General features: G+C 35.2%; 35 protein-coding genes (2 of these 35 only partly in view). 3 read left to right on the forward strand and 32 right to left on the reverse strand.

The window, feature by feature from the left end; all coding sequences use genetic code 11:
* Together OD917_RS05840 and OD917_RS05845 are read right to left on the reverse strand one after the other, a co-directional pair.
* Positions 1-657 carry the 5' end (the start) of a sodium:solute symporter family protein gene (locus OD917_RS05840; RefSeq protein WP_263522611.1) on the reverse strand. 1,221 nt of this gene lie to the left of the window's left edge, so 657 of the gene's 1,878 nt are visible here — the first part of the coding sequence; its start codon is at positions 655-657; the stop codon falls past the left edge of the window.
* 22 nt (positions 658-679) lie between these two features.
* The gene (locus tag OD917_RS05845) at positions 680-2,917 is read right to left on the reverse strand and encodes a GH92 family glycosyl hydrolase (RefSeq protein ID WP_263522612.1); all 2,238 of its coding nucleotides are present in this window, start codon (positions 2,915-2,917) and stop codon (positions 680-682) included.
* Positions 2,918-3,047: 130 nt separating this feature from the next.
* Here OD917_RS05845 and OD917_RS05850 point away from each other — a divergent pair, with 130 nt between their 5' ends.
* The gene (locus tag OD917_RS05850) at positions 3,048-4,106 is read left to right on the forward strand and encodes a sensor histidine kinase (RefSeq protein WP_263522613.1); all 1,059 of its coding nucleotides are present in this window, start codon (positions 3,048-3,050) and stop codon (positions 4,104-4,106) included.
* A gap of 69 nt (positions 4,107-4,175) precedes the next feature.
* Positions 4,176-4,889, forward strand: a complete 714-nt coding sequence (locus OD917_RS05855) for a LytR/AlgR family response regulator transcription factor (protein WP_111289793.1) — start codon at positions 4,176-4,178, stop codon at positions 4,887-4,889.
* Between the two features lie 255 nt (positions 4,890-5,144).
* On the opposite strand, the gene nagB is transcribed toward OD917_RS05855, so the two are convergent.
* From nagB to OD917_RS05905, 10 genes are all read right to left on the reverse strand, one after another.
* Positions 5,145-7,058 carry a glucosamine-6-phosphate deaminase gene (gene nagB / locus OD917_RS05860; RefSeq protein ID WP_263522614.1) on the reverse strand — a complete coding sequence of 638 codons (1,914 nt, stop codon included), beginning with the start codon at positions 7,056-7,058 and terminating at the stop codon, positions 5,145-5,147.
* 139 nt (positions 7,059-7,197) lie between these two features.
* Entirely contained in the window at positions 7,198-9,291 is a 2,094-nt protein-coding gene (locus OD917_RS05865) for an alpha-L-fucosidase (protein WP_263522615.1), read from the reverse strand.
* Between the two features lie 294 nt (positions 9,292-9,585).
* Positions 9,586-11,598 carry a M56 family metallopeptidase gene (locus OD917_RS05870; RefSeq protein ID WP_263522616.1) on the reverse strand — a complete coding sequence of 671 codons (2,013 nt, stop codon included), beginning with the start codon at positions 11,596-11,598 and terminating at the stop codon, positions 9,586-9,588.
* Positions 11,595-11,957, reverse strand: coding sequence for a BlaI/MecI/CopY family transcriptional regulator (locus OD917_RS05875; RefSeq protein WP_263522617.1), 363 nt, complete (start codon positions 11,955-11,957; stop codon positions 11,595-11,597). The genes OD917_RS05870 and OD917_RS05875 overlap by 4 nt, the downstream gene beginning before the upstream one ends.
* 306 nt (positions 11,958-12,263) lie before the next feature.
* Positions 12,264-12,920 (reverse strand): Pr6Pr family membrane protein, encoded by a 657-nt coding sequence (locus OD917_RS05880; RefSeq protein ID WP_263522618.1) that lies wholly within the window; start codon positions 12,918-12,920, stop codon positions 12,264-12,266.
* A 48-nt stretch (positions 12,921-12,968) separates the two neighbouring features.
* Positions 12,969-13,526, reverse strand: a complete 558-nt coding sequence (locus tag OD917_RS05885) for a YdeI/OmpD-associated family protein (protein ID WP_263522619.1) — start codon at positions 13,524-13,526, stop codon at positions 12,969-12,971.
* 28 nt (positions 13,527-13,554) lie between these two features.
* Positions 13,555-13,872 carry a MazG-like protein gene (locus tag OD917_RS05890; RefSeq protein ID WP_263522620.1) on the reverse strand — a complete coding sequence of 106 codons (318 nt, stop codon included), beginning with the start codon at positions 13,870-13,872 and terminating at the stop codon, positions 13,555-13,557.
* Between the two features lie 3 nt (positions 13,873-13,875).
* Entirely contained in the window at positions 13,876-14,790 is a 915-nt protein-coding gene (locus tag OD917_RS05895; RefSeq protein WP_263522622.1) for a helix-turn-helix domain-containing protein, read from the reverse strand.
* Positions 14,791-14,829: 39 nt separating this feature from the next.
* The gene (locus OD917_RS05900) at positions 14,830-15,135 is read right to left on the reverse strand and encodes a hypothetical protein (RefSeq protein WP_263522623.1); all 306 of its coding nucleotides are present in this window, start codon (positions 15,133-15,135) and stop codon (positions 14,830-14,832) included.
* 11 nt (positions 15,136-15,146) lie between these two features.
* Complete coding sequence (locus OD917_RS05905) at positions 15,147-15,953, reverse strand: SDR family oxidoreductase (protein ID WP_263522624.1); 807 nt, start codon at positions 15,951-15,953, stop codon at positions 15,147-15,149.
* A 42-nt stretch (positions 15,954-15,995) separates the two neighbouring features.
* Between OD917_RS05905 and OD917_RS05910 the strand changes: the two genes are divergently transcribed.
* Positions 15,996-16,238, forward strand: a complete 243-nt coding sequence (locus OD917_RS05910; protein ID WP_263522625.1) for a hypothetical protein — start codon at positions 15,996-15,998, stop codon at positions 16,236-16,238.
* Positions 16,239-16,955: 717 nt separating this feature from the next.
* Here OD917_RS05910 and OD917_RS05915 read toward each other — a convergent pair.
* The 20 genes from OD917_RS05915 to OD917_RS06010 form a co-directional block, all read right to left on the reverse strand.
* A complete protein-coding gene (locus tag OD917_RS05915) occupies positions 16,956-19,364 on the reverse strand; it encodes a sugar-binding domain-containing protein (RefSeq protein ID WP_263522626.1) in 2,409 nt (802 codons plus the stop codon).
* Positions 19,365-19,516: 152 nt separating this feature from the next.
* Positions 19,517-23,047 carry a malectin domain-containing carbohydrate-binding protein gene (locus OD917_RS05920; protein WP_263522627.1) on the reverse strand — a complete coding sequence of 1,177 codons (3,531 nt, stop codon included), beginning with the start codon at positions 23,045-23,047 and terminating at the stop codon, positions 19,517-19,519.
* Positions 23,048-23,418: 371 nt separating this feature from the next.
* The gene (locus OD917_RS05925; RefSeq protein WP_263522628.1) at positions 23,419-26,148 is read right to left on the reverse strand and encodes a glycoside hydrolase family 20 zincin-like fold domain-containing protein; all 2,730 of its coding nucleotides are present in this window, start codon (positions 26,146-26,148) and stop codon (positions 23,419-23,421) included.
* Positions 26,149-26,300: 152 nt separating this feature from the next.
* Complete coding sequence (locus tag OD917_RS05930; RefSeq protein ID WP_263522630.1) at positions 26,301-27,185, reverse strand: sugar phosphate isomerase/epimerase family protein; 885 nt, start codon at positions 27,183-27,185, stop codon at positions 26,301-26,303.
* Positions 27,186-27,350: 165 nt separating this feature from the next.
* Positions 27,351-28,496, reverse strand: a complete 1,146-nt coding sequence (locus tag OD917_RS05935; RefSeq protein WP_263522631.1) for a sialidase family protein — start codon at positions 28,494-28,496, stop codon at positions 27,351-27,353.
* A 247-nt stretch (positions 28,497-28,743) separates the two neighbouring features.
* Positions 28,744-29,574, reverse strand: a complete 831-nt coding sequence (locus OD917_RS05940; protein ID WP_263522632.1) for a BRO family protein — start codon at positions 29,572-29,574, stop codon at positions 28,744-28,746.
* Positions 29,575-29,618: 44 nt separating this feature from the next.
* Entirely contained in the window at positions 29,619-32,369 is a 2,751-nt protein-coding gene (locus OD917_RS05945) for a glycoside hydrolase family 78 protein (protein ID WP_263522633.1), read from the reverse strand.
* Positions 32,370-32,564: 195 nt separating this feature from the next.
* Positions 32,565-34,133 carry an MGH1-like glycoside hydrolase domain-containing protein gene (locus OD917_RS05950; protein WP_263522634.1) on the reverse strand — a complete coding sequence of 523 codons (1,569 nt, stop codon included), beginning with the start codon at positions 34,131-34,133 and terminating at the stop codon, positions 32,565-32,567.
* Between the two features lie 188 nt (positions 34,134-34,321).
* On the reverse strand, positions 34,322-36,772 hold the full coding sequence (locus OD917_RS05955) for a glycoside hydrolase family 95 protein (protein WP_263522635.1): 2,451 nt from the start codon (positions 36,770-36,772) through the stop codon (positions 34,322-34,324).
* A 449-nt stretch (positions 36,773-37,221) separates the two neighbouring features.
* Positions 37,222-38,640, reverse strand: coding sequence for an acetylxylan esterase (locus OD917_RS05960; RefSeq protein WP_263522636.1), 1,419 nt, complete (start codon positions 38,638-38,640; stop codon positions 37,222-37,224).
* Between the two features lie 199 nt (positions 38,641-38,839).
* The gene (locus OD917_RS05965) at positions 38,840-41,620 is read right to left on the reverse strand and encodes a glycoside hydrolase family 78 protein (RefSeq protein ID WP_263522637.1); all 2,781 of its coding nucleotides are present in this window, start codon (positions 41,618-41,620) and stop codon (positions 38,840-38,842) included.
* 218 nt (positions 41,621-41,838) lie between these two features.
* Entirely contained in the window at positions 41,839-43,701 is a 1,863-nt protein-coding gene (locus tag OD917_RS05970) for an exo-alpha-sialidase (RefSeq protein WP_263522638.1), read from the reverse strand.
* 289 nt (positions 43,702-43,990) lie between these two features.
* Complete coding sequence (locus OD917_RS05975) at positions 43,991-44,908, reverse strand: glycoside hydrolase family 43 protein (protein WP_263522639.1); 918 nt, start codon at positions 44,906-44,908, stop codon at positions 43,991-43,993.
* Positions 44,909-45,165: 257 nt separating this feature from the next.
* On the reverse strand, positions 45,166-46,734 hold the full coding sequence (locus OD917_RS05980) for a glycoside hydrolase family 28 protein (RefSeq protein WP_263522640.1): 1,569 nt from the start codon (positions 46,732-46,734) through the stop codon (positions 45,166-45,168).
* A 244-nt stretch (positions 46,735-46,978) separates the two neighbouring features.
* Entirely contained in the window at positions 46,979-48,382 is a 1,404-nt protein-coding gene (locus OD917_RS05985) for a glycoside hydrolase family 140 protein (protein ID WP_263522641.1), read from the reverse strand.
* Positions 48,383-48,547: 165 nt separating this feature from the next.
* Positions 48,548-51,715 carry a DUF6298 domain-containing protein gene (locus OD917_RS05990; protein ID WP_263522642.1) on the reverse strand — a complete coding sequence of 1,056 codons (3,168 nt, stop codon included), beginning with the start codon at positions 51,713-51,715 and terminating at the stop codon, positions 48,548-48,550.
* A gap of 143 nt (positions 51,716-51,858) precedes the next feature.
* A complete protein-coding gene (locus tag OD917_RS05995) occupies positions 51,859-53,565 on the reverse strand; it encodes a polysaccharide lyase (protein ID WP_263522643.1) in 1,707 nt (568 codons plus the stop codon).
* 47 nt (positions 53,566-53,612) lie between these two features.
* Positions 53,613-54,302: a DUF3826 domain-containing protein gene (locus OD917_RS06000; RefSeq protein ID WP_263522644.1), complete on the reverse strand. Its 690-nt coding sequence runs from the start codon at positions 54,300-54,302 to the stop codon at positions 53,613-53,615.
* A 272-nt stretch (positions 54,303-54,574) separates the two neighbouring features.
* Positions 54,575-56,287: a polysaccharide lyase gene (locus tag OD917_RS06005; protein WP_263522645.1), complete on the reverse strand. Its 1,713-nt coding sequence runs from the start codon at positions 56,285-56,287 to the stop codon at positions 54,575-54,577.
* A 103-nt stretch (positions 56,288-56,390) separates the two neighbouring features.
* Positions 56,391-57,671: the 3' portion of a RagB/SusD family nutrient uptake outer membrane protein gene (locus tag OD917_RS06010; RefSeq protein ID WP_263522646.1), read on the reverse strand. The gene runs 696 nt beyond the window's last position; the window shows 1,281 of its 1,977 coding nt (coding positions 697-1,977); its start codon lies off the right edge, out of view — the gene reads right to left on this strand; the stop codon is at positions 56,391-56,393.

The following is a 57,671-nucleotide window of genomic DNA, read 5'->3' on the forward strand; positions in this document are numbered from 1 at the left end:
ATAATTAATGAATGCGTAACCAGCGATTAAAACTCCGGCAACAATCATAATAATATATTGCACTACTTCTGTCGCAACTACAGAAAACATTCCTCCCTTAACGGTATAAATTGTAGTTAAGAAGATAATTAATAAAGCGTAAGCTTGTTCTGAAGTCAAGAAAACTCCTCCATTCATGTGAACTGTTAAATCCCATGGAAGAATAATAGTTACAAATTTCCCGATTCCAACGAAGAAATAAGCAATGAAACCAATTGTAGAAATTATCGCAAAAATGGCAACAATAATATGTGATGCTTTTCCAGCCTGATCACTTCCAAAACGAGTTAAAATCCATTCAGAACCTGTCATTACTTTTGATCTTCTAATCCAGACTGCGAGGAACATCATGACGAAAATCTGATTCCAAATCGGCCAAAGCCACATAAACATGAAGCTTTTTACTCCATACAAAAATAAAACTCCAATCATCCAGGAAGTTCCTGAAACATCAAACATTCCTGAGCCATTGCTCAATCCTAAAAAATACCATTTGATTGATTTCCCTCCAAGGAAATAATCGTCTAGACCTTTTGATGCTTTTCTTGAAATCCAGATTCCTATACCAACCGAGAGTACGATATAGATTAAAATGATTGATACGTCTATAATGTTCATTAAATTATTTATTTTGAATTAGTTAGTTCAGACCCCAGTTTTTGTTTGGTTGCGCTCCCATCACAAAATGAAGTACGCCGCCTTTTAGCATTTCTTGGTGAGAAATTGCTGTTTTATTAAATGCTTTTCCGTTTAAAGTAGCCGATTGGATATAAAAGTTTTTGTTTGAAACATTCTCTGCTTCGATTACAAAAGTTTTTCCATTTGGAAGATTCAAGGTTGATTTCTCAAAAATCGGACTTCCAATTTCGTATTCTCCTGAAGCCGGATTCATTGGGTATAATCCCATTGAACTGAATACATACCAAGCAGACATTTGTCCGCAGTCTTCGTTTCCGCTCAGACCATTTGCTGTTGTATTATATTGCGTGTCTAAAATATGGCGTACCCAATATTGCGTTCTCCAAGGCTGACCCGCATGGTTAAACATATAAGCAATGTGGTGGCTAGGTTCATTTCCGTGTGCATATTGTCCGATCAAACCAGAAATATCTGCCGAGACGTTGTTTCCTGTAATTTCAGAACTTTCTGTAAATAGTTGCTCCAAACGTTTAGTAAAAATGTCATTTCCGCCATGAAGCTTAATAAAATTGTCAACATTATGAGGCACAAACCAGCTGTGCTGCCAAGCATTTCCTTCAGTATAATCTGTATGTTCTCTGTGGTTTGAATGTTTTGGATCGAAAGGTTCGTTCCAAGATTTTCCATCTTCAGATTTTCCTCTCATGAAACCTGATTTTGAATCAAATAAATATTCATAAGCTTTTGCACGTTTTGAGAAAAACTCATAATCAGCTTGTTTTCCTAAAGCTTTCGCCATTTGAGCCACACACCAATCATCGTAAGCGTATTCTAAAGTAATGGTAACCGATTCGTCTAATAAATTATAAGGAATGTAACCGTATTTTTTGTAGAAGTTCAATCCTCGTTCGTCCTGCATCATTGTTGCTTTCATGGCTTCAAAAGCTTTTTCGGCATCAAAACCTTTAATACCTTTTAAATAAGCATCTGCAATAACTGGAATCGAATGATATCCTGTCATTGTGTTGGTTTCATTTGCATATAATGTCCAAACCGGAAGTATCTTTTTTGTTTCGTAATACGCTAACATTGAATTAACCATATCAGAAACTCTATTTGGATCTAAAATAGTAAGTAGCGGATTTTCAGCTCTAAACGTATCCCAAAGAGATAAAGTAGAATAAGCTGTATAATTTTTTGAAGTAACAATTTTATCGTCTTCAGTTCTAAACTGTCCGTTTTTATCGCTGTAAGTTACGGGCGCAACTTGAGCGTGATATAAAGCAGTGTAAAAAATGGTTTTTAGAGAATCAACTGGAGTTTCAACTGTAATTTTACTTAAAGCTTTATTCCAGATATTAGATGCATCTGTTTTTACTTTTTCAAACTGTTGATCTTTATCTAAATTATCTTTCGCATTAGCGATACTTACAGAAGAAAGCGCCACTTTTACGCCTAATTCTTTAGAATTTTTAGGATCGAAGAATAATTGCAGAGCGGTATTTTCTCCTTCTGCACTCTTTGCTGAAACTACTTTTTTGTCAGCTGTGATAATAGATTCTGTAATTGGTTTAGAAAACTTGGCTACAAAAAATACTTTCTGATTTTTTGCCCAGCCTGTACTGTAACGGTAACCGCTGATCGTATTTTCGTCTTCAACTGTAATGGCAGTTTTTGTCGCTTTATCCCAATTAATAGCAAAACCTAAATCGACAACAACAGATTGTTTGTCGTTATTATTATAGGTATACTTATGGTATGCGGTTCTTTGAGTAGAAGTTAATTCTACATTGATCTTAGGATCCTCAAGAAAAACTTGGTAAGAACCCGGTGTTGCTTTTTCGTTAACATGATTATATTTTGATTTATACGGTAGGAAATCGCGTGAAGTGGCCTTGGCGGTTAAGTCTAACTTTTTGTTTGTCGGCATAAATAAAATATCTGCCAAATCACCGATTCCTGTCCCGCTTAAATGTAAATGACTAAATCCAGAAATTATAGAATCAGAATAATGATAACCCGAGCACCAATCCCAGCTCGAAATTCCATTATCCGGACTTACTTGCAGCATCCCAAAAGGAACCGTTGCGCCCGGATATGTATGTCCGTGACCACCAGTACCTATAAAAGGATCTACATAATTTGTTGCAAAACTTTCTTTATGTTGATTTTTATCTACATTTATTTTGCAACTTGCAGTAAAAATTACCGTAAGAGAAAGCAGAGTAATTTTCCTCATATCAAAACAATATTAATTTAACTTTAAATTTAGATAAATTCAACTTTTACCAAAATATTTTTAGACGGACGACATTTAAACAGCTCTAAACATCAAAAAATAGTAACAAACGACATTTTAAATTAACAATATGATTTTTAACTCAAGCAAACCTTACAGCTTACCTATACGCTATCATGTTTACTTTTGGCTGACGTATTTTGTGTTCAACACATTCCGTTGGGGAAGCTATTTTAACGATTATCTTTATTCATTAAAAACCACTTTACTCGGATTTCCTATTCACATGGCATTGTGTTATCTAAATATTTTAGTTTTAATGCCGAATTTAGTTTACCGAAAAAAATACTTCCTATATATAGTAACCGTTTTATCTGCAATTTTTGTAATGGTGGTACTCAAATTTAATTTGACTTATTTACTGATTACGCACGATGTTTGGCCCGAAGGCCCGCAAACCATCAGCACGCTTACACTAAATTATACTATAGATATGATGATGGGAGAATTGTATGTAATGACTTTCGTTACCGCAATTAAAATTACTCTAGATTTCTTGAAAGAACAAAGACGTGTAACAGATTTAGAAAAATCTCAGCTAGAAACCGAATTATTGTTTTTGAAGTCTCAGATTTCTCCGCACTTTTTCTTTAATACCTTAAATAATATTTATTCACTTTCTGTAGAAAAATCAAACAAAACTCCAAAAATCGTTTTGAAGCTTTCTGAATTGATGCGCTATATGCTATATGAAACAAAAGGCAAAAAACAGACTTTGGAAAATGAGATTATGTGTATTCAGAATTATCTGGATTTGGAAAGAATTAGAAACGGAGAGCGTTTAGAAGTTGACATGTCTATTTCGGGGGATATTCATGATAAAGAAATTTCTCCCGTTTTACTTTTGACTTTTGTCGAAAATGCATTTAAACATGGTGTTAATAAAAACACTGGAAATGTTCTCATAGATATCAGGTTTAAAGTAAAAGGCGATTATTTATATTTCACAATTTCAAACCCTATGCCCGAATTTACCGTACATAAAGATAATTTTAACAAGGCAAGTGGTATAGGTATAGAAAACGTAAAAAAAAGACTTGAATTAGGATACAATAAAAGTGACTATAAGCTTTCATTTAAAAATAAAAAGAATATTTTTGTCGTTAAACTAGTTATAAAAGTTACGTAATCCCGTTTTTAACTGTTTTGAAAATTTCCCCTACAAAAACCAAATACTGGCCCAAAAATAATATTACAAATGAAAATAAAGTGTTTAATTATCGATGATGAGCCATTGGCAATAAACGTTATTAAGAGTTATATTGAGCAGATTGAAGATTTAGAATTAGTAAATACATTTAGTAATTCTATTGAAGGATTAAATTTCTTGAAAAACAATACCATTGATGTAATTTTTCTAGACATAAATATGCCTGTTTTAGACGGTATTAATTTTATTAAAAGTTTAGAAAATCCCCCTTTGCTTATTATTACAAGTGCTTACGATCAGTTTGCAATTGAAACTTACGAGCTTGATGTTTTAGATTATCTGGTAAAACCAATTGAGTTTCCGAGATTAATGAAAGCGGTAAACAAAATCAACAAACGTCTTAATAATGCAAGTAAGCTTCCGCAGGAAAACAGCAAAGAGAACCCTTTTATTTTCGTGAAAATCGACAAGAAAAAAATGAAGAAGATTTTCTTAAACGAAATTTTGGTAATCGAAAGTTTAAAAGATTATTTAAAAATCAGTACAACTTCAGGGAAATTTATCATTCACAGCACTTTATCTGATTTCACTAGTTTGTTACCCGAAAGAGATTTTATCAGAATCCACAGATCATATACAATTGCGATTGACAAAATTGATGCCGTTGAAGGAAACAGTATTGAAATTGAAGGACTTCGATATGTTATAGGAAGATCTTATATAGACGAAGTAAAACAAAAAATCCTGAATTCTTCCATATAAAGTTTTAACCGCAAAGCACGCTAAGATTTACGCAAGGTTCGCAAAGTTTATTCAAAGCTTTGCGAACTTTTTTTATACTCTTTTTAGACCAAGCAAAAAGTCTTAGCGCCCTTTGCGTAAATCTTAGCGTGCTTTGCGGTAAAAAAATATATAAAAACGAAAATGCGGCCAACCACGACCGCATTTTCTCTCAATTATAGGTAACTAACCAAAATAAACCATGAAATAGTCTATTATCTTTATTGCTGCAAAAGTTTAGAAATGATATCTTTTGAACGCTTCGATAGCCGAATAATCTGCTAAACCTAAGCTGTGATATTTTTCTGCAGTCAATCTATTTCTGTCTTCAACTCGAACCCAAAACTCTCTGCTATCATCACCTTGAAACATAACGCCGTCTTTTTGAGACTGGTGATAAAAAATTGCATGTCGTTTCTTTAAAACCTGATCAGGACTCATTGGTACTGCCATGTCAATTTGGTACGATTCCCATTCATGCCATGCGCCTCTGTAAAGCCAAACCCAACAATCGTCCATAAAGCTTTTGTGTTTTAGTCTTTTCAAAGCTTCAAATAAGCTATCCAGACACACTTTATGAGTTCCGTGCGGATCTGCTAAATCTCCAGCGGCATAAATTTGATGCGGTTTTATTCTTTCAATAATGTCACACATAATGTCAACATCTGCATCTGAAAGATTATTCTTTTTAACTGTTCCAGTTTCATAAAACGGAAGATCTAAAAAGTTTACATTTGAATCTGGCAAACCAATGTAGCGAGTCGCTCCATAAGATTCGCTTCTTCTTATTAATCCTTTTAATTTTCTAACTTCTGGCGAATCCATTTCTGTTCCAGTTCTGTTTTTAAGGAAATCAATAATTTCCTCAGAAACTTCAGAATTCGAATTCAACGCTTTAGAAATCTCTGCAAACTTCAATGCTTCTTCATTAGAAACTGCAATATTTCCAGAAGTTTGGTACGCAACATGAACCTCGTGTCCTTGCTCTACCAAACGGTCGAATGTTCCTCCCATCGAAATCACATCATCATCTGGATGCGGACTGAAAATAATTACTCTTTTCTTCTCTGGAGTAGACCGTTCTGGTCTGTATGTATCGTCAGCATTTGGTTTTCCGCCTGGCCAACCTGTGATGGTTTGCTGCATTTTATTAAACATTTTAATGTTCAAATCGTATGCAGTTCCTTCTTCCGTCAAAAGGCTCGACATTCCATTGTCGTTATAATCTTTATCCGTTAGTTTCAGGAAAGGTTTCTTCGTTAACTCACTTAACCAAGCCACCGCTTTTAATTTTAATTCGTCTGTCCAAACACAAGATTTCACCAGCCAAGGCGTTTTTACTCGTGTCAATTCAGACGAAGCTTCTGTATCCAGAACAAATGTTGTGTTGTGATGCTCTTGTAAATACGTAGCTGGAACGTGCGAAGAAACTTCTCCTTCGATTGTCTTTTTTATAATTCCTGCTTTACTGATTCCCCAACCTAGTAAAACAATTCTTTTTGCGTTTCTAACGGTTCCAATTCCCATTGTAATGGCTTTTCGCGGAACATTGTCAATTCCCAAAAAAGAAGAAGCCGCATCGACACGAGTCAAATGATCCAAAGTAATACTTCTGGTTCCTGAATTAACATGAGAACCTGGCTCATTAAACCCAATATGTCCTGTTCTACCGATTCCTAAAAGTTGAAAATCTAAACCTCCATAAGAGATAATTTTCATCTCGTAATCGATACAATATTGTTGTAATTCCTCGGCACTCACCTGCCCGTCTGGAATATTGATATTTTTCGGAAGAATATTTACATGATTGAATAAATGTTCGTGCATAAAATGATAATAACTCTGAATATCATTTTTATCCATCGGATAATATTCATCTAGATTGAAAGTAACTACGTTTGCAAAACTAAGCCCTTCCTCTTTGTGCATTCTAACCAATTCTTCGTAAACCTTAATTGGCGAAGAACCTGTAGCCAAACCTAAAACACAAGGTTCGTTTAGCTCATTTTTTCTCTGAATTAAATTGGCGATTTCTTGAGCCACCAACAAAGATGCCTCTTGCGATGATTCGAAAATAACATTATGAATTCTTTCAAAACGAGTTTCTTCAAACTTTCCTGCTTCTCTAAAACCTATATCTTCTTTAATCATATGCCTTGCCATTTAATTTCTAAGTTAAAAGTAGAATTAAATTATCCGTTCTAAACAAAAATTCGACTAATAACGACTGCGCTTCGGCAAAAGACAAAATAAGAATGTTAAGCTATTTTTAAAGTTTCTAAAAAAGTAATTATTCCACAACTCCAATTTCAGCAATTGAAACAGTCTGCCCTTTTCCTACAGCTGCTGTAGCGACAAACTTCAAAAATCTTGCTTTTACTGCAGTAAAACTCTTAATTTGTTCAATTGGGTTATGTTTGATATTTGAGAATTCTCCTTCTGATTGTTTGTCCCAATAAAAACTGTCTACACTTGTATACAGTTCATAATTTGAAATCAAATTTAAATTGTTACCAACCTGTTGCGGCGTATAAGTAAAACCTTTAATGCTGACCAATTCTCCCATATCTATAACAACAGTTTGAGGCAGTTTATTTTCATCATTTCCAAATCCCCAATCTGTGTTTGCATCTCCATCAATAATTCGTTCTACTGATTTATCATCTCCACTCGAAACCGAAATCACTTTCCATTTTTCTTTAGAAACACCATATTTAGCCGTTTTTACCGCACTATTAATTTTCTCTTTCGTATTTCTCGAAATGGCTTTGATTTCTACCGCTTTATTGTAAGTAAAAGGAGCTTTATATAAAACACTTTTTTCTGAAGGATTTTTTCCGTCAAGCGAATAATAAACTGCATTTCCATCTTCCGATTTAATCGTAACCAAACCATTTTTGTCGCGAAGAATCTGTGGCTCCTTTACAAAAGTTGGCGCATTATATGCCTCAATTGTATTGATTACAAATCCAGCTTTTGCATCTAAAATATTAACTCTAATTGCAGAAGCTGTAACGCGGTCTAAGCGAAGAATTCTTTTATAGCCAATTGTAGTTTCGTTAGCAATAGTTTTCCATTGTCCGTTTACTTTTGCTTCAACCGAAAATGCTTTCACACGTTGTCCAAGCTTAATATATTCCTGAAGTAAAATTCTATTGATCGCAGTTGGCTTTTTAAATGTAAATTCGATTGTTGCCTGTTTTACTTTATCGTCTGTTGCCCAATACGTATCTTTATTTCCATCAACAACATTTTGAGGACCAAAATTAGAATCGTTTGCACGAATGTTCGAAGCCTGAACCTGAGTTTCTGCTAAAAGTTCTTTTTTGAAATCGGCTTTGATTGTTGCTACTAATTCTTTTAATCTTTCTTCATCATTTTCATGAACCAAACCACGTCTATCAACTGGCAGATTTAGTAATAAAGTTGCATTTCGTCCAATCGATTCATAATAGATATCTACCATTTCGTCAAGAGAACGGACTTTATCATCTTCAACCGAATGATAAAACCATCCCGGTCTGATCGAAACATCAGCTTCACCAGGAACCCATTTTTCGCCATCTTCATGTCCAGACATAAATTCGGTGTAATGTACTTTTCCAGCCAACTCATCTTTTTGGCGTAATAACGACCAATTGGTTTTTCCTGCACGACCTTCTTCATTTCCAATCCATCTTGCTTCTGAAGGCCCAACTCCCCAAACCAATGTTTTTGGTGCGATACTGTAAATTAACTTATAAGTTTCGTCCCAATTATAATACGTAAGCGAATTGATTTTTCTAGTTTCATTTGCACCTCCGTAATAGCCGTCTCCACCGTTTGCACCATCAAACCACATTTCAAAGACATCTCCGTAATTGGTCAGTAATTCTTTTAACTGATTTCTGAAATACGTAATGTATTCAGGTTTGCCATATTGCGGATGATTTCTATCCCAAGGCGAAAGATATAATCCTAATTTTAAATCGTATTCTTTGCAAGCTGCAGCTAATTCTTTAACCAAATCACCTTTCCCGTTTTCCCAAGGAGAATTTTTCACAGAACGTTCCGTATAAGCAGAAGGCCATAAACAAAATCCGTCATGATGTTTGGCAACTAAAATAATTCCTTTCATTCCAGCTTCTTTTACCACGCGTGCCCATTGACGAACATCTAATTGCGACGGATTAAAAAGTTCTGGCGATTCGTCTCCGTAACCCCATTCTTTATTGGTAAAAGTATTTAATGAAAAATGCACAAAAGCATAAAATTCCATTTCCTGCCAATCGATTTGTTTCTGCGTCGGAACTGGTCCTAAAGGTTTTGGCGCATTCGCAAATTCCTGACTTGAAGCATTAGAAATTACACCAAAAAGACATAAGGAAAGGAATATTTTTTTCATTGCTGATCTTCTTTAAAATAGTCTATAAAGCATAAATGTACTATAAATTGAAATCTGTTGTGCAGAATTTCGACCAACAGCAGATTTTAAAGCGTTTTGGTTTAAAATGATTTTATTTAAATAATTCATCTGAGTATACTATTTTAAAACAACTGTTTTTTGAAGTTCTCTAAAAAACAAAGCCCAAATCTGTAGATTTAGGCTTTATTAGTATATTTTGATTGTAGTCTTACAACTTGAATATTTTATTTACAGAGAAAATGTATTGCTTTAATTATCAAAAGCAATATCAGCTTAGTTGCCAACAACTGCTTTTAAAGCTATATATTTTCCAATATCTTTAAAGTTATGTCCTTTTTCTCTCATAGCTTTAATGAAAGTTGGCGTTGCACCAACCGCTTTTGCCCCCACAACATCATCTAAATCTAGATCTGAAAAACCAAGATCCTTATATTCCTTAATTAAATCTGCGGTGATATTTTGTGATTTTAAAGCCGTAAGATTTTCAGACGAAATGTTTTTATAACCTACTTTTTCGAATTGACCAGCATATTCTGGAGTTACATTTAAAGCTTTTAAAGCAATTAAGTCGTCGTTTGAAAGATCATTATAACCCATTTTCTTAAAAGAATCAATATAAGCTTTATCTATGTTTAAAGCTTTGAAAGCAACAATATTGTCCTCATCTTCTTCTCCATTTTCATTCTTTTTTGCTTTTGCCGAAGAACGGTAATCATTAATATACTTTCCGTCAATATTCTGAGATTTTAAAGTGATCAGATTTTCTGGTGAAACATTTTTATAACCCGATTTAATAATATCTTCAATAAAAGCTTTATCAATATTTAATGATTTAAGAGGTATCAGCGTTTCAATATCAATATTTCCAATTCCAGCATCTTTCATAGAATTGATGTAATCTTCATTTACGTTTAAAGCCGCTAACGGAATTAATTGCTCTTTGTCTACATTTTTATATCCTTTTTTATGCAGCATTTTTACATACGAAGTTTTTATGTCTATCATAAAGAAAACCATAAGATCTGTATCTTCTGCCAATGTAACGCCTTGCGCAGCCATTTCTTTGGTGAAATTTTTATTGGCAACAAATTTATATGTTCCCATTCCGCTGTTTCCTTCAAATTTTCCGGTAAAGTTCATTGTTCCCGCTTCACGTACTAGAGAAAATGTCCCTTGTTTATCTTTTGATAATCCGCTAAATTCACTAATATCAAAAGTGAAAGAAGAATTGCTATGCTCATCGTTTTTAAATTGCATATTTACCGTATTGCCCTCAATTGTGGCGAACCAGTTTCCTTCTGTTTCAACTCCTTTGTGAGCATTTGATTGCGCTTTTGTTTCTTCGTTTTTAAGAGTCGAAGTTAGCGTCTGACTTTGCGCTGCCGGTTGATTAAAAAGGCAGGCAAACAATACCAATAATGGTAACAGGAAAAAATATTTCCATGTTGTGTTTACGTTTGATTTTTTTGAATTCATCATAATGATTCGTTTTTTGAGTAATGATTGATTATAATTAGTTGTAAGACTCAAAGGAAATTGTGGCGCCGCTACTTTAAGCAGGCTAAATTGATAACTTTCTTTTTCTACGCTACCTTGTTGTAGCATTTCGTTATCAGTCAAAAATTCAAGATTACTTTCTAATGCTTTTCGCCATTGCCAAGCAAAAGGATTAAACCACTGAAAAACAAGTACGATTTCTGCAAGCAAAAGATCAATAGTATGTTTTTGCTCAATGTGAATTTTTTCATGCAGCAAAATCTGATTGTACGTTTCCCATTCGTATTTTTCAGGATTTATAAAAATATTATTAGCAAAAGAACAAGGTGCTTTATCACCTGTTATTTCGACAATTCTAAATTTTCCATCCCGAATAATCTCTGATGTGTACGCTCTGTAAAATAATATAACAGCTTGCATCAAAAAATTAAGCGCAAAAACAACGACACCAAACCAATACAAATAAATTATCCACTGCATGACCAAAGCCATATTAAATTGCTGCTTTGTTTCATTTACTAAAACTTCATTTACAGGAAGTGTTTTCACCTCAGCAGTTGATTCTTTTGCAACTGTTTTTGTTATGGAAGGAATAGCTGCAGTTACCTTCTGTTTTTGAAGGGAGAATTGCTGCGGAATCGGAAGCAACGGCAAAGTAAAAGCTACTACCATGCAGGCAAGCAAAACAAATCTATTCAAATTATAAAAAGTTTCTTTCTGCAAAAGCAGCTTATAGAACATAAGACAAGCAAAAAGAATAAGCGCTGTGTATAGAATATAAGGTATCATATGGAATCTTTTTTTATCATGTTTACGATTTCGTCCAATTCATTTTCGGTTAATTTTTGCTCTTTAGCAAAAAAGGCAAGCATTCGTGGATACGAATTATCAAAATATTGACTCACAATATCTTTCAGCGCAAATTGTTGATATTCTTCTCTTTGAATTACTGGGAAAAAGCAATGCATATTCCCTATTGTTTCCCTTTTTAGAAATCCTTTTTCTTCTAATATTTTGACAATCGTCGCAACACTATTATAATGTGGTTTCGGATCTGGCAACAATGGAATAATATCTCTGATGAAGGCTTTGTTTAAATCCCAAAAAACCTGCATAATCTGTTCTTCTCGTTTGGCTAATTTTATCATAGTAGAAATCTTTTGACAAATATAACTACTAATTAATTAGTAGCAAAACTAATTGATTAATATTTATACTAATTAATTAGTTAAACTAGTAATGACGGGACATTCAGATAATGCTTTTTTTTATTTAATGATTTAAAAAAGAAGCCATTATAACCTAAAAAGTGAAGTTTAGATACAAAAATCAAGATATTTTTGATCTATTAAATTGATGAAACCGGAAATTCGTAGAAAAAATTCAGGAGAAAGAAGGAAAGAATAAACTTTCTTTTTTTGCCAATTCCTGACTAGAAGATTGAATATTTTATTTTAGTCTTCCAAGCTAATCTTCTTAGTCCTAATTTTCGAAATCGAAATCAAAATCACAGACAAAACCACAAAAGCAATTAGAACAAAAACTCCATTTACGAATGCTGTTTGCAATCCAAGTTTTGTAACATCAATAAAAGGATAAGGATAAAAGTTGGAAATAAAACCATGAAATATGGTATAAATCATGTAAATAATTGGGTAAACTAACCAAAACCAAATGGCTTTAAAAGAGATTTTTTCTGGACTTACAAAAAACAGCCAATAAAAGAAAAACAAAGTCGGTACGACAGCATGAAAAATTTCGCTTACAATTCGATGATGTCCTTGCAAATCGACAATAGAACGAAGAAGTAAATTGAAAACAATGCCAACAATCAAAATATAAACTGTTATTGCAGTGATTGTGGTACATTTTCTAAAGAAAGTATTTATGGTATTTTTCCCGCCAAACAACAACATGGCAGTACAAATGAAAACTACAGAATTTGTGGTAATGGTAAAGAAACTAAAAAAGCGAACTGCAGCACTAAAAAAGGTAAATTGGCCTCCTTCTAATAATAAATAAAACTGCGTTGGCAAAGCGTACAATTCGAGAGCAAAAATAATACCCAGCAAAATTTCCCCTTTAATTGTCGTGGTATTTTCTTTTTCCATATTTCACTTAAAGTCAGATTACTAAAGTAACGATTTTATTCGAAATATTTACATGACTCTTTTCTGTTTTTCGCTTTCTAAAATAGTTTTTTCAAGTCGTGACAACTGTGTTTTTTCCTGTTTGGCACTCATAATCCAATGAATCATCACTTTCTTGTAGGAAGGAGCTTGTTTTTCAAAAAATTCCCAAGCGACTTTATTGCTTTTAAACTCTTTTTCATAAGATTCTAAAAGCGGAACTGGCTCTTTTTCGTGCGAATAAATCTTAGACTTATTTTCGGTTCTAAAACTAAAAGCTTTCAAGCCCGCATCGGTCATTAATCCAGCTTTAGTCAAATCTTCCATTTTCTGAATATTAATCGCACTCCAAATGCTAGAAGGTTTTCTCGGAGTAAATCGAATTGTATAACTATCCTTGTCAATAGATTTTCTGACACCATCAATCCACCCAAAACAAAGTGCCTGATCTACAGATTCTGGCCAGCTTAGAGAAGGTTTTCCGCTTGTTACTTTATAAAAACCAACCAAAAGCTCTTTTTCGTTTTGATGGTTTTTCTCAAGCCATTTTCTAAATTCTGATTGATGTGCGAAGAAAGTTGGTGTCATCTATATCTATTTTTTTTTTAATAAAACCTTATAATAATTTTTCTGTTTTAGCTAAGAAATCTTCTGTAACGGTTTCAATATTGATGTTCATTCTTTCAGCCAAAACCGTCAGCCACCAAATGGATTCCCCAATTTTATGCTTTAATTCTTCTTCTGTATTTGCTTTTGGCCATCTCCCTTGCTGTGACATGACGTGGCGGCCAACTAACCCTGCATCGGTTAAAAAAGCCAAGGCATCTTCTTCTATCGTCCATTCGCTTCCGTGATGCGCTATTTCCAATTCGTGATAACGCTTTCTTATCTCAACAGAACGTTGTTTTAATTCTTCAAAATTTAATGATGCCATAATTTAGTTTTTAGTAAATAATTCTTTAAATGCAATCGGACTTACATTTGTTTTCTTTTTAAAAAGTTTATTGAACGACTGCGGATGCTCAAAACCTAATTTATAGGCAATTTCAGAAACTGAAAGAGTTCCTTTTGCAATATATTCTTTTGCTTTTTCAATCAATTTATCATGAATGAACTGTTGCGTGTTTTGACCCGAAATACTTCTCAGTAAATCACTCAAATATCTGGACGACAGTTGTAATTCGTCGGCAACATATTGCACCGTTGGCAGACCATTTTCTAAAGGTTTATCGGTATTGAAATAATCATTTAACAGATTTTCTAATTTAGACAGAATGTCATTATTGACTGCTTTTCGCGTAATAAATTGCCGATTATAAAAGCGATTGCTGTAATTAAGCAAAAGTTCGATCTGCGAAATAATAACATCCTGACTAAAATTGTCTATACGTTCATTCAATTCATCCTTAATATTATTAAAAACTCCTAGAATAGTTTCTTTTTCTTTCTCTGAAAGATATAAAGCTTCAGAAGCCGAATAAGAAAAGAATCCATATTTTTTAATAGCCTCATTAAGCGCATAAGGTCGGAAAAAATCAGGATGAATATTCAATGACATTCCGCTGTAATCGGCTTCTTCATCCTGCATTTTCAAAACTTGTCCCGGAGACACAAATGACATTCCGCCTTCTTCAAAATCATAGAAACCATGTCCATAGCGCAATTTACCAGTAAAGTTTGTTTTAAAAGATATTTTATAGAAATCCAGAATAATTCCGTTTTCAAAATCTTCAGGGTCAAAAATCGCTTCACCATAATTCAGGATGCTAATCAGCGGATGCATTGGCTTTGGTTGTCCCATCGCTTTATGCAACTCCGAAATCGAATTAAATATCCTTGGCTGATTTTTCATTTTTATGAATTAAATTAAGAGTTAAAAATGCTCCTATTTTTACAAATTTACAAAATGTTGTATTGGCGCAATATTCCAGCTAACAGTACTTTGATCAATCATATCATGTACAGGAGAATCGCTCAGTTCTGTCATTAATTTATGCATTGCATTAGTACCTTCTTCCACACTGTCCCAAACCAATAAATCGTAAACAATATCCTTTTTCAGCTCGTAAATAGTTCGGGAACGAAATCCCTTTTGACGCTTTAAAAAAGCATCAATTTCATCATTCGCCTCAATAAATTGTTTGGTTGTAAAACCTTTTAGTCTAAAAGTAGTTAATTCTACGGCTTGATTTTTCATACAATCTTAAATTAAAAAGTAAACATTGATTTGATATTCTGAACCTGAGTTTCAGCTCCCAAACTTAATCGTTCATTATACAATGCATTAGCATCTTTTCCTGCCACATATCGCAGCTGATTTTTATTATCTGTTGCTGCTTCGTAAATAATTTGGGCAACCTCTTCAGCCTTTGTATAATTATCAATCTGTTCTGCGCTGTAACCTTTACTGACTTCTAAAGTTAGTTTTTCATAAGCCTTGTGCTGCCCGACTTCCATGGATCGAATGGCAAAATCTGTTTTCATTCCGCCTGGCGCCACTACTTTTACCTGTATTCCAAATTGAACTAATTCGGATGCTAGACTTTCAGAAAATCCGTCTACCGCAAATTTTGTAGCGCTGTAAATCGAACAAGTAGGAAATCCCATTAATCCGAAAGTAGAAGTAATATTGATAAAAGTACCGCTCTTTTTCTCACGGAAATGAGATACAAAAGCTTTTGAAACTCTAATTACGCCAAATAAATTAGTCGTAATCTGACGTTCGATTTGATGATTTTCCAGAGATTCTAAAGCGCCAATTAAACCATAACCAGCATTATTCAGAACCACATCAATCGAATATTGCTCTAAAACATTTTTGATTGTTGAATCAATCTGTTCTGGATTTGTAACATCTAACGGAAGTACAATTACGTTCTCCAATTGGTTTAATTCGGTTTCCTTTTCCGGATTTCGCATAGTCGCAATAACCTGCCATCCTTTACTTTGAAATAATTTTGCTGTAGATTTTCCTAATCCTGTTGAAGCTCCCGTAATAAAAATTGTCTTTTGCATTTTGAATTGTTTTAAAATTATAATGCAAAGATCAGCCGACAAATGAAGTTGTTTGTAGCCGTTTTGGTAGATGTATTAGCTAAAATGACGAATGATACAACTCATCATATCATAACTAACTTTCGTTCTTTTTCTAATACTCGTCCATCATTTAATTCTACAATAATTTTAATCAAATTGTATTTTTTTAAAGTATTAAAAAAATGGTCTGGAAACCAAAATGGAAAATTAGTGCGTAAAAAACCTCTGCCCGAAGTTATATTTTTAGAGGAAAAGCCAACTTGAAATTTATCATTATTAAAGTTATTAAACCAAGAAATGAAATCATTTGGATTTTCTAAAATAGGAACTCTTCTTGGGTCTACTTTTCGATAAACTCTTCCTCCTAAATAGTTTTTGTTTAAATATTCAACATATTGATTACTTTTTCTATCTAAACAAACACAACTAAAATCATTTTTATCAAATCGTCTTTTATCAAAATTTTCTATTGGATTATATAAAACAGATTCTTCAATATTACCAAGTATCTTAGTAATATCGATTTCCTTTTTATTATTTTTTAATAAAATTTTGAGACTTTTAATTTCATCAGCAGAACCTCCAAGTCCTGGCTCAATAGCACAACCGCAACCATCAGAATTACGAGATTTAGGATTATGATTAATCTTAATATCAAACGTAAATATTATACCAAGTTTTTTTTTGATCTTTGATTGTATCGGTTACGTTGTATAATAAACAACGAAACTCATCTAGCTTTTTTGAATAAATAAGGGCTACATCAACCTCTTTTAAGCTGAATGAATTATCCATTATTTGATTTTCAGTTTTATTTGTGCATGAAATACAAAATGCAAGAAATACAAAACATATAATTTTTCTCATTTATAATATTTTCTTATAAATGTGAAAGTTAGAAAAAAGAACACACTAAAAGCTTCATAATGAAATAAAAAAACTCCATTATTTCTAATGGAGTTTTCTAAGTTTTTATGTTTTTTAATTCACTTTAATTTCAACTGAAGAAACCGGAATTCCATTTCCAGCCGTCGCCTTCAAATGAATATTGTCATCCTTTCCATTCGACTGAATAATAACAACACATTTCCCATTAAAAAATTTACAGGAATTTGCTTTAAAAGACTCCAAATTGGCCTGATAACCATTATCAACACCAACTAATTTTCCTCCACCATTTACTTCAAAATTAATTAAATCCATAGCATTTGGTAATACGTTTCCGTCTTTATCAACCATTGAAACGGTTACATAAATCAAATCGTAAGTGTCATTTTTAATTGATGGTTTATCAACTTTTAAATCAATTTTAGAAGCTTGTCCCGCAGTTTTGATTTCCTTTTCTAAAATTACTTTTCCTGCTTTTCTTGAAACAGCTTTTAAAGTTCCTGGTTCAAACTTCACTTTCCATTCAATATGCAGATCATCATTTTGTTTTGACTTTTTGCCAAGCGATTTACCGTTCAAGAATAATTCTACTTCATCTGCATTATTGTAATATGCCCAAACGTTGATTTCCTGATCTTTTGTCCAATTCCAATGCGGGAGAATATGAAGAACCGTTTTTTTCGACCATTCGCTTTGGTACATATAATATACATCTTTTGGAAGTCCTGCTAAGTCAACGATTCCGAAATATGAACTTCTCGCAGGATACGGATACGGATCAGGTTCTCCGATATAATCAAAACCTGTCCAGATAAAAGTTCCCGCCATGAAATCCTGACTTTTAATTGTTTTCCAGTTTTCTTCGTGTGTAGCGCCCCAATATGATTTTACCTGATCGTAAGCCGAAACCGTCCAATCTGCATTTCCGTCAAACGGAGCACCGTGTTTTGTTGGCCAGGCTTTAATGACATCAGATTGATCATAATGCCCACGCGTTTCCAAAGCCGAAACACTTTCTGATGCCAATATTTTTTGTCCTTTAAATTTAGTTGGAAAATCTTTATAATCTTCATGTTTATAATTGAATCCTAAAAGATCTAAAGCTCCCGATTGGTAAATAAAGTTTTTCTCAATTACATTTTCGGTCAAAGCCGAAGTTACGGGACGAGTGACATCTAAAGATTTAACAATTTTAGCCAATTCTCTTGTAATCGCAATTCCAGTCGAATCGAACTGTTCTCTGATTTCATTCCCGATACTCCACATCATAACCGATGGATGATTACGGTCTCTTTTGATAAAATCTTCTAAATCCTGTTTATGCCAAGCATCCCAATCTTTATGGTAATCGTTTGTTACTTTTTTCTTTTTCCAAACGTCAAAAGCTTCGTCCTGAACAATAAATCCCATTTCGTCGCACAATTGCATCATTTCCAAAGAATGCGGATTATGAGACATTCTAATAGCGTTGGCTCCCATTTCTTTCATTAAAGTCAGTTTTCTTCTAACGGCGTGAATGTTTTCTACCGCTCCTAAAGCACCATTATCATGATGCAGACAAACTCCGTAAATCTTGGTTGGAACACCATTTAATGAAAAACCTTTTTCTGAATCGAAATTAAAATATCTAAATCCGAGCGGCGTTTCATAATTATCAACTAAAACAGATTTATCATAGATTTTTGTGACAACTTTATACAAATACGGATTTTCAGTATTCCATAATTGTGCTTTTAGAACATCAAGATTATGCACTTTAGTTTCAAATGTTTTCGCTCCGATTTTCTCTATAGAAATCTTATTTGCCACTTCTTTATTCTTAGCATCTAAAATAGACGTAACCAATGTAAATTCTCTCGCAGTATCATTATCATTATCAATTGTAACTTCTAAATGTACTTTTGATTTCGCTGTCGAAACCTCTGGTGTAGTTACAAAAGTTCCCCATTTTCCAACGTGTAATTTTTCACTTGCCACCAATCTCACATTTCTGTAAATTCCAGAACCTGTATACCATCTTGAATTTGGCTGGGCATCGTTATCCACTTTTACGGCGATAATATTCGATTGTCCATAATTTAAATATGGAGACAAATCGTAACCAAAAGAAATATAACCATTTGGACGAACTCCCAATGATTTCCCATTGATAAAAACTTCGCTATTCTTAAAAACACCGTCAAATTCGATTGAAATGGTTTTGCTTTTCCAACTTGCCGGAATAGTAAAAGTTTTACGATACCAGCCTTTTCCTGCTGGTAAAAATCCTTGCGCTTGTTTGGTTTTTGCATCTTTATCAAATGCGCCTTCAATACTCCAATCGTGTGGTAATTGAAGCGCTCTCCAATCCGAAGCATTGAAATTAGCGTTTACCGCTTCTGGATAATCTCCTAATTTAAAGTTCCAGTTTTTATTAAAGTCTTCTACAATTCTGACTTGCTTTTGTGCAAAAATTGAAACAGAAAGCAAGATTGCAAATGCAAGTGTAATTTTCTTAACCATATTTTTATTTTTTCTCTCGCAAAGTCGCAAAAGCGCAAAGTTTTTTTTCTGAACCATATAAGTAATTTAAGTTCATTTAAAACAAAACTTAAATTATCTTATATCACTTATATGGTTTAATTTCCTTTGCGACTTTGCGAAATTATTTTTATTTACTGAAATTCGAAGTTATCTAACATTAGCCCTTTCAAATCATCACCTTCCAACGTAATTTTATAAGTCCCTGCATTAATATAACCCCCTGATGTTGTATTTAAAATCTTCCATTTTTCTGGCGAAGGGAAAAATTCAATCGTATCATTTCGCATTAAAATTCCGTACGCATCTTCCATTTTGAATTTGACTTTTAATGGCGTTTCATTTCGATTCATAAAACGGAAACGCATTAAATAAATTCCCGCAACGCCCGGTTTTACTTCAAACTCGATACTGTTATTTGTTTTTTTAGTGAACTCAATATAATCTGCTTTTTTGAAATTTCCTTTTTCGATTCCAGTTCCAGTTGTTTTTGTTTTTTCTGCTTCGATAATTACGACTGGTCTAGAATCGTCTTTTTCACCCATATCATACGTTGGAACTACTGCAATTGTACTTATAGTCTCTGAATTATCAAAAAGAACTTTCTCGCCTTTTTTTACTTTTTTAGCGAAAACATCAAATGAAATTCCGTTGCTGTTTTTTGCTTTTTCTTCTATTTTTTTATAATCTGAAAGCCCTTTTAATGTTTTGATTTTACTATCAACTAAAACATAAACAGTTGATTCTTCTTTCGCTGTGAATGATCCCGAAACTTTTGAATTAGAAGAAAATTGTAAATAATCTGCTCCAAAAACTTCTGAAGGCAATTCTGTAAATATAATTTCTGAATTTGAATATTGTTTTGAATTGATATCTAACCAAGAAGCTACCCAATTTCGACTTTTATCATAAGCACTTAAAATCAAGTTTTCAATATTTTTTGAAGATTCAGACGCTGGTCTTGCATGAATATCTTTCGTCGCAATTGCAATTGCCGAAATAATCGCTTGAGAAGCTTTTACATTCGGAAACGAAATGACAATTTTGCCGTTTGTGCTTTTTACTTTGAATGTTTTCTTTAAAGCATTATCATGTCCAGCTTCTGCCCAAATATCAAAATCTTTTAAAACTACATTATCATTGATGGCAACATCAAACAAACGCCATCCTTTGCAGTCTAAACCTCCGCCAGTTCCGTACCAAGGTTCTGCGAAATATAATTCGACTAAATATTCTCCGTTTGGCGCTGGAAATTCGTAACGCAGTTTGTCAACTCCGTATCTAAAACTTTGAAATAACTCTGGATCTTTTGTACCATTTATCGGATCGAAAGTTGTTCTTTGACTTGCAAAAAAGTCTGGCAGTTTTTCAAAATTATCTGTCCAAGATAATGAACCCCAAGTGTTTTTTCCGTTTTTGTGTGTATCGCTAAACCAAGTATTTCCAGCAGAATCTGTCAATTCAGAACCTCCGCAATTTACTCTGTAAATATAATTGTAACCGCTTTTCGCTTTTGTAATATCAGTTTTCTCTGCTATTAAAGTCTTAAAATTGGGCGCTTTTGGAAGGTTATTTAAAACAATATAATCTTTAGCAACCGCTTTCCCGTTTACATATCCAACAGCATACAAAACATTGTACTGAATATTGACATTATTGAACTGAAAATGTTGTCCGATTCCTGGATTTTTTAGTTTTCCAAGTGAAACTTTATTGACATCATTAAACAATTCTACTTCATCACAATTCGAATAAATATCGATTCCGTTTTTGATTCCCGCAGTTTCCCAACGGCTTGGCCAAGTATGCGAAACGATATAAACCATCGGATTGGTTTTGTTCGACACATAATTCGCTCGATACATATAAAACGCATCCAAAGGTTCGCCCCAAATCGTAAAAAGACCTTTGTAATTTACTGGGCCGACTTTATCAATATCTCTAAAACCTTCTCCGTTCTGCACACGTCCCGGATTTTCATGCGAAGCAAAAAGCCAGTTGAATTGTCCCGCAATTTTATCTTTTACCGATTCTGCTTCTCTAACTTTAATTTCCATTAACTGAGAAAAACGGTTTTCGCTTAAAGTTCCTTTTTGGTCGAATTCACCTTCGGTATGTAAATCGGCTGAACGCCATGCGCCGTATTCACCGTTTAATAACTGAGTTGTCATTTCCAGATGATATTTTAACGGATCTCCTCCATACGTTCCAGACCAGTTTTGAACTACATTCCAATCTGTTCCTTCTCCACCGTTACAAGTAGTTACGATTCTTTGTGAAGCCGATAACGGATCCATTTCACGGATTATCTGCGTGCATTCTTCGGCAAATTCTTTTGGGATCGTACTTTCGTTCTGCAATCCCCACATTACTACAGACGGACTGTTTCTGCGTTCTTTAATCCATTCTCTTAGAAGAGTTTTAAAGTTTTCTTTGAATTCTGGTGTATCGTACCAAATATGCGCAGAAAACTGACTCCAAAATAAGATTCCGTTTTCGTCCAGTTCTTTTTGATATAATAAATTATGAGGCTGATGTGCTTCTCTAAAAGCATTAAATCCGCCAGCTTTGATCTGTTCAATTCTGGAATGAATCATTTCGTCTGAAAACGAATGGCTTTTTCCAATTAAATGTTCATATTCGCAGACACCATTTATAAAAACAGGTTCGTCATTAATGAAAAAACGATTGTCTTTTCCGTCACGGCTTACAGGCCAGCTTACCCAGCGAATTCCATAAGGCGTTGTTAACTGATCGATTATTTTTCCGTTTTCATAAACCGAAGTAACCAATTTATACAAATACGGATTCGATGGCGACCATAATTTCGGATTTTGAATCTCAGGAAGTGTCTGCGCTATTTCTTTTGCTTCTCCCGAATTGATTTTGTTATCGCTTTTTATAATAGCAACTTTTTTTCCTGAAGCATCCAAAAGAATATTTTCAATTGTCAAATTTCGCTGTGAAGTACCGTAATTCTTTACTTCAGTTGTTGTATGAAGAATCACTTTTTGTTTAGAAACCGATTTATCATTCCAAATATGAACGCCAAAAGGCTGAATTCTGACATCGTTTGTTATAACTAAAGTAACAGGCCTGAAAATTCCCATTGGCTGAGAACCTTCTGAAAATCCCCATTCTCCTGAACAACCTCCGCAAACCCAAGGAAGATCTGCAATAAAGGACGGATGTGAAGCTTTTACTAAAATGATATTTTCTTTGTTGAAAGAAACAGCTTTGGTAATGTCTAAAGTGAAAGTAGTTCTTCCACCTTTGTGTTCTCCAACTTTTTTGCCATTTACCCAAACAGTAGCGTACGAACTAACACCTTCGAAATAAAGAAAATGCTGTTTTGAACTGTCTTTTTTATCAAGTTTTAATACTTTCTTGTACCAAGCGGTACCGTGTAAATTTCCATGTTTTGTTCTTCTAAAACCATAATACTGATCCCAATTGTGAGGCACACTAACCTTCTGCCAATTGGAATCAGTTTCTGGATGGTCTACAAACCTCTCTTCCTGTGCGGGAAGATTTTCCAAGATTACGGTTTCCCAAGACGAATTCAGCGAAATTTCTTTACGAAACTTCCCTGAATCTTTGCTCTGACTCCAAACAGAGCAAAGACTTGAGAAAAAACAAAAAATAAAAAAAACTATTCTATTCATATTTTTAAAACCATATAAGTGATTATAAGGTTGTTTAAGTTTTTATTTTACCTGTTTTGTCATTTCGACCGAAGGGAGAAATCACACTAGAAACTCCGTACAGTTATTCCCTATCTTTGTCGAATCCCGCGTGTGATTTCTCCCTTCGGTCGAAATGACAAACTGTACGGAGTTTCTTGCGAAGATCCCTCGTTCCTCGGGATGACAAGATTGTGTTTATATTTTCAATTAAAACTAACAGATTTTAAAAACATGTTAGGTCTAAATTAACAACGAGTTCGCGTGAGGGATTGAGGCGGTATCCTTTTATGTAGCGGAGCGGAATAAAAGATATAGCCGAAAGCCCGACCCGGAGGGACACGCCAAAATTATTAATAAAACAACCAGTCGATAGCTGCTTTTTCTCCTGCATCAATATATCCGACATCACGTGGCGTTACGGTTTGATCTGCGTCGATGAAACCTAAAATCAATACTTTTCCTTTTCCTAAATCTAATTTATTCTCGCCCGGTTGGAAAGTGTATGTATGAATATTTACACGTGGAAGCTCTTTTAAATTCATGGCGCTTGCCAAAATCACTTCGGCTTGACCGTGAGCGTTTCCTGCTGCATCGGTTTCTAAACTTGGTGGCAACAAAAATCTTTTTTGATCTGAATTGAAATACCCCACAACTAATTTAACAGCTTTTGTATTTCTAAACTTTAAATGTGTTCCTTTTTCGTTCTGATCATTTTCTACGAAAGTAAATCCTTTTAAGTTTTGAAGCTCAGGAGCAATTTTTGTCAATTCAGAAATATCTGTTCCGTACACTTTTGTTCCAGTTTTAACTAAATAAGTTCCCGGTTTTTCGTCAATAAAAGTTACTTCTGCCGTTTTCCAAGGTTTTCCTTCTTTGGTTTCAATTTTACCGTCTTTTGAGGATTTTAGCTTTTCTAAATTTCTTTTAAAATTAGCCAATTCACGTTCATAATGCGGTAATAACTCTGCCCAAGTTTTATTGTTTCCGTCGTCTCCTCCAATCGGAATTCGGCGTTGAGCGGTCTGCATACTATTCGCATAGTAATATGTATCTTTTGTCAAGTTTACCAATAATTCGTAATGCTCGATGCTTTTCTCTAAATGAGGCATTGCTTTGTCTAAATCGGCAATGTCGTTGGAATAACTGTATCTTAAAACCAATAAAGCTGCTTTTACTTTTTCTGAGAAGAAATCGGCAAACGCTTTGTAGGCATGAATGTCATTTTTAAGACGTGCAAATTCTTCTTTATCTTTGGTTACTCTGGCTTCGGCTTTGTCTATTGCTTCAACTGCCAATCTTCCGTGCTCCGTAATTTCGGCAATAATTTGTGTTGGAAGTTCGCCAGAATGTGGTTCTTTGTTCCATTCTTTTTTAGCATATTCTAAAAGCAATTCGCCCGCTGGCCCACAAGATTCGTGGAATCCCGGATAAACTCTCCATTTTGATGGATTTACCAACTGACTTTCGAACATTCCCAACAATAAAGTCTGACGGTTTCCTTCTGTGATTCCGAAACGTCTTAATGTTTTTGGCGCGATTTCTCCAGTTTCTTCGTAAGCTTTTAAAATGTTGTTAGCAGCTTCCTGAGAAGTTCCGTATTTTGAAGCCAAATCTTTATCCCAAAATTTAACTTCTTCGTTACGGTCTCTTTTGCTATCCCAAGCATATCTTGCCCAAGCTTTGTACCAAATCCAGTCACGATCCATTTCTAATAAACGCTCTCCTGATTTCGTCTTATCTGCTGAATACGGCCAATCCCAATACGATGCCTGCGGATATAAGTGTAAAGCATTTGCTCCGTGAACGCTATGCATTGCTTTTACCGTTTTCTGAATGAAATCTGGTGAACCGTATCTAAAAGGTTCTAGATTTGCCAAAATATGAACATTCTCAATATGAATGGATTTAAGAGCACTCAACTGTTTATGCGTTTCTCCCCAAGGCCCACCCGGTGTATAAGTCGTTAAAGATTCTCCTGTATATTTACTTTCCGTATAAAGATTCTTGTATAACGGAAGTGATTTTTCCATTACCAAAGGTCCGTCTGTATCATGAGAACGAAGGATAATTGGTGGTTCTTCTGTTTTTCCTAATGCTTGCAAACCATCTCGAACACCAGGAATAATCGTTTTTGTAAACCATTCCACATCATCATCAACCGTATTGATAGCTTCTCCCAAACAAACCATCAATCCAACATTTGGATATTTTTCAATGAATGCTGCGATAGATTTTCTAGTATAATCAGACAATAGAGACGTAATAGGTCTTGAACGATCCTGAGTTTTAATGTTGTAATGCTCTGCAAAAGGCTTAGAAACAATAATATTATAAAACATCTGAATTACCCAGATTCCGCGTTTGTTGGCTTCAACTGTTAAGAATTTATAAATTTCTTCATTTTTTTTGAAATCTTCGTCGCTTACTTCAACAGCAAACGGATATTCTTTTAGTTTTACCAAAGAAGCAAACGGATGTCCGTTCCATAAATACAAAGAATTCATGCGGTTTTCTACCAACATGTCTAGGTATTTTATCCATAATGCTTTATCGTAAAACCATGGAAAAGTTTCTGGCGTATACGGATATTCATAAACATCTCTACCTGGAAGATAAACCGGTTTCTGCATTCCGATACAGGCTCCTCTTAAAACCATTTCCGGACTGTCATCGATATTAATTTCTGACGGAAGTTGTCCTGAATTTTTAATACGGTCTGTCAATTCCAAAGCGCCATACAAAGTTCCTGAAGCATCTGCTCCTTCAATATAAATGACATTATTTTGAGTACGAATCTGGAAACCTTCTTTTTTAGATAATTTGGTATCGTCGATTTTAGCACTTTTGGCATTCTGTTTCCAGAAATCGGTTCCTTTTTCTCCAATAACAATTACTTTATCTTTTGATTTTTTGAATTTAGCAGAAGAAGTTACTTTGAAACCTTTTAAAGAAAGTGTTTCTGATAATTTCTCTGCTCCAAATTTTGCTCTCGGCGAATTTGCATCACTCACAACTGTGATGTTTTGCGCTGTCGCGAAAGAGACGTAAAGACATAAAAAAAGTAATTGTAAATATTTCATAGTATGCTGTTTTTGGGTATTCATTCTAAAAATAATCTGCTAAATCTGCCCGATCTGCGTGAAAAATATCTCTCGCAGACTTAGCAAATTCGGCAGATTTATAGTGAAAAATTGTGTTGTTTAACGATTACATATTGATCACTGTTTATTGTTTAATTCTGAAAAATCTTCTTCAAATAAGCCACATTTGCTCCGTAATTGGCTTTTACATTGTGAACTTGAGTAACATCACGAGAACGCTCTACAATCAGCCATCCGCTCCATTTCATTTCATCTAATGTTGCTTTGATTTTTGGCATATCGATCGCTTTGTCATTTTCTAACCAAAATTGATCTGTATTCGAAGCGTGAATTTGTGCTACATATTTCTTTCCTAATATTTTCAATTCTGAAGAAATATCTCTTTTATTATCTAGAGCATTCGCAAAATTGAAAGAGCTTTTAATGTATTTTGAACCTACTTCGTCTAAAAGTTTTTTCTCTTCTGTCGCGTCTAAAGAGGTTTCAATCGCAATTACACCGCCTATTTTCCCCACTTCTTTTCCTGCCCATTGCAATCTTTTAATTACTTCTGGACGCAATTCCGGATTTTTAACTAAATCGGTTTGTGTTCCTAATGGAAGATACGCCACTTTTACTTTCATGTTTTTCATCGCCTGAATACAATCCGTAATCATTGGCGTGATTTCTCTTGTGGCAAATGACTGTGCGTAAAATCCAGACATAGCAATTGAACTAATTCCAACTCCAGTTTCTTTTGATTTATCTAAAAATTTTTGTCTTTCTATAGGATCGCCTAGCTTACTGTCAAACGTCGGACGGTTTCCTAAACCTCCCATATCCAATTCGATTCCATCGGCTTTTAATTCAGCAGCCAAACCAAAAGCCCCTAATTTTTGTCTTTTTAAAATCATCCAGTCACAAACTGCAACTTTATATTTTTGCTTTTTATTGGAAGACTGAGCCGTTGCACAGCTATTGAATGTTGTTGATAGAACAACAAGTAGTGCAACAAATAAGTTTTTATTTAGCTTCATGTTAATTTGTTTTACCATTAAGATATTAAGGGAATTAAGCTTAAATGCTTTTATAATTTTGCCATTAAAAGATTAAGAAAGTTAAGCTTAATGTTATTTTTAAAGATTAAATAAGCACAACAACTTAATTTTCTTAATCTCTTAATGGTTCAATTTATTTTATTTTTATTCTTCTTCGGCTTTTACTGCTGTAACTACTTTTCCTTCTTCACCTGGCCAAACTCCATTTTTGATTGGAAGTGCCACTAATTTACTTGGATCGATTTTCACATATTTCAGTTTTTCTCTTCTCCAAGTGTAAACAATATGAACCATACCGTCTGAACTTTGAATCATCGATGGATAAGAATATTGGCTGATTTTTGAATCTTCTAAAACCAAAGCAGCATTCCAATGAATTCCGTCTTTTGAAACCGAGACATTTAAAGGCGTTCTTGGGCCTTTAGCTTCTTTTCCTGGAGGTAAAACGTGATTGTAAACCAATAAATGTCTGCCGTCTTTAAGTGTTACAGCATCTGTTCCTGAGTTGTTATTTGGAAGTCCGATTAACTCAACATCCGACCAAGTTTTTCCGTTGTCTTTTGAAAATGTGCTGAAAATCGCTCTGTTTCGAGTTCTTCCAATTGCTTGAATACTTCCATCTTTGTGGAATAAAATACTTGGTTGAATCGCATTAATTTTTTGTTTCCCTCTTGGAAGCGTATCGCCCATTACCCAAGTTTTTCCAAAATCTGGAGTAGATTCCATGCGAAGTCTCCAGCCATCGCCTTCGATACTTGACGGACATAATAAAGTTCCGTTGCTTAATAAAACAGGTTTATTTTTGATTGGCCCTAAGAAACCGTCTGGCATTTTTTTCGCCTCAGACCAAGTTTTACCGCCATCAGATGAAGTTCTGATTACGCCCCACCATTCTGATGGTTTTGGCCCTATTTTGTAGAATAACATTAAATCGCCACCTGGAATCTGATATAAAACAGGGTTCCAAGTTGGTAATCTTGGGCCTTCTTTCATAACACCGTCGGCAACTTTTACGCCTTCGTTCCAAGTATCGGTTCCTTTTGGTTTGATGGCTACATAAATACAAACATCAGGATTTCTTTCGTGCGTTCCTCCAAACCATGAGGCAACTAAATCACCATTTGTAGCTTCAACAATTGTAATCGCGTGACAAGACGGATAAGGTGCTTTATCGTAAACAAATTGATCTACTAAAATTCCTTCTTTCCAAGTCTTTTTCTCTAAAGCCGATTTACAACTTCCTAAAAGGAAAAGTCCAAACAAGACAAATGCTAATTTTGTTATCTTCATTCTTAATTAAATTATGAATTATTTTTTTTGACTATAAATACATACCTAACATTTTTTTAGGTAAAAATATTTAATAAGTGTAAAAATAACACCGAAAAATTAACAATGTATCCTGTACTGTCCCGAATTATTAAAAATGCGGATTATTTAACGTTTATCGCATAATTTCCTGACGAAAACGTAATAGTTAAGTTCGTTTTTATGCAATAAAGTAGTTTTTTCAAAGTCCAACTTTTTGAAAAAAGTATTATTTCTTCTTAGGCAAAGTTTTTTTTCTTTCAGAAGGAGGTAAAAAATTCTCGTTTGTTACTACATTTTTACCTGTTTGTTGTTCCAGTTCAACTCGCGCATTTTTTGCCACTGTTCCACCCTTTTTGCTTGCCACTGCATTTTCGGTTAATCCTTTTGCTTCATCGTTTTCGGCTATTTGTCTTGTAGAAAGTTCGGCTAGTGCTGTAAAAATAAGTTCAGCCTCACTCATGTGATCTCTAAGATTTTGCGACTTTAAGCCCTTTGCTTCTTTATGTTCTTTCACTGAAAGACCAGTCCACTCCTGATGAATAATATTAGTTAGAATTGCAAATTCATTTTTCTCTTCAATACCCGCTTCTTTCCAATAATCAGTTAGTTTATTTCGGGTTTCCTGTCCCATCATGCGTTGTTGAATCCACTTTTCGCTTCTTCCATGCTGTTTCCAGTTTTCTCTGGCTCGGTCAATACTTTGCACCGGATCCTGAATTTCCTGAATACGTTCATAACCTACTTTTGCCAGCCATTGTTTAAACGGTTCAGCTTTAGGAGATGGAATGGATTGTATTATTCTAAAAATATTCTCGACGTTACCTGCCAATGTTTTACGTTTTTTCCCATTAGTCAGCATTGTTACCTGGGGACAATTTGTCCCTATGTAGCTTCCAAGTTCAATATCTCTTTTTCTGATTTTTTTTAAATAATCTGTCGGGTTCTTAGAATCAGTTAAAGCTTCAATGATATCCACTATAGAAAAATACCAAGTTTCATTATCCTTATCGTAATGGCTTCGTACTTTTCTATCTTCAAAAACTTTAATAGCATCCATAAATCACTTTTTACAACAATCTGCAATAGTACGAAAAAACTTTCTTATTTTACATTTAAAACATAGGTTCCTGATGGTAACGTTACAACAGTATTATTGTTCTCCGTTTTAATAGAAGCAGAAAATTGAGTCAGTTTTTGTTTATTAATAGAAACAGCTGAAACATCACTCGCAGGAAGATATACTAAAGCTGTTGTATTAGCCGGAATCGTAATATTCCAAACCAAAGCTTTTTTATCTTTTTTCCAATCACTTTTAATCGTTCCGTAAACTGATTCATAAGAAGCATTTACATAAGTCAATCCCGCATTGAAATCAGGTTTCATGATGATTTGTTTGAAACCAGGAGTTTCAGGATTGCTTTTAATTCCTGCCATATTTTCGTAATACCAAATCAATAAATCGCCTAAAAGCATGACGTGGTTTTGCGAATTCATTGCTGGGTCTGCAGTATTTCCGTTCCAAAGTTCCCAGATTGTCGTAGCGCCGTTTTCAACCATATAACCCCAGCTTGGATAGGTTTTGTTTGATGCTAACTTGAAAGCCAAATCGCCACGACCGAAATTAGTCAATGTTCTCATTAAAAACTGTGTTCCGATAACGCCTGTACTTACATGACCATTTTTGGTTACTTCAACTTCGTGTACCAAATTTTCGAAAACTTGTTGTTTTGATTCTTCTGGAACCATTCCGAAAGTTAGAGGCAATAAATTGGCTGTTACGGTATTATTCGCGTAGTTGTTTTTTGATGCGTTGAAATATTTAGTATTGAATGCTTTTTTAATTCTTGAAGCTAATTCATCATAATGTTTAATGTCATTTTGTGCATTCGCGATTACCGCAAACTTTTTCATGATATTTAAAAGCTGATAATAAAACGCACTCGAAATCAATTCGCCATCCGTCAAACGAGAAGGATCTTTCGAACGAATTAATTCCAACGATTCTGGAGGAACACACCAATCGCCGTATTTATCTTTGGTCATAATATCATCAACCAAATAATTTTCTTCCATATAATCCATCCATTTTTTCATGTATGGATATTGTTTTTCTACCACTTTTGCATCTCCAAATTGCTGATACAACATATCTGCAACTGTAATATACGTTCCCGGCCAAGTCACGTTGTCACCGTAATAACGCCAGAAAGCTGGTGCTACATCTGGAATTCCACCATCGATAGTTTGTGAGTTTTTAATATCATCTAACCATTTTCCATATAAAGTCTGATTATCAAATAAGAAACTTTCTCCGTAAGCTCCCGTTGTTCTATCTCCTAACCAAGGCTGACGTTCATTTCTTTGCGGACAATCAATTGGCATTCCTTTATAATTCCCGCTGATTCCCCACCACGCATTCTTAAAAATCTGGTTCATAATCGGGTTTGAAGAATCGAAAGTTCCTGTGGTCTGAATATCGTCATAAACGACTTTTCCAACAAAATTTTCTAAAGCTGGTTTGGTTTTAAATCCTGAGATTTCCACAAATCTGAATCCGTGAAAAATAAAACGAGGTTCCCAAACTTCTTCGCCTTCTCCTTTTAACGTATAAATATCAGTCGTTTTCGCATCACGAAGATTGGCAATATACAACGAACCATCTGGCTGTAAAGATTCTGCAAATTTCATTGTGATTTTGTCGCCAGCGTTTCCTTTTACTTTCAACTGTAACCAGCCCACCATATTTTGCCCCATATCCAAGATATAAGTTCCTTTTGGCGTTTGTTTGATTGAAATCGGTTTTACTTCGCGTTTAATCTTCATATTCGCCGACATCTGTCCTTCATAGAATCCTCCCGGTTCTTGAACGTATCTGGCGTGTATCCAGTTTTTATCATCAAAATTGGTCGTGTTCCAGCCTTTCATTTCCTTACGGGCGTCATATTCTTCGCCGTCGTATTCATTGTTAGCCAAAATCGGTCCATCAGTTGTTAGTTTCCAGGTATCGTCAGTTCTGATAACGTCTTTGCTTCCATCTGTATATTCTACAAATAATTGCAGAGCCATTTTTGGGAAACCAAATGACTTGATTTTATAGGGTTTGTAATCTTGTCGCATGGCAAAAAAACGTCCGTTCCCTAAAATCGTTCCCAGCATATTTTTGCCTTCTTTCAATTGCGAAGTCACCTCAAAAACATTGTATTTTATATTTTTGGTATAGTCCGTAGGAACAGGAGCTAAAACCTGATCGCCAATTTTATTTCCGTTAATGTATAACTCGTACAAGCCCATTCCCATAATATAAACTTTGGCGCTTTTGACTTGTTTTTTCAGGTTGATTTCTTTTCTCAGATAACGCGCTGACAATTTTGAATACTGCGAAATACTGTCATCATTCGACAATTTTTCATAACCAATCCAACGTGTCGATTTCCAATCAGCATAAGTCAAAATTCCGATGCTGAAATGTGCTGTTTCTTTTGACTGAACTTCGCCTTTATTCGTAAAAACATTTACTTTCCAATAAACGTCTTGTCTGTCTTTTAGCTTTTTTCCGTTATAAATCACATTGACAGATTCGTCACTTTGAACTTTTCCGCTATCCCATAAATCTCCATTTCCTGCATTTAATTTCTCTAAACTTGAAGACGCTTTGATTTGATACGCAGTTTGTTTTACATCATTTATATCTGCTTTTATTTTCCAGCTTAATCTTGGCTGTAAAACATCAATTCCTTCCGGATTGGCAAGCATTTCGCATTTCAAATCACTCACAATTATTTTGTTTTGGGCTTTCGCCGAAATTGTGAAAAGTGAAATGATTAATGTTAGATGTAAAAAAAACTTTTTCATGATTTTATTTTTTCTCCTAACAGGTTTTAAAAACCTGTTAGGTATTTTGAGTTTTCAATTTATAGACAAAGTATTGTCATTTCGACGTAAGGAGAAATCACAATAGAAACTCCGCAAAGTAATGCCAATCTTTGTAGAATACTGTGTGTGATTTCTCCTTACGTCGAAATGACAAACTAGATAGCTATACTTAATCTATTCAGAAACCAACTTCTCCAATTTCTCAGAAACCGCAATTTCCTTCCCATTTTTAAAGATCCTGAAACCTTTTCCTTTCTTATATTTTTCTCCTGTTTTATCCCAAAGAATGGTAATAATATTGCCATGATACAAAACATTATCCAAACAAAACCAATCCCATTTTTCTTGTGGAATCAACGGATTTACTTCAATCTTTTCATCAGCTCTTGGGCGTAAACCAACCAATCCAGTAATCACTAAATCATTGAAAGTCGAGTGATTGTAATAACGACTTCTTTCTCTGTCGCCCATTAACCAATATCCTGTTGTTTCATCCAGATATTCGCCCAAATAAGGTCTTCCTCTGTAATATTGCGACTGAACATACAATTCCATTTGTTTGAAATAATCGGTTTTACCAACATAATTCTGATTGTAATTATTCAAAACATTGGCTAAAGCCGTTAACGTCTGAGAACTTGCAAATGGCCAAATCGCACCGTCCCATTCGCAGGTTCCTGTTCCGTGTGTTCTAAATCTCGGACTTCTTCTTTCTGCTGTTGTTAAACCAAACGGAGCCGAAAATCCTTTTTCATCTTTAATTTGTTCCCAGGCTTTTTCAAAACCTTTGTTTTGCTCCGGCAGATTAAAATACCACGGAATAAATCCGATGGCTTCTCGAACCTGAGCCAAAGTATCTTTTTCTGTAAAGGTCTCAAAAAATTCGCTTTTCTGATTCCATAATTTCGTTTCTACTAATTTTTGCAGAACATCCGCTTTTTCTTTGAATTTTGCTTCTGCTTCTTTATCGCCTTTCATTTCAGCCATTTTAGAAATCGCTACAGCGTTTCCGTACATATAACTGTTAATTGTAGGTCTTGCATTTTGCACTTTTCGTCCACCACTTAAGGATTCTTCCATTCCGTCTTTTACATCATGTTGCCAAAACAAACCATCTTTACGCTGACGGTCTTTTTCCCAAACAGCATAATCAGTAACCATATCTGGGTATAAATCCAATAAGAATTTTTCATCTTTATTCACCAAATAACGATTGTACAAAGCATCGGCTGTCCAACTGCTGAATTTATATAATTTGTTCATTGGCTTTCCATCATTTCCTCTATACCAGATTTTTACATCCTGCTCAATATATTTCGGATCATGAACCCATCTGAATTCGTTGATATGATGCCCCAAAGCACAGCTTATCATATTGTATTTATCGGCATACGAACGGTCTACCAAAAACTCTGTAATTGCAAATCCCTGCGGAGTATTTTTAATATGCTTACGAACGCTCCACCATCTGAAATAATAAATCTCCTCAAAATTCTGCTGTGGACATTCAAACAACGGAATATTCTTTTCCATCCACGCCCATGCACTGTCATTTGGAATCGTAAACTTCAAGTTTTCATCTTCCATCGTGTTGAAATAATCCACATAATGTTTGAAGTTTTTTTCTTCTAGAATAGCTGATTTTCCTTTTTGTGAATGATCCACAGTCGATTTGCAACTGCTGTTTATACAAGCAATTACTACTGAAAGTGTTATTATTTTATGTTTGAAATGTTGTAACATATTCTGTTTTTTATTTTATTCTTTTCACACAATCTTGTCATTTAGACGAAGGAGAAATCTCCGCAAGTAACTCCGTAAAGTGAGTCTCCAATCTTTGTCGAATTTCTAACGAAGATTTCTCCTTCGTCGAAATGACAAATATGGCGTGCTATTATATTTTCTTAAATCACTTATATGGTTCAAAATTTTTAATTCCCAGTAAAAGTATAAGTCTGTCCCGCTTTCATATTTATATCATAAATATTGTAATTCGGCAATTGTACTTTAGGCAATTTTGCTTCCTTAGAAATAATTGGTTTCTTTACTTCAACATCGTAAAACAACGGATTTGAATTTTTCCCTTTTGCTTTTTTGTTTAAAGAACCTTTCAATGTATTCTCAACTTTCAATCGGCAGTTTCCTCCAATTTTCGAATAGATTTTAAGCGTCGAAACTTTATTGTTCTTCCAAGTCATATCGATTACGAAACCGCCTCTTGCTACTAAACCTTTTATGCTTCCGTCTTTCCAAACCGTTGGCAAAGCAGGCAATAAATGAATGGCATCTTCCTGACTCTGCATCAGCATTTCAGCAAAACCAGCCGTGCATCCAAAATTACCATCAATTTGGAACGGCTGATGCGCATCTAACATATTCGGATACGTTCCACCACCTTTTCTTTGATCTGCCGTAACTAAATGCAATTGATCCTGAATCAATTTATAAGCGTGATTTCCGTCTAACAATCTTGCCCATAAATTCACTTTCCATCCCATTGACCAGCCAGTAGATTCGTCTGTTCTATAAATCAATGATTGTTTCGCAGCTTCAAATAATTCTGGTGTTTTTATTGCCGAAATCTGATTACTTGGATACAATCCGTACAAATGAGAAACGTGTCTGTGATTGTCTTTCGGATTATCCCAATCATCCTGCCATTCCTGCAACTGATTGTGTTTCCCAATTTTCATCGGAGGCATTTTTGCCAAAGCATCGCTTACTTTTTTTACATAAGCTACATCTGGCGAAACCAACGCTGAAGCTTCCATAACATGCGTAAACAAATCAAAAACCAGCTGATTGTCCATTGTAGTCCCTGATGCAATCGTAGCTTTTCCAGTTCCGCCTGCGTGTGTGTTTTCTGGCGAACTTGACGGCACAACCACTAAATATTTTGTATTTGGATCAATTACCATAAAATCCAAAAAGAAATCGGCAGCGCCTTTCATGATTGGATAAATTTCTGTTAAATATTTTTTATCTCCAGTATATAAATATCTTTCCCATAAATCCTGACAAACCCAAGCACCACCAGTCGGCCACATTCCTGAAGCAGCTGAATCTACCGGAGCGGTAACTCGCCAAATATCGGTGTTATGATGTAAAACCCAACCGCTGGCATTGTACATCATTCTCGCAGTTTCTGCGCCTGTCACGGCTAACTCTTTTGCCATTTGCACAAAAGGTTCGTGCATTTCCTGCAAATTGGTTACTTGTGCTGGCCAGTAATTCATTTCAGCATTGATGTTTGTCGTGTATTTACTGTCCCAAGGCGGCGTCACCATATCGTTCCAGATTCCTTGAAGATTAACTGGCTGTCCTCCTGGCTGTGAACTTGAAATTAAAAGATAACGTCCGAATTGGAAATACAACGAAGCCAACTGCGGATCGAACTGTTTAGAGAAATCTCTAATTCTTTCGTTTGTTGGTTTCTTTGTCAATTCATTTGAACCTAAATCTAAAGCAACTCTGTTGAAGAATTTTTGATAATAATCTACGTGGTTTTTTTTTATTGTTTCAAAATCTTTTGTTTCTGCTTTCGCTAAATAATCTTTGCTTTTTGCAATTTCATCTCCCGAAATATCCTGATAGTTTTTGAAATTGGTTGCAATCGAAATGTACAAAGTCACTTCATCGGCTTTGTTGATACTTAAAACGCCGTTGCTGGCTTCGATTTGGCCGCCTTTGTTTTTAGCTGTCAGTCTTCCTTGAAATTTTACTTTTCCTTTTACGCCTTCAAAGTTAGTTCCAACTCCAGAAAGTATAATCTGGTTTCCTTCTGTCGAAGCGACTGTTTTATCAATTGGACTGTTCATGAAAACATTACAAGTAATCTGTCCCAGCTGACTCGCAGAAAGTTTAACCACAATAACCTGATCTGAAAATGCCGTTAGAATTTCTCTTGTAAATTCAACTCCGTTTACTTTGTATTTTACTTTCGCCGTAGCATTGCTGATGTCTAAATCTCGATAATAATCGGTATATTTTTGATGTCCATTGAATGAAATATAAACGCTTCCGAAAGTTTGATACGGCATTCCGTCATTCGTTTGCGACATGATATCCTGCGTTGCCAAATCCTGTGCTTCATCAAATTTTCCATCAAAAATTAACTGACGAACAATTGGAAGTGCTTTTATTGATTTGGAATGTGCATTGCTGTTTGGAGAACCTGCCCAAATGGTTTCTTCGTTCAATTGCAAACGTTCGACTGCCGGATCACCAAAAACCATTGCGCCCAAACGTCCGTTACCCAAAGGCAAAGCTTCGTTCCAGATTGAGGCTGGTTTATCGTACCATAATTTTAGGTCGTTTTGAGCTGTTGCAGTTAAGGAAACTAATCCAAGACAAATCGCCGTTATTTTAATTTTTAACTTCATAGTTTATAGTTGATGGTTAATAGTTGATAGCTACTCTTATTACAACATGTCTTTCGACTTCAACAGATCAATTATTAAATTCATATTTTATTCTTTTTGGGTAAAACCCGAATTGTTTTTTTAACCACAAATTTCACAAATTAGCGCAAATTTTCTTGAGTTACGAGAGCGCGTGAGGGATAGAAGCTGGCTACCGAAGTAGCGCGGATAGCCCGACGCGATTTGAGAAAGGGGGCGAAATGTGCGGTTACAAAGATGCCCCCTTTTTCAAATTGGGTCACGCCCAAATATCATTTCTTAACTTCATATTTTTTTTCGCCACGAATTCACGAATTTGCTCTAATTATTCTTTACGTTTTATTTCTCTAATTTTTACCGAAAGCTTTAATTCGATTAATTTGACACAAAAATTGCGTATCGATTATAAAAAATAATTCGTGAATTCGTGACTATTTTTTAACCTCGTAAACTTTCAGATTTTTTTCTCCGAACATTTCATATAATTTGTTGATATCTTTCAATGCATTTTTTGGTAAATTTTCTGCTTTATTACCAAAAACATATAATTTCTCATAAGGTTCAATTACGCAAGTCGATTCGTCAATTTCGCCTTTATCGTTCTTTACTTTATTCAAATCTAAGTTTAAATACTTTGCCATAAATGGATACAAAGCCATACGTTTCGAGATTCCGAAATCATGTCCTTCTTTTGCAAAATGCGCGTTTTCTACTAAATCTTTCTTTCCGTACAATTCATACGTTCTTTGGATAAAAGGAAATTCCAATTCCGGAACCGCCAATGTCCAGTCTTTTCCATCCGAAACAATCAATTGCGGTTTTGGTGCCATCATCGCTGAGATTTCGGCATTATTTGTTCCGTTTCCGCAAAGGTGAATTCCACGACCGCTTTCGCATGGACAACCACCTGAAAAGTGTGAGGAAACCATCACGACCGGAGCTGAAACTTTTACTCTATCATCAATTGCTGCCAAAAACATCGTATGTGAACCTCCGCCAGAACCACCCGTAACGCCAACTCTCGACATATCAGCATTTTTTACGGTTGACAAATAATCCAATAAACGAATTCCTGTCAACAATTGGACTGTCGATGCAATACTATTTCTATGCGTTTCTTCAGGAAACTGCAATAACGATTCTCCCCAAGCAAATAAATCATACCCGACTACAATTGCGCCCATTTTTGCCATCATGGCACAACGGTATTGCTCGTCTTTTCTGTATCTTCCGTCTCCGAAATGCCCGTCTGGCGTGATAATTACAGCCGACTTTTTATTTAGCGGATACGGTTTGTAAATCGATCCTGTGGCATAAACTCCCGGAAGAATTTCCAAAGCAATATTTTCTACACTATAGTCTTTGTAAATTCTTTTTGGAGTCAAAAGTGGTTTAGACTTTGGTGTTGGGGGTGCCTTGTCTAAACCAAATGAGGTTATCATACAAGCTTTTAACTCCGTTTTGCGTTTCTCCCATTCTTCTTTGGTCGAATAAAGGCTTTCTAAATAAAACAAGCGTTCTTTTCCTTTATCTACCGAAACTTTATGGTTTTCATACTTGCGTATAATGTAGGTTCCATCGGGTTGTTTAAAATACATCAATTCAAACGGCGCCAAAATATTAGTCAGCGAAAGTGGCAGATTTCCCGGTTCAATTCTCCAATCGGCATAGTCCAGTTCTTTTCCTTTCAGTAATCCTCTGTCATCGCTGATGGTTACGTTAAAAATAGTCTCGATTTTTTTTAGCGTTTCTGATACTGGTTTTCTAAAATTAGTATCAGAAGTACTTTGCGCATTGGCAAATGTCAAAGCAAAAATGGAAACTAAGAAGATGTATTTTATTTTTTTCATTTTGATATAATTCAACGCATTTTTTGAATTGCCTCCTGCTTTAGCTGGAGGAAATAAATTGATTTTTTAAAATTGGCTTTAGCCGAACTTTCACATTTGGCTAAAGCCTTTTGACTTGTCTTATTTTGAACCTCCAGCTAAAGCTGGAGGCAATTGATTTTCTTGATTTTTTTTTTTCGAGTTTAATTACAACTCATAACTACAATTGACATTCTATTGTATAAATTCCCGATCCTAATTCTAAAACAGGCTTTTGTGCCTTTTCATCAAAACCTGCCCTAAATCTTTTACCATCCATTTTTATCTCTGAATTTTTAGCAACAGGCAATTTTACTGTTGCTGTTGTATTTACCGGAATCTGAACTGTCAAAATAAACTTGCCGTCTTTCTTTTCCCAAGAAGAAGCGATTTTTCCGTAAACCGATTGATAATCCGCTTTCGCGAAAGTCATATCGCCCACCACTTCTGGCTGAATAAAGAAATGTTTGAAACCCGGTTTTTCAGGATCTGATTTGATTCCGGCTAAACTTTGGTAAAACCATTCCTCGATTTGTCCTAACATAAAGTGATTCCACGAATTTCCTTTTCTCGGATCCCATTGTTCTGTTAAAGTGGTCAAGCCAAATTTAATCTGAAAACCATAACCCGGCGCATCGTAATGATTGTGCATTCTGTACATCGTTTCGTTTTCGCCGTTTTGCGCCAAAGTCTGGAATAAATAACGATTTCCAACATCACCCGTCGTCAAACGATCGCCTTTTTCTTTGATATCAGCTAATAGATTTTGCATTACTGCTTCCTTATACTGCGGTTCTACAATATTCATAAAAATCGGAACGGCATTGCTAAACTGACTATTGGTTCCATATTGTTTGGTTTCTTCGTTGAAAAACTCCTTATTGAAAGCCGTTTTAATCTCTGAAGCCAAAGCATTGTATTTTTCAAAATCTTCGGTTTTACCTAATAATTTCCCCGCTTTTGCCGTCAAATACGCTCCATAATAATAGTGAGAAGTAGCAGAAAGTGCAATTGGACTATTTTTAGAATATCCTGCAGCATGCGTTCCGTAATCGTACCAATCACCCAATCCATGCGAAACAATATTGTTTGTCGCTTTGGTTCCTAAATAATCGACATACTTTTTCATTACAGGAAAATATTTTTCTAATAATGAAGCATCTCCGTAATATTCATAATACATCCAAGGCAAAATCACGCCTGTAACGCCCCATTCTGGAGAATCGGTAAAATCACCTCCAAAAATGACATATTCAGGAACGATTGTGGGAATTAATCCGTTATCACGTTGTGAATCAGAAATGTTCTGCATCGTTGCAGGAAGGAAATTCTTCAAGTTGTAATTGAACATCAAACCTGGGCCATTCAGCTGAATTTCTTCCAACCAACCTAATTTTTCACGTTGTGGACAATCAGTAAAAACACTTTGAAAATTACTTTTAATCGAGTTGTTAATCAATTCGTGTGTTTTATTGAAAATCTCATTCGAACAGGCAAAACTTCCTGCCTCTCCAGCCGAATTATAAATGAAATTCGATTTTAAATCAACCAAAGTTGGAAGCTCTTTGTTTTTATCTTCTTTGTAATTAATATTTTCAATCTGAACATATTGATAACCATAGAAACTGAATTTTGGCGTCCATTCTTCAACTCCATCGCCTTTTAAAGTATAATCGTAGTAATATGGTTTTCCAGATCTTCCTTGCGCAATTGTACCTTCTTCATTTAATCCTTCTGCAACCCAGACACGAATCGTTTGTCCCCTTTTTCCTTTTACTTTGATGGTTGGAAATCCCGAAAGATTCTGTCCCATATCAAAAACGTAGAAATTGGGTTTCAGTTCTTTTACGGATTTCACTTCGTATTGTTTCTGAATCGTAACAGGCGGAGCAGTCTGTGGTCTTAAAACTCCTTTTGGTGCTTCCTGAATGACTACTTTTTTCCAATCTCTATCTTTGAAACCTTTTTTATTCCAATCCTTTTGTTCTAGGTTCGAATTGTAATCTTCTCCTCCAAAAATGCTGTTGTACGTAATCGGACTTTTACTGTATTTCCAAGTTCTATCTGACTTTACAATTTCTTCCGAACCATCATTGTATTTGATTTTCATCTTAAAGAATAAAGTCGGCGGACCAAAACTCACGAAGAATTTGGTATATCTTTCAGCCAAAGTATTGTACATTCCGTTTCCTAACAGAACGCCAATTACGTTATCACCTTTTTGAAAATCTTTGGCACTTAATTCGTAAACATTGTAGTTAACTGTTTTATCGTAATCTGTCCACAGAGGAGCAAATTGGCTGTTCCCAACTTTTTTACCATTGATAGTCAATTCGTAATGTCCTAAACCTGAAATATAAACAACGGCCTGTTTGACTTCTTTTTCTACTTCGAAAGGTTTGCGAAGCATGATACTTCTTCTGGAAAGAGAATCAGAAGCGTTGATAATCGAATCTTTCTTTTCTCTTTTATAAGTTGCACTATGAAAGTTTCTTCCTTCTGGCAAATGACTGTCGGCCTTTGTAATTGCTCCGATCCAAGTTGGATTTAAATCTGATTCTAACGGAGCGGTTCTGAAAGAAGCGTTTCTACTCCATTTTGATACTTTTCCATCTTGATTCCAAACTTTCACTTTCCAGAAATATTTGGTTTCGCTTTTTAATGGTTTTCCGTTGTAAACGATATGCAGGTTTTTGTCGGTATTTACTCTTCCGGTATTCCAAATGTCTCCATCGTCATTGTTTAGTTTTTCTTCTGAAGAAGCAACCAAAATAAGATAGGCTAACTGAGAAGCATCAGATTCTTTTGAAACCAACTGCCAACCCAATCTCGGCTTATTCTCCACAACTGCTAATGGGTTTTCAGCCATTTCTGTTGTTAAACGTACAGGCAGAATTTGTCCTTTAGTAACTACAGTTACTAGAAGACAAACGGATAATAATATGCTTTTAAAAAACTTCACTTTGTGTATTTTTTTTTCGCCACGAATTCACGAATTAACTCAAATTTTTACTTTGCGTTTAATTTCTCTAATTTTTTCTGCCACAGATTAAAGGATTAATTGGATTATAATCTGTGTTAATCATTTTAATCTGTAGCAAAAATTACGCAACGTTTATAAAACAATTCGTGAATTACTTCGTCTGTTCGCTATCGCTCGGGTCGTGGCTATTTCAACTTTTACAATTTTCTAGTAATCAACGATTCGATATTGAATACTGCTTCTGGGATTTGTTTTCCGGTTTGAGGCAGGTCATCGTAATCGTCTGTGTCCGGCGCTGTGTCCGGATTTGGAATATGTCTCTGCTCTCCCGTGCGGAACATAATTCGCTCAAAACCATCTGTTGGCGCATAAAATATCTTTGTTGATTCTTTTCCATCGTTTACTTTTATAGTGTACTGACGGTTTTTAGCATCTAATTTAACCGTAATTGTATAGGCTTTGTTTGCTTCGTATTTTGTAACCGAACTCAAACGCGCACCATTTTTTACCTTTAATTCTCCATCCGAATCAAAAATCAATCTTACAGAAGGCAGACCTTGTTTGTTTTGAAATTCAATTTGTAATAAACCATGATTATTTTGTTCTGGTTTTACGGTGAAAATAGCTTGCATTTTTGAAGCAAAAGGAATCACTCTTTCAGCACGAGAATAATCAAAATAATCCTGATCTCTTAACGTCAGCCATTTTTTGCCATCGGCTTTCTTTTCGATTTTTGTTGATGCCCAAGAAAGATCGTACGTATTCCATAATTTTAATTCTTGTCCGTCTGGAAGGTTATTAAAAACGTCATTTACATTTTCCTTTACAACAGAAGTTACTGGAACAGGAATTGATGCCACCCAAATATCTTCTTTGTTCATACTGTACCCAACCCAGATTTTTCCGTCTGGCGGAGTTCCATTTTTCTCTGTGATTCCGCGAACATACTGAGGACCTGCAGATTTGTAGTTTCCGCCATAACGCATCGGACTTACTTCGCCATGAACCAATAAAAGATCTTTATAATTCAATCCGTCGTCACTTGTAGAAATTGCCAAAGGCCAACGGTATTCTGACGGATTATAAAGCGTTGCATAACGATTGTCTGATGTTTTTTGTCCCCAAATTTTAGCATTGCTGTTTACAAATCCAGGAGCACGCAATGGCATATAATCCCAAGATTTTCCTCCATCTCTGCTGATGGATGTTAAAGCATGTTTCCATAATCCAACTACATTTCCGTTTGGTAAATGATAATAACTAAACGCTTTATATGGTTTCTGTAACGGAATCAATTCATCGTCACGATCGGCCTCTTCTACCCATTGCTGTAAAACCAATGGCTCTGATAAAATTTCTTCGCAGGCTTTTTTCAAACCTTTGTCTTTTGATGCTGTATAAAATGGAAATTTCGATTTTGATTTGTCCCAAGTTTTGTTATATCTGATGAAATAAATTTCACCAAAACTTCCGTCTTTCTTGATTTCACGAATGACACGTCCAATTCCTTTTCCGTCGTTTGGATCGTCTTTTTCATCCATTGCGATTCCGTAATACGCTAAAGCAAAAAGTCGGTTGTCTTTTGAGGTATAAAAGCCCATTCTCTGGTGCATAATAGCATCCAGATTTTTGGCAACGCCTTCAACTCCTTCTTTTTTCCATCCATCAGGAATTCTGTAAATTGGGAAAATCACTTCTGGTTTTGTCCACGTTACTCCGTCTTTAGAAGTCATTAATAAAGTCTGACTTGGCGGAATATGTTCACCTGAAGGATCGCTTAAATAATGCAGATAAAAGGTATTGTTCCAATATGCCATCATCGGCTGGTGGTTGTATGTCCATCCAAAACCATCTGCTTTTTCTGGATGTTCACGGCTGGCACGCATGATTTGTGTCGCGTGAACTCCAACCGCTGGACTCAACTGTCCGTGATGGTAATCGATGTTGGAAAGTGTTTTGCCAACATAACGCACCGTGTCGTTTTGGGCATTTACAACCGTACAAGCCAAAAGAATTGTGGCTGTTATAATGTTGTTTTTTATGTTTTGGAAAGTAATCATTTTATATTTTTTAATTCCTGATTAAAGAGGCTGCCTTAATAGAGTAATTCTCTTTTTGCAAGCTTCGGAGAAGCGAAATATTTATAGCAACAAATAAATGTTACCATATAAAGCTCCAGAGGAGTGACATATTTTTTTTTCATAATTTATAATATATATCGCTCCTCTGGAGCTTTTTTCGTATTCCTAATTGAAATTCTATAAATATTTTACCCCTCCGGGGCTTTTGCTGATAAAAATAATTTTAAAATATTCTATTCAGACAAAAGAGCCTTTTGAGGATATTTTTTTATTTTTTATCAATTAATCCTTTTAAAACGTCTGCTGAAATTGTTGTAATCGTTCCGTGTTTATGTCCTTCGGGAAGGCTTATTTTGGAGGATACATCTTCAAAATGAACAAAATCTGTTGTGCTTAACGCTTTGTAATTTTTTGAACCGTAATTATCATAATACAACAGCCAATTTTTACCGACTTTCACTACTGTTGGCCCTTCGGATAAATATTCGGTTAAAGGCTCTGAACTCTTCTCAAACGGTCCTAAAGGCGATTTTCCGAAAGCTACTTTTATGTTTCTCATTGGTCTTGTATTGTCTTTCAAAACTAAAACATAGTCTTTCTTTCCTTTTTTGACAATCACACAATCAATTACACTAAAACCTGGATCGTAATATAATTTTGTATCTGAAAAAGTTTTGAAATCTTTAGTCGTTACATAATACATTCTGTGGTTGTTTTTCTCGTCTTCTACTCCTTTTTCAAATCGGAACGGAATTGTAGATGCCCAGATAATTATGTATTCCTTTTTCACATCATCATAAAAAATCTCAGGCGCCCAAACGTTTACAACTTCTGGTTCGTTTTTCATTACGGGAATATATTGCTGTTCTGACCAATGAATTAAGTCTTTTGAACTTGCGTAGCCAAAACCATTTCCGCCTTTCCAGTCGGTTGTCCAAACCATGTGATACGTTCCGTCTGCTCCAATTGTGATTGACGGATCACGCATAATTTTACTGGCTCCGATTTCTGGTTTCAAAAATGATCCTTCTAATCCTTTCCAATTGTAACCGTCTTCGCTGTACGCCAAATATAAACCTTCTGTTGCGGGTTCTCTAAACGACGTAAAAAGATATAAATCTTTCTTTTTCTGTGAATAACTCACAGCAAAAAGCGAAAGGGTTACTATGATGAATATTTTTTTCATGTCTTGTTTTTCTTTCCTGCAAGGTTTCCAAAACCTTGTAGGTATATTTTATGTTTAATTCAGAATCCTAACTGATTGCAAAAAAGCCTAATCTTTCTCTTTAGCCCCGATTGTAGTGGAAATCCTTTTGTACTGGGGTTCAGTACAAAAGATTGTAACGGAAAGCGGGACGATGCTTCCAAAAATGCCTAATGTTTCTGCTTCTAATTATTAATACCTAACAGGTTTTAAAAACCTGTTAGGATACGTCTAACTAATTATTCTGTAATTGCTTTTTTATCTAAATCTTTTCCTTTTTTGATTGCTGTTGTTACGTTATGGAACACATTATTTTTCAGAAAAATATTTTTGGTGTCTTTTCCATTGACTTCGATAAAAATATCGGTTGGATTGAATGGAAAGTTATTGTTGATCAATGCATTTGAAACGTTATCTAATTTAATAACTGGAACTCCTTTTATCGCTGTTGAAGATCCAACGTTGTCTAAAATGACATTTTTTGAATCTGAGATTTTGAACGACGAACCAACGGTTGCGTTTACTTTTACATCGTGAAATTCAACATCTGTTGCTGTGCTTACGGTAAAACCTTCTTTTCCATCCATATTGATGTTCGAGAAAGTGATATTTTGAATTGGCATTTCGGTGATTCCTAAAATTTGTCCGGCTTTGTTTACGTTTGAAGCCGTAATATTGCTCATGTGAATGTTTCTGAAAATCGGTGTTTTCTCAGTTACTGGTTCAACCGTAGTTCCTTTATCGTAGAAAAGACTCAAAACGATGGCTTCTTCTTTGATGTTTTTCATGACAATATTATCGACACGAATATCTTCTACAACTCCGCCTCTTCCGCGAGCCGATTTGATACGGATTCCGCGATCTGTTCCGTCAAAAACACAGTTGGAAATCGTGATTTTTTTGATTCCGCCTGACATTTCGCTTCCTATAACCACTCCGCCGTGACCACTTAACATGGTGCAGTTTGTAATGGTTACATTTTCTGTTGCTTTTCCGTATTTACGTCCGTCGCCGTCTCTTCCTGATTTGATTGTAATACAGTCGTCGCCAACGCTGATATGGCAATTTGAAATATGAACATTGGTACAAGAAGAAGGATTGATTCCGTCTGTATTTGGCGAATGTGGATTGAAAATAGAAATTCCTGTAACAGTAACATTATCACAAAATTCAGGATTGATGGTCCAAAAAGGCGAGTTTTGAAACGTAACACCTTCAATTAGAATGTTTTTGCAGTTGTAAGCTTGAAAGAAAGAGGGTCTGAAAAATTTCTTATCTACTGTTCTTTTATAATAAGGTTCTGTGTAAAGTCCTTTATTTTGCTCTTCCCACATGGTTTGGTATTTGGTTGGAGGAAGTGGTTCTTTTGCTGTTTCGATTCGGTACACTTCGTTCCACCATGCTTTTCCTTGTCCGTCGATTACGCCTCTTCCTGTGATGGTGATGTTTTCAACGTCTTTAGCATAAAATAAGGGTTGAAAACTTTTCATTACAATTCCTTCGTAACGCATTTCTACATAAGGAAGAAAATCATCGAAATTCTCTGAAAACTTTAAAAGTGCTCCAGAATCTAAGTGAATTATAATGTTGCTTTTTAGTGTTAAAGCTCCCGTTAAATATTCTCCCGCAGGGAAAAAAATGGTTCCTCCACCGTTTTTAGATGCCTTTTCAATAGCATTCTGAATGGCTTGCGTGCATTTTATTCCTTTGTTGTTCCCACCTTCTTTTAGGATGTTTATCCAACCGTCTTGTGCAAAAGTGGTGTTTAATCCGGTTATGAAGCAGAGTATTATTAGTATGTTTTTCATAGTTTATTTTTTTTGTTCTCTCGCAGATTTGGCAGATTGTTCAGATTTATTTTTTGCCACTGATTTAACAGATTAAAATGATTTTTATCTGCTTGATCTGCAAAATCTGCGAGAGTATTATATTCTCATTTTTTGTCATTTCGACGAAGGAGAAATCTTCGTTAGTAATTCCATAAAGTAATTCTCCAATCTTTGTCGATTCTCGAGTGTGATTCCTCGTTCCTCGGAATGACAAACTATGTGGTTACTTTGACTTCAAAATCAAAACCCAGTCATTGCCATCTTCTTTTTTGCCTTCTGGTTGAAAATTTTGAGTTCCTTTATTATCAAATGTTCCGATTTTAGTTTTCTTTCCATTTCTTGGATTGTACCAACTTGCCTCGAATTTATCGCCTGCAATTTTTCCTAGTTTTGCTTCAATTATTCTTCCGTTGTAGGTATATAATAAAACGTATTTTTCTCCTCTTATGGCTGGAATATAATCGTATTTCTCGCCTTGGTTTACCACTAAAGAAACATCTGGAACTCCTTCTAAAAACGGAAACTCTTCCATTAATTTTTTGATGTAAACCATTTGTTTTGCTCCAGGCGCATTAATGGCTGATGTCCATAATTCTTTGTTTCCGTATGCTGGTTTATCACCTTTTCTGAACATTTGCATTACGGCGTTGTGTCCGTATGTATAACCTGCACCACCTGAAAGTACTGACCAATATCCGTAACGACGAACATCGTTTGCTGTCCATTTTGGCTGTAAAGTGTCGTGTAAACCGTGTGGAATTCCTTCGTAAGATGGTTCTCCATCAAGTGTAGGTTTTGTTGGTTTTAATTCGAAATCTCTTAAAACAAACTTGTAATTATCTTCTTTGAAATTCGTTTTTACCGAATCCTGATCGTATCTTCTGTGTCCTGATTGGAACATATTGAAATCCAGCCATTTTTCGTTATGAAAATTCTCTGAAGAATCGGTTCTTCCAAAAGGGTGGAAAGTTACTAACTGGTTTGGATTGTTGGTTTTTAAAGTATTCCCGATGGCGTTCCAGATATCTTGAAATTCATTTCCGTGTGTGTCTCCACCGTTTAACCAAATTACATTAGTTCTGTTTTTATATCGATTAGCCAAGAACTGAGCGTATTCTGTCGCCTGTTCTTTGCTTACTTTATTTCCTTTTGAAACATTTGTTCCCCAAACCGGAACCATTGCAACGTAAATTCCGTTTTTTTGAGCTACGTCTAACGTATAATCCACATGATCCCAATAATCGTATTGTTTTGGATCTTTGAAATCATTTCCAGCCGTAATTAACGGTTTTGAAACGTCTTCATTTATTAAAGCAGCATCGCCGTAAACGTTAACGGCATTGATGTTGTGTAAAACCATTACTTGAACAACATTGAATCCTTTGTCTTTTCTGTCTTTAAAATATTTGTCAATTCCTGCTCTATCCAACTTTCCGAATGCCAGCCAGCCTGTGTCTCCAAGCCAGAAAAATGGTTTTTCGTTTTCGGTAACAAAATAATGCTGATTTTTAGATACTTTGATTTCAGGCAGTGATGCTTTTGTTTTGGCAGATTGCGAAAATCCGCTTTGTGCTGTCAACATAAAGCTTATACAAAGAGCGTATAAAGATTTAATTTTCAGATTCATTTTGGGTTGTTTTTGAATTTATGTTTTTTGTTTTTTAGCCACGAATTCACGAATTATTTTTTTTATAATCTTTGTGTTTTTTATTTCACGAAGATTTAATTTGTGTAATTAATCAGATTTAATTCTTCTCAAAATTAATTCGTGAATTTGTGGCTATTAAAACTTTTATTTTCTAACTACAAAAAGCACTTTTTCTTTTATTTCGGCTTGTGGAATTGTCACTTGTTTTCCTCCGCTGATGTTGGCTTTTTTCGTTATATTTCCTGTCGAAGCATTGATTGCAAATACTTCAAATGTTCCTTTTTCGTTTGCTAAATCGATGGTAATATCCTGATCGTTTTTCAAGTAAAAAAGATAGCTTTTTCCTTTATTTTCCAGTTTCCAAAGATTGTCTGAAAACGTATTTCCGTCAACTAATTTCATTTCGCTTAAAGCGGAATAAAACTGAGGCAATTCGATTTTCGGAATGTTTGGCAATGAAGCTCCTGCCATTAAAGCCGGCCATCCGAATCTTGAAGAACCGTCTGTTGAATATAAAATGACTTTTTCAGGATATTTTTCTCTGTATTCACGAACGGCACGATATACTTGATTATCGGTTTCTTTTCCTGTTTTCAGTTTTCTCGCGTGTTGTCTTGGTGCTAAGTTTACGCCTCCTTGTGGAGCGTAAGCTGAACCGTCTTCTTTGTAATACCAATAACGAATGTCGATTACATCAACGGTTTTATTTCTTTTAGCATCATTTAAAATAGCATCTTGAACATCTTTTGTAGCACTTAAACCAATTAAACCTTTTTTGCCTGTTTCGTCTTTCCACTTTTGGGCTTGGTCCAACCAAAATTCCATAAAGTGTAATGGCCCTGTATATTCGGCACTTGTCAGCTGAATTACGTTGCTGTTTTCTTGAAAGTTTTCAAATGATTTTCTTATGAAACCTTCGTGTAATTTTCTTCTTTGAGCATTGGTAATATCGTAAAACTGCTCCGCCATGAAAATGCGTTTGTCTCCTGCGTACGGCGGTGGCTCAGGAAATCCTGTACTGTTGATATTATTTGCTGAACGCCAAGGTGAACTTGCCCAGTGCGCTCCAGCTTCTAAAATATTATGCTGAAAATATTGCTGATTGATTAACAATTGTCCGTTTGGTTCTGCCAATGTTGCGAACTGCGCTAAACGGCTCCAGTACCAATCATTGAATTTTGTTAAATCATATTTACTCAAATGATCCCAAGCAAAATCTTTTCCGCTTCTTGCGAAAGGCTGTTCGTAAAATGGAGGCCAAACATCATCATCAATTCGGCGCACACGTTCATGATCGTCCATCCTTCTGTCGTACCATAAACCGTAATTATGTTCTAAGGAAACGATATTATTTTTAGTCAAATAATCTACAGTTTCCTGTACTTTATCTGTTAATCCGTTTCCTGTTCTTCCTGGAACGAAACGTGTGATATGTGGTGTAGATTTATTTACGAAATCATCACTTAAATCACCTCTCCACCATGCTACGTTGGTTTGTTTTCCTGCAATTACTTTTCCTTCAAAACTTAACCAGCCATTTTCTGTTGTTACTTTTGAAGTCGATTTTTCTGTTTTATTCGGAACAACTTTTAAATCGTTCGCATTTTTTAAACCTTTACTATCTGTATTTATCGGATTTGCTTTTGAAGCTTCTACAATTAACTCCTGTAGACTTTTTGCGGTTGTTGTTGAATTTTTAGTTAATTCTGCAGCTACTTCTATACTCGGACTTGAAGAAGCTTCTGAACCTAAATCATAAATAAAAGCCTGAACCGGAAGTTTTCCTAATCTGGCTTCTAGTTGTGTGTAGAATAAACTTCTTGGACTGATATGTTCGTTTACGTTTTTCCAATGTCCGTTTCCTCCAAATTGTCCCCAAACTCCAAAAGCCCAATTTTGCGCTGTTGGCGGACTGTAACATTCTACTTTTGATGCCGATGATTCCCAGATTACAGAATTAGCTGCTGTCCATCCAGCGCCTCTTCCGCCTTGTTCTCTGTTTTTATAACTTAAAGGTTTTCCATCGATGTTTACAATGTCAAATAAAACTCCAGTTGCCCAGCTTCCAATTGCTCCGCTATTTTCGAATGGCAAATGTGATTCGCATTGTACAAACGCATTTGGGCCTGTTGTTCCAAATCCACCAACGGCGAAATCATGATATCCAAATTCTGAATAACAGCGTTGAAATAAAGTCTGCTGACCTTCTGTATAAAAAGTATGTCTTCTAAATGAAGCAATCTCTGAAATCGGTTCAGTTGCAATACAATCTTCAACCGTAACTTGCTGACTTGTTTTTAAAACCGTAACGGCTCCGCCTGCAAAGTGTTTGAAATTCACTTGTTTTACCCAGGCATTTCTAGTGTTTTCAATACTGATTGCCTGCCAACGGTGTTCTTCGTCTTTTAAGTTTGAAGGATTGTAAGTTGATTTTAGTAAGATATTTTCAATTCCGATATGTTCAATTCTTCCCGCCCATGAATAAACCGTTACTTTTGAAGTTCCGAAAACATCATCCAAAAACATTGTAATTGGTGCATTTACGGTTACTTCGTTTCCGTTGGTTTTAGTTACAACACGATTCCATGTTGTTGTCCAGTCTCCTTTTTTCCATCCAATCCAAGAAGTCTCTCCACCGAAATCCTGCATGTTTACTTCTTTAATGAAATTATCTGTTAAAGGTTTACTGATTTCGATTTCGTCTCCAACTTTTAATTTTGCTGTATTTTTTAATTGGATTTTCTGAGTTCCAAGTGGCGTGTAAACATTCGCGAATTCAAATGAATCTTTATACACTTTATCTTTTTCTCCCAAAATTCTAATTAAAGCTTCTCTTTCCAATCCAGTTCCTAAAAGTATAGTTCCGTTTTCAGTATTTCCGCTTCCTCTTAAAACTACTCCTGATTTTCTGATGTATAAAGTTCCGCTGATTTTGAAAGTTCCTTTGTCCAACAAAACCGCTCCACGAAAACCCGATTTATCTGGTTTTAATGCGCTTACATAATCTATTGCATTTTGGATTTTCTTCGTTGCATCTTCTTCTTGTTGAGAAACAAAAATTTTGTTGTCTAGATTCGGAAGCGCAACTTCTGAATTTCTGTATCCTGCAAAAGAAAAATCAGGGATTTGATTTCCTTGACTATCTGTGTTGAAAGAAAGTTTTCCTTCTTTGGTTTTAACAATGTCTGGAAAATTGTTTTGGGCTGTGATGTTACCAGATATAAACATAGTAAAACACATTATCACTAATGTGTTTTTGAAGGAAGGAATTATATTTTGTTTAATGAAATTCACTTTTAGTATATTTTTCAATTTTCTAAAGTTAAGCATTTCCACAATCTTGTCATTTCGACGAAGGAGAAATCTCACGCGGGATTTACGCACTGTTGTGGAGTTTCAAGTGTGATTCCTCTTTCCTCGGAATGACAAACTTTGGGTGTATACTTTATGCTGAATTATTGCAATAATGATTTCAACTTAGCCAAAGTATCCGTATTATTTTCCGTTTTTGTCCAATCAGTTTTACTTGTTGGATCGATTCCGTTAAAATACTTTTCAATGTTTGTATAACCGTCTCCGTTTGCGTCCATATTTGCATCTGAAGCATCATTAGGATTTAAACCAAATTTCTTTTCCCAAGCATCAGGAATTCCGTCATTGTCTGAATCTTTATAGGCTTTCCCTTTGTAAGTTGGATAACCTCCCACTTGGTCGGGATGCGTTATAATTCCTTTTTTATAAGAATCAGCCGGTAATCTTCTTTTGATATATTCTTTTCCGATTGAATTTTCTAAACCGTCTTTAACTTCAATTTTTCCTGTTCTAACTTGTTTTAGAATTCTTTCGTCAACAGCATCTCTTTTTGGGATTGTAGCTCCAACATTTGTTAAAACATATTCATAAGCTTCTTCTGCCGACATAATATTAAATTTTGGCATTGAGAAAGGTTTTGGCTGTTTGATTGCTGCTAAAAATTCCTTTGTTTCAGCTTCAGGAAGATTTTCCAATTGTACACCGCCATTCCAGTTATCTGCTGTAACTTCTGGAGAACCTACAATGAAGTTTCCTGAAACGTAAGCTCTTCCGTATTGTTTTGGCTCAATATAACCTGATTCTGGTTTTACAATTCTATATGCAATAGGTTCATTTGCAGGTGTTATTGGTCCAGGTTTGAAATAATTGTTGATGATGTTCAACATCGAACGATAATCACCTCCGTCTAGCGTACGATTCCACCAATTGAATACTACATTATTCACAAAATTAAAGTCGCCATACATTCCGATAGAAGCGTTTCTAGAAATGTTATCTGCCCATAAATTGCGCATAAAAGTACTGTTTAATCCGCCGATTGTACTTCCGAAAGCGTGATTGTACGTATCTAAACCTTCTGATGAAATAGTGTTTTGAATCGTGATATTACAAGCTGGAAGTTTTTCTAATTTTGACTTAGCATTTGCTGCAAATTGGTGTCTGTATAAAGAAATATTTTCGTCTAATCCCCAACTTACAGAACAGTGATCTACAATGATATTTCCCATTGGATTTCCTCCAAGCGCATCATCTCTTCTGGTTACTTCGGTTGCACCACGTCTAAAACGCATATGGCGAATAATAACGTCGTGTGTATCTATTTCTAAAGTTTCTCCAGCGATACAGATTCCGTCACCCGGAGCGGTTTGTCCAGCAATGGTTACGTAAGGCGCGCGCATGCTGATTCTTTTCTTCAATTGAATAATTCCCGAAACGTTGAAAACAATTGTTCTCGCTCCAACCGCTTCGCAGGCTTCACGAAAAGTTCCTTTTCCACTATCTTCTAAACTTGTCACGACAAATATTTTTCCGCCACGTCCGCCTTGTGTATATGCTCCACCGCCTTCAGCACCTGGAAAAGCAGGAATATCAGCAAAAACAAAATCTTTTGGATACGAAGCCCAAGGTAAATATGGTTTTCCTTGTTTTGCTTCTTCTTTGATTATATGCAGATTAGCATTCCAGATTTCGCTCAGCCTTTTTTCTTCGTCAGCTAAAACAGCATCGGCTTTTGCTTGAACATCTTTTGGAATTACGGGATATTGGGCATATGCCGACGAAACAAGAGAACAAAATGAAAAAGCCATCAATGTTCTCTTTAAAGTGCGGTTGGGAAAAATATTTTGCATTTTATTGTGTGGTCTAGTTAATAGTTTTTGGTGTAAAGTGTAAGAGATTATTCTTTTGCAGTAGAATCTTTTGCTTTATTCTTTTCTCTTTCTTCAATACGTTTATGCCAGTCAGCACTTTCTTTGTTTAAATCGTAACCTTGTTTTGATAAATAGTTGTTGATTCTTCCTTTGTATTTACCAAACCAGCCGTGTTTTTCTTTAGATGAACCTGCGTCCATTGCATGCTCTCTGGCTTCAACTAAAGCTTTATAAATATAATCTTTTTGTTCTGCTGTTAAATTTGGAAGCATATCGTTGTAACCTGCTACTGTAATAGGAAGTACTCCATAAGTCATTCCGTCTTTAACCTCAGTAATTTTGTCTTCAGATAATTCTTTACCTAATTTTTTGATATAAGATTTGTGCAGTTTCGCGATTGATTCGTCTGCTTTTGCTTTCAGTTTATCAATTTTCTTGTTTTGATCTTCTTTTGCTAAAGAAGTATCTTCTTTCACTTTTTTGATATCAGCATCTCTTCCGTCTTGAATTTCAGTTAAATCTCTGAATTGCTGCGCGATGATATTGGAAACTGCTTTTTCTTTTGCTTCGTTTTTCAAATCTAATTTGGTAACGATTTTTGCAGCTCTTTCGTTAGTTACCTTTACATATTCAGGATCTAAATGCTGTTGTGCATTTAAACTTGAAAATGCGAAAACCAGCGATAATAAACCAGCATTTAATTTATTTAGTGCCATTGTCTTTCTTTTTTTAGTTATTTTTTTAACTCAATCATAAGGCCAACGGCCTTTAAGCAACACCATAGGATAAAATCCTATGAATTACAAATCATATAGCAAAGCCCTGAAAGGGCGTAAGCCTTTGCCCATATTTCATTAATTACTTTCGCCCTTTCAGGGCTTTTTTTATACATAGGACGTTGTCTTATGTTGGTGCTTTGAGCCTTTCAGGCTCTTTTTTAAAACATTCTTGTTTACTCTGAAACAAGAATGTTTTAAAAAATTATTCCTTATTTTAAATCTAATAGAGGTCTAACTAATGTTTCTTTATTATTAGCTAAATCTTTCCAGTCCACTTTTATCGCAGGATTTACACCGTTAATGTAATCTTCAATATTAGAGTAACCGTCTCCGTTTAGATCTCCTTGAGCATCAGATGGATCATTCGGGTTTAAACCGTATTTTTTCTCCCATGCATCTGGCATTCCGTCTTTGTCTGTATCTACATAAGGTTTTCCTTTGTATTCTGGATATCCGCCAACTTGAGATATATCTGTAATGATTCCCTTTTTATAAGAATCCATTGGTAAACGTCTGTGTTCGAATTGGTAGAAAGTCTTTTTCTCTAAACCTTTTGCATATTCTGGAACTCCTGTTTTTACCGTTCTTACGATTCTTTCGTCTACTTTATCCCTAATTGGAAGAGTTGCTCCAACATTTTTAAGTACGAATTCATAAGATTCTTCAGCTGTCATAAATTTGTTGAACCATGGCATTGGGAAAGGTTTAGGTGCTTTCATTTTAGCAAAATATTCTTTTGCTTCATCATATGTCATTAATTCTCCTTTTTTATTTTCTAACTGAATTCCGCCGTCCCAGTTGTCTTTAGTCACTTTTTCGTTTCCGTTTACAACATTTCCATTTACGTAAGCTCTACCAAAAACCATATAAGGCAATTTACTTCTTCCCGATTCTGGTTTTAAGATTCTGTAGCTAATTGGCTGAGTCAAATCGGTTACTGGACCTGGTTTGTAGAAGTTGTTGATGATGTTGTAGTTCGCAGTGTAATCACCACCATCTGTAGATCTGTTGTACCAGTTGAAAACCACATTATTCACAAAATTGAAAATTCCATTCCAACCAATAGAAGGGTTTCTTCCAGCATTATTAGCCCACATATTTCTCATGAAAGAACAGTTTTCTCCACCTAAAGTACTTCCGAAAGCGTGATTATAAGTATCTAAAGCTTCTCCGAATAAACTGTTTTGGATTGTAATGTTTACCGTTCCCACTTTAATATCTGGGTAACCTGGCCCTGGGTTGTACATGTGTCTGTAAATTGACATGTTTTCGTCTAATCCCCAAGTTGCAGAAACGTGGTCGATCATGATATTTCCAACAGGATTTCCACCGATAGCATCGTCACGACGACCTACGAAAGTTTCTCCACGACGGAAACGTACGTGTCTGATAATTACGTCATGCGTATCAATCCAAGTTGATTCTCCTGCAATACAAACACCATCTCCAGGAGCAGTTTGACCTGCAATTGTAATGTAAGGCGCACGAATAATCAACGGACTTTTTAATCTGATAATTCCAGCAACATTAAATACCACTATTCTCGCTCCTCCTTGTTCGCATACTTCACGTAATGTTCCAGGTCCACGATCTTCCAAACTTGTTACTGTATACACTTTTCCTCCACGTCCACCAAATGTGTACATTCCACCACCTTCAGCACCTGGAAAAGCAGGAATATCTGCCTGAGGTAAGTCGGTTGGTCTTGCTGCCCACGGAATATATGGTTTTCCATGTTTTGCTTCTTCTTCAATAACTACTAAAGCTTTTGTCCAAGCTTCATCAGAAAGTCTTTGAGCTTCTTCTTTAATTGCTTTTTCCTGAGCCTGAACTTCTGGACTTATCTTCGGATATTGAGCAAAACATTTTGCGCTTCCCAAAAAAAGCAGAGATGATGCGATAAATAATGCGGAATTTTTCATGTTAATTTCTAGTTGTGGTAATTCTTTTTAAACAAATCACCTGTATCTTTTGACGAATACAGGTGAAAAGCTTTATATGATAATCCTTGTTTTGATATTAAATTTATTCTTGATAATTAAAGGTTCCTTGTGCTCCAAAATTATCATTCCAGCCAATAGTTTGTAATAACCACGGATTTGCTGTTAAAGGCGCAGTTGCAAGACCATTTATATAGTAGTTTGGATTAAATTTAATATTAACCGCCGCTCCATTATAGTTATCCATTGGTGTTATTAATTCTGTACGTGTAAAATTAGTGTTATAGAAATTAGCCAAAGTTGTTAATTGCGCTTGGAAATTAGCTGCATCTGGATCGGCCATAATACTTGCACGATCAGCAGACAAAGGATCTTTTGTAGAAGATTCAGCTGTGTTTTTGTATTGTAAAAAGTTTCCAGTACGTTTTGTGCCGTTAATTGGCGTTAAACGCAATTTACTGACAGTTCCTCCAGTTACACCTGCAAGTGCTTCATTATCGTAAAGCATCCATCTTTGAACATCCCAGAAACGTTTTCCTTCGTATGCCAATTCTACTCTACGCTCGTATAATACTGCTTCGATTGCTGCATATTTATCAGAAAGCGTTCCAATTCCGTAATTATTTGCTGCAGGAATACCCACACGGTTTCTAATTCTTCCTAAATAAGCTAATGTATTGTTAGTCTGGCCTAAAGCTGCATAACATTCTGCAATATTCAATAATAATTCGGCATAACGATATTCCATAATATCGGTTCCAGAATATTGGAAATTCGTTTCTTTACTTGCTGCTGAATTACTCATTTTTCTAACAAATGCAGGGCTTGAAACCGCTGTATTTGAATCTGCGAAACCTGCTTTATTAGAACCATCTACCCAACGGTAAGCCCATAGAACTGCGTCTGGAGTTTCTTTGTAACCCCATTTAACTCCAGAAAAAGCAAATGTTCTGTAGAATCTTGGATCTCTATCTACAAAGAATGTAAAATCATTATATCCATTTGCAGCTGTAGGTCTTTTACCGTCTTTCATTGGAAACAAATCAATCATTTCTTTAGGAGCTGGCGTTCCTCCTCCTGTTCCACCTAAACTCAATAAACGAATCCCTTTTTCCCATGAATTGTTTATTCCTGTAGATAAAGTAGATGTACCGCAAAGTTGTACTGCAATAGCTTCTGAACAAAAAACATTATCAATTAAAAACATTGATTCCCATTGTTTTGCAGAACTTCCATATAATCCGTAACCATCAGCTGTTAATTGTGCTTCTGCTTCAAGACCTGCTTTTAAAGCAGCTTCCCAACGCTCATTAGAACCATCCCAGCTTTTATTAAATAACGGACTTGCAAAAGTTAATAAAACTCT

Origin of the sequence: Flavobacterium sp. SH_e (genome assembly GCF_025717045.1) — a bacterium.
In the GTDB taxonomy this organism is placed as follows: Bacteria; Bacteroidota; Bacteroidia; order Flavobacteriales; family Flavobacteriaceae; genus Flavobacterium.

Coding starts and splice junctions, on each gene's coding strand:
- OD917_RS05845 (WP_263522612.1), bottom strand. CDS start 2,917: ATGAGGAAAATTACTCTGCTTTCTCTTACGGTAATTTTTACTGCAAGT.
- OD917_RS05850 (WP_263522613.1), top strand. CDS start 3,048: ATGATTTTTAACTCAAGCAAACCTTACAGCTTACCTATACGCTATCAT.
- OD917_RS05855 (WP_111289793.1), top strand. CDS start 4,176: ATGAAAATAAAGTGTTTAATTATCGATGATGAGCCATTGGCAATAAAC.
- nagB (WP_263522614.1), bottom strand. CDS start 7,058: ATGATTAAAGAAGATATAGGTTTTAGAGAAGCAGGAAAGTTTGAAGAA.
- OD917_RS05865 (WP_263522615.1), bottom strand. CDS start 9,291: ATGAAAAAAATATTCCTTTCCTTATGTCTTTTTGGTGTAATTTCTAAT.
- OD917_RS05870 (WP_263522616.1), bottom strand. CDS start 11,598: ATGATACCTTATATTCTATACACAGCGCTTATTCTTTTTGCTTGTCTT.
- OD917_RS05875 (WP_263522617.1), bottom strand. CDS start 11,957: ATGATAAAATTAGCCAAACGAGAAGAACAGATTATGCAGGTTTTTTGG.
- OD917_RS05880 (WP_263522618.1), bottom strand. CDS start 12,920: ATGGAAAAAGAAAATACCACGACAATTAAAGGGGAAATTTTGCTGGGT.
- OD917_RS05885 (WP_263522619.1), bottom strand. CDS start 13,526: ATGACACCAACTTTCTTCGCACATCAATCAGAATTTAGAAAATGGCTT.
- OD917_RS05890 (WP_263522620.1), bottom strand. CDS start 13,872: ATGGCATCATTAAATTTTGAAGAATTAAAACAACGTTCTGTTGAGATA.
- OD917_RS05895 (WP_263522622.1), bottom strand. CDS start 14,790: ATGAAAAATCAGCCAAGGATATTTAATTCGATTTCGGAGTTGCATAAA.
- OD917_RS05900 (WP_263522623.1), bottom strand. CDS start 15,135: ATGAAAAATCAAGCCGTAGAATTAACTACTTTTAGACTAAAAGGTTTT.
- OD917_RS05905 (WP_263522624.1), bottom strand. CDS start 15,953: ATGCAAAAGACAATTTTTATTACGGGAGCTTCAACAGGATTAGGAAAA.
- OD917_RS05910 (WP_263522625.1), top strand. CDS start 15,996: ATGAAGTTGTTTGTAGCCGTTTTGGTAGATGTATTAGCTAAAATGACG.
- OD917_RS05915 (WP_263522626.1), bottom strand. CDS start 19,364: ATGGTTAAGAAAATTACACTTGCATTTGCAATCTTGCTTTCTGTTTCA.
- OD917_RS05920 (WP_263522627.1), bottom strand. CDS start 23,047: ATGAATAGAATAGTTTTTTTTATTTTTTGTTTTTTCTCAAGTCTTTGC.
- OD917_RS05925 (WP_263522628.1), bottom strand. CDS start 26,148: ATGAAATATTTACAATTACTTTTTTTATGTCTTTACGTCTCTTTCGCG.
- OD917_RS05930 (WP_263522630.1), bottom strand. CDS start 27,185: ATGAAGCTAAATAAAAACTTATTTGTTGCACTACTTGTTGTTCTATCA.
- OD917_RS05935 (WP_263522631.1), bottom strand. CDS start 28,496: ATGAAGATAACAAAATTAGCATTTGTCTTGTTTGGACTTTTCCTTTTA.
- OD917_RS05940 (WP_263522632.1), bottom strand. CDS start 29,574: ATGGATGCTATTAAAGTTTTTGAAGATAGAAAAGTACGAAGCCATTAC.
- OD917_RS05945 (WP_263522633.1), bottom strand. CDS start 32,369: ATGAAAAAGTTTTTTTTACATCTAACATTAATCATTTCACTTTTCACA.
- OD917_RS05950 (WP_263522634.1), bottom strand. CDS start 34,133: ATGTTACAACATTTCAAACATAAAATAATAACACTTTCAGTAGTAATT.
- OD917_RS05955 (WP_263522635.1), bottom strand. CDS start 36,772: ATGAAGTTAAAAATTAAAATAACGGCGATTTGTCTTGGATTAGTTTCC.
- OD917_RS05960 (WP_263522636.1), bottom strand. CDS start 38,640: ATGAAAAAAATAAAATACATCTTCTTAGTTTCCATTTTTGCTTTGACA.
- OD917_RS05970 (WP_263522638.1), bottom strand. CDS start 43,701: ATGATTACTTTCCAAAACATAAAAAACAACATTATAACAGCCACAATT.
- OD917_RS05975 (WP_263522639.1), bottom strand. CDS start 44,908: ATGAAAAAAATATTCATCATAGTAACCCTTTCGCTTTTTGCTGTGAGT.
- OD917_RS05980 (WP_263522640.1), bottom strand. CDS start 46,734: ATGAAAAACATACTAATAATACTCTGCTTCATAACCGGATTAAACACC.
- OD917_RS05985 (WP_263522641.1), bottom strand. CDS start 48,382: ATGAATCTGAAAATTAAATCTTTATACGCTCTTTGTATAAGCTTTATG.
- OD917_RS05995 (WP_263522643.1), bottom strand. CDS start 53,565: ATGCAAAATATTTTTCCCAACCGCACTTTAAAGAGAACATTGATGGCT.
- OD917_RS06000 (WP_263522644.1), bottom strand. CDS start 54,302: ATGGCACTAAATAAATTAAATGCTGGTTTATTATCGCTGGTTTTCGCA.
- OD917_RS06005 (WP_263522645.1), bottom strand. CDS start 56,287: ATGAAAAATTCCGCATTATTTATCGCATCATCTCTGCTTTTTTTGGGA.